Genomic DNA, 57,102 nt, shown 5'->3' on the forward strand with positions numbered 1-57,102 from the left:
GGCGTGCGTGCCAATAAACCGCCAGGCGACCAGCACCGCAGGGCGGGCCACGTCGGCGAACAGGCCCTCCAGGAAGAATTTGTGGTCAGGGAACGACACATCAATCATTACTACAAAGTCTCGGATCGCGTCGCGTCCGTGAACCGTGTCTCCGAGCGCCGGTTCGTCGTACACCAAATCCTCTGAGCACAACGCGGCGACAGCGTTGCCGTCATGGTTGTTCCAGGCCTTCGCCCAGCGTCGACAAACATCTCTGACGGCAGCAGGTTCGGCAATCGCGGTACTAGATATCGGCGGCATGCGTTCTAACTTACTAGTTTGTAAGGACCGGCGCAAGTCTCGGTCACCCCCGGTACTAATACGTTCCATCACCCGGAGAAGCTTCTCCACGATGATGACGACGATGCGCGCTAATCAGCGCAACGAGTACCGGACCGGCAGGTGCTTGAGCCCGCCGACGAACGTCGTCGCCACCGTTTCTGGATTACCAGTCATTTCAATTGATTTCAGCCTCGGTAGCAATTCGGAGAAGAAGCTGTTGACCTCCATGCGGGCCAGCGCCGCCCCCAGGCAGAAGTGCACACCGTAACCGAAAGCCAGGTGTTTGTTGGGATCGCGGCCGACATCGAAGCGGAACGGATCGGCGAAAACCTCTTCATCCCGGTTGGCCGACACGTAGGACAGCAGCAGCGACTCGCCGGCGGCGATCGGCACTCCGCGCACCGTGGTGTCTTCGGCCGCGGTGCGCATGAATTCCTTGACCGGCGTGACCCACCGGATCATCTCCTCGGTGGCCAGCGGCATCAGATCGAGATCATCGCGCAGCCGGTGCAATTGGTCAGGATTCTCGATCAGCGCCTGCAGTCCACCGGAGATGGTCGCGCTGGTGGTGTCATGGCCGGCAGTGGCGACGATGAGGTAGTAGGACACGGTCTCGATGTCCGACAGCGGCTCACCCTCGATGCGGGCGTTGGCGATTGCCGACGCCAGATCCTCGGTCGGGTGTTCCCGACGCGCAGCGGTCACGCCATTGAAGTACTGGAACATGTCGAACAACGCGGGAATCTGATCCTCGTTGCTGCTGCCGCGCTTGAATTCGCTGTCGTCGCTTCCGAACAGCTCCTGGGTGAGCTTGAGCATTCGCGGGAAGTCGGACTCGGGTATTCCCAGCAACGACATGATCACGTAGAGCGGGTAATTCACCGCCACTTCTTGAACGAAATCGCACTCGGGGCCCACCGCCAGCATCTTGTCGACGTAGTTCTTGGCCAACTCGTCGACCCGAACCTTCAGTGCCCGCATCGCTTTGGGCCGGAACCAATCCGCACCGATCGCCCGCACGACGCGGTGTTGTGGATCGTCCAGATGGATCAGTGTGCGCACACCCGCGGCCGCTTGCAGCTCGTCGCCTTCTGTCGTCGTCAGGACCGGACGCGGCCAGTTGGTGAACAGGGTGTTATTGCGCTCGATGTCCAGGACGTCGGCGTGCTTGGCGATGGCCCAGAACGGCCGGTAGTTAGCCACCTCGACCAGGGAGACCGGAGCGTTGGCCCGCAGATGCGACAGTGCCGCATGCAACTTCGTCTCGTCGGTGTAGGCCTGCGGGTCGGCAAGGACCTTGGCGCCGTCATCCATTGTCGGTGTGCTCATGAGCGGCTCCTCATCGACGCAACTCGTCCAACACCGCGGTGACGGCGTCGGTTGAAAGGGTTCGGGGAAACGACGGCATCACCCGGTCGATCACGCCGTCGCAGCGGTCTTTGAGCGCGGCGGCGAGTTTGTCCGTCGTCGCCACAACCGCGAAGGCGTTGAGGATGTCGTCGTCGATCAGCGTTGCCATCGCGTCCCACTCCCCCTGCAGCGACAGCCGATGCAGTTCGGTCGCCACGTCGCCCCAGCCGTGCAGTTCGAGGACTTTGCGGTACGCCGGCGTCGACCCGTAAAACGCGATCTGCTTGCGGACACCGGCTGCGCCGGCACTGATTTCGGCGTCGTCCTCGCCGGTCACCACGAACACGGGGCACGCGACCTGGAACGCGCCGCTGTCGCGACCGGCGCGGTCAAGCCCGCGCCGCACCGCAGGGATGGTGACCTCGTGCAAATACCGCCGTGTCGTGAAGGCATGTGCCAGAAGGCCGTCGGCGACTTCGCCGCACATGTCGGTCATCGCTTCCCCGACGGCGGCGATGAAGATCTTGGGCGCGGCGAAAGGTTGCGGCTCGGGGGTGAACATCGGCGTCATCAGCTTGTGGGTGTAGAACTCACCCTCAAACCGCAGCCGGGTTTCGTCCTTCCACGCCGACCAGATCGCCTGTAGCGCAAGCACGAACTCACGCATCCGGGCCACCGGATGGCTCCAGGGCATGCTGAACCGCTTCTCGATGTGCGGCTTGACCTGGGTGCCCAGGCCCAGAATGAAGCGGCCCTGCGAATAGGTCTGAAGATCCCAGCCGACGTTGGCAACCGTCATCGGGTTGCGCGCGAATGCCACCGCGATGCTGGTGCCCAGCTCGAGTCGCGATGTGTGTTCAGCGGCCAGTAGCAGCGGCAGAAACGGATCGTGGTTGATCTCGCCGGTCCAGCATGCGTCGTAGCCCTGTTGCTCGAGTTCACCCGCCAGTTCGGGCACCCGAGCAAGGTCGGTGAAGACGCCACCGTCGACCTTGAGGGCGCACGCTTGCGTGGAGCTCTCAAGCGTCATACTCGTGAAGCTACAGTAAGCAATTCGGTAGGGTCAATGTCGGCCGCCATCCCGTTGGCAAAAGCCCTGCGGCACAGCCGCTTCGTCACGACTTTCGCGTCGCGAGCCGGGCGTTGTCCCACGTCAGGATCCGGTCGTTGGGCACAAAGCGCAGAAACGCCTGCTCGGCGTAGTAGGCCTGAGCGGCCGCGGGCAGCGCACCGGCGGGCGGACGAAAGGCGGCGTATTTCGTATCGACCGCGGCCTCGATCCGGGCCTTCGCCGCGGCGTCGGTGACGATCTCGATTCGTCCGGTGAAATGGACCCCGCGTAGCTGGAGGTACTGCTCTCCTGTCTCGACCAGGAACGAGGCCCGGGGATCACGGCGAACGCGGCTGATTTTCTTGGTGCCGGCCGGGGTCATCATCGTGATCGCACGGCCCTCGACCGCGAACCACACGGGAAGCGCAATCGGCATGCCATCGCGACGAAGAGTAGTCAGAACTCCGGTATGCGCCGATTCCACGGCTTCCCACGCCTCGTCCGCCGTCAGCCGGATCCCCATCGCTACGCCCCCTCACCATGTCGTCGCACGGCCGCTGGCCGTGCCCCTCTCGCAGACGCTACAGTAAGCACTTCAGTAGGTGGCGGCCGACGAGTGAGGACGTGCCAATGACGAAGCCCCCCGACTGGCAGGAGACGCTCGACGACCTCGACGATCGCCGCCAGCGCACTTTGGCGATGGGCGGACCGGAGCGGCTGGCCAAGCACCATGACAAGGGCAAGCTCGACGCGCGGGCGCGCATCGAGCACCTACTCGATCCGGGCACGTTTCGTGAAATCGGCACGTTGGTCGGCGGTGAGACCGCTGCGGATGGCATCGTCGTCGGCTCCGGCTTGATCAATGGCTCACCGGTGATGCTCGGCGCCGAAGACTTCACCACGCTGGCCGGCAGCATTGGGCCGGGCGGAAACTCCAAGCGCTACCGCATTGCCGAGCTGGCGCTACGGGACAAGGTTCCGTTGGTGATGCTGCTCGAAGGCGCGGGATTCCGGCCAGGTGGCGGGCACTACGGGCGCTCCCCGACTGACCTTCTCGCACAGGCGCAATGCTCGGGCCGCGTGCCGACCGTCGCCGCGGTGCTGGGCCCGTCGGCCGGGCACGGCGCATTGGTGGCGCCGGTGTGCGACTTCCGCATCATGAGCGAACACGGCGCCATCTTCACCGCGGGGCCACCCGTCGTCAAAGAGTCCACCGGAGAAGACATCTCGAAAGAGGACCTCGGTGGACCCGGCGTGGCGTTGCCCAGCGGTGTGATCCATAACGTGGCCGTGGACGACGAGAGCGTGCTCGACGACGTCCGTCGGTATCTGTCGTACTTCCCTTCCAGCGCATGGTCGTATCCGTCGGCGCTGTCCGACGATGAGACGACGCAGCCGCGGCCGACACCGGATTTGATCGAGATCGTCTCGCGCGACAACCGCCGCGTCTATGACATGCGCTCGGTGCTCGACGTGATCTTCGACCGGCCGGACTGGTTCGAGGTCCAGCCGCGATTCGGCAGGGCAATCATTTGCGCGCTGGCCCATCTCGGCGGCCATCCGGTTGCGGTGGTGGCCAACCAGCCCCAGGTGCTCGCCGGCTCCATCGACGCCGACGCCGCGGACAAGGCGGCACATTTCATCATGGTCGCCGACTCGTTCCATCTGCCGATCGTGTTTCTTGCCGATAACCCGGGCATGTTGCCCGGCAGCCGGTCTGAGCGCAGCGGCGTGTTGCGCGCCGGGGCACGCATGTTCGCCGCGCAGACTGCGGCCAGCACAGTGAAGCTGCATGTCACGCTGCGCAAGGCATACGGATTCGGCTCAATGGTCATGTCGCTGTTGAGTTTTGACGGCCAGGGTGCGACTTTCGCCTATCCGGGCGCGACGATGGGCGCGATGAGCGCGGCAGCGTTGAGCAAGGCGTCGCACGCCGGCGAGGATCTCACCGCCAAACTGCGCGACGCCGAGTTGCAGGCGTCCTACCGTTCCGCGGAGCACATGGGTTTCGACGAACTGATCGATCCCCGTGAGACGCGCGACGCACTCATGACATCGCTAAGGCGGGGCCTGTCGAGTCGGCAGGCCGCTGCCGAACCGGTGAGCCGGACCGTCATCATGCCCTGAGGGTCAGCAGATGTAATTCTCGCCGCTCGCCCGCACCGTCACGTCGCTGATGTTGATTCCCCACGGCTGGTCGATGACATGTACCACGGCGTTGGCCAGGTCATCGGGAGTGATCAGCCAGTACTCCACGGAGTCCACGTCCATCTGTTCGGGTCGCAGCGCTCCAGTCTGCAGGTTGCCGGCATTTTCGAAGAACTGGGCGCCCCTCTGCCCCACGATGCCGATGGCCGCCGCCTCGTTGACGACCCCGGCGGCGAGATTGGTGCCAAGAACACCGGTCGGCTTGACCGTGGTCACCTTGATCCTGCCTTGGGCCTCCACCCGCAAAGAATCCGAAAGCACAGTGACGGCGGCCTTGGTCGCGCTGTAGACGCCGGAACCTTCGGTCCCGGCATTGCCGTAGATGGACGAGATGTTGACGACCTGACCCCGGCCCTGCTTGATCATCGTGTCGTAGACGGCTGAGATGCCGTTCACCACGCCCTTGATGTTGATGTCAATCGCCTTGTGCCACTTCTCCCATGCGCGTTGGTGATCGGCGAAGAACGCCAGCGGCATGACACCCGCGTTGTTCACGATCACGTCGATGCGACCGTAGGTGTCGACCGCATGCCGACCCGCCGCCTGCACCTGAGCCATGTCGGTGACGTCCGCGACATGGGTGGTTCCTTGGTGACCGGCGGCCCGGATGCCTTCGAATACCTCGTTGAGGGCTTCGACGCTGACGTCTACGCCGACCACCTTGGCGCCACCGGCGGCACACTTCTCCGAAATCAACTTGCCGAAGCCGCTGGCGGCGCCCGTCACGATGATGACTTTGTCCTGCAGATATTTCGACATGACTTTCCTATCTGGTCGCGCGGTAAGCCGTTACGATCGGTTCGAGCTCGTCGGGCGTAGCACCATGCATGATCAGCGCGTCGGCCCCATAGTCGAATTCTTTACAGATCCGGTCCACGCACTGTGCAGCCGACCCGGTCGCCGACGGCTCCAGCCACTCGTCGGGAATCAGCGTCGCGATGTGTTCGATCTGGTCGGGTGTGGCTTTGTGGTCGATCCCGCCGGCGATCGACGTCACCACCGGGTCGGCCCGAAACCGTTGCAGCACAGCGGGCTCCCAATCGTTGGTTTGCACCATCAGGTCACCGTACCCCTGAAGATAGGTGGCAAGACGCGCGACGGTTTTCTTCAACCGCAACGGTTCGGGAAGGTGGTCACCGACCGTGGCGAAACAGGACCAAACCCGTACGCTGTCGGGATCGCGGCCGGCCTTCTCGGCAGCGGACTTCACGGTTGTGACGCAGCGCTGCAGCGTCTCCGGCGTGAAGTAGGTGTGCAGGATGACGTCATCGAAAACCCGGCCGCCCAACGCAAGTGTGTTGGGCCCGAACGCCACCAGGGCGAGCCGGATGTCCTCCTTGAAGTCCGGGTCGAGAAAAAGGACAGGGTATTTACCCATCGGCCCGTCATGGTTGAAGATCACCTCACCGTGCCACAACCGGCGCATGACCTGAGCCCAATCCTCCATCTGCGCGGTCGTCACCGCCGGGATGCCGAATGCCCCGTAGATCGCGGCGATACCGCGGCCCACACCAAGGGTGAAGCGACCACCGGACAGTCGGTGCATCGTCGTCGCCCAGGATCCGGTGATCAGCGGATGGCGGGTGTTGTGATTGGTTGCGGCGGTGGCGATCTGCATCCGGCTGGTCACCGCGCATGCCGCCCCAACCAGCGACGATGCCTCCTTGACGTTCCAGCGCTCAGAGATGAACCCGGTGCCGAAGCCCAACTCCTCGCCGCGGCGCGCCTCATCCATCAAAGTCGCCGGGCCTTCACCACCGGCTCCGGCCAGCAGGTAGTACCCCAGTTCGTCGAGTGTCCGTTCGGTCACGGCGAAACTCCCTCATCGGCGACAACTTCACGCAGGAATTGCTCGGTGACCCGCTGCACGCGCCGGGAGAATATGTGACCGACGTGGCTACCGTCATACCAGTACAGTTGGCCGCCCCACCGATCCTGCAGCGCGGTCGTCGGCTCGCGCATCGCCATCCGGTCGTGCCACGCACCAACGATGAGCCGCCGATGCGGCGGAGGCGCGGGGTCGACGGCCAGCGGATCGATGACCGAGGTCAGCTGCGAGACCACCGGGGATGCCAGCAACTCCCGGAATACCTCCCTCGACGTGCCCCAACGTCCCAGGTGTCGCGCAATCATGGCGTTCAACCCGAGGATGGGTGTGTAAAGCCCGACCGCATCGATGTCCCGCTGCAGGTGGGACACCAGGGCGGCCACCGGGGTGCCCATCGAAATCCCGGACACCACAACGGCGCTGGCTTGCGGCCGGGCCCATTCGACGACAGCTCGGACCTCTGACACCGCGCGCATCATGCCGGCGACGTTGCCGAGCGGGTCCATGTCCGGGTAAGCCGGCCACTCGCGCCGACGGCAGCCGTGGCCGGGCTGCACCGGCAGCGCGACGTTGAACCCCAACCGGTGATGGATCCGCCCGATCCGGGTCAGCAGCAAGTCTTCGGCGCCGCCCTGACCGGCGCCGTGCGCCCAGATCAGCCACGGTCGGGGACCGTCGGTGTGCCGGCACAGGTGCACCACAGCGTTCGCCGGACCGCCGAGACCCTCGGCGGCCAGCGTCTTCGGGAGCGCCGGATCGTGCTCGAATGTCAGCCGTTCGTACGCCAGCCCCGCAATACGCTTGCGTTGTATCGCCTTCGCCTGCAACGGTTCTGGCCTGGCGTGTGCATGATCGATGCCCAGTGCCGACAACTCCTCGGCCGCCGCAACACATGCATCCGGCGACCGGATCGCTTTCGCCGTTCCGCCCAGCAGCGAAAACCCAGACAGTGCAAGCTCATCCAGCATCACCTCACCGAACTGACGCATTCCGCGCAGCGACCCCGGAGTCCATCCGGTCGACTCGTTGAGGCCGGAAACCGTCCGCGGAAGTAACAGTCCCAGCTCACGGGCGGCGGTCAACGATAAGCCGAGCCCGCGGGTTGCCAACGACATGCCGCTCATCGTGGACAAGCTAATCCAGTGTGAAGCCGGTGTATCCGGCGGCCGCGATTTCATCGCAGCGACGCCGGTATTCAGGGATTCCGCCGGTATAACCCATGTACATCCGTTTCTTGCCTGGCACGTTGCCACCGTTGTACCAGGAGTTGCATGACGGGTGGACGAGAACTGTCGCTGCGACCAGCGAGGTGGCGTGGTCGATCCAGTCCTGTTGCGCTGTGGCCGATGCCTCGATGGTGCGGATGCCGTTGGTGCGCAGGTAGTCGATGCAGTCGCCGATCCACTCCACGTGCTGCTCGAGCGCGGCGACAAAGTTGGTCGCCGCGCTGGGGCTGCCCGGACCTTGGATCGTGAACAGATTCGGGAAGCCGGCCACCGCCAGTCCCAGATAGGACAGCGGGCCCTGGCCGGCCCAGAATTCGGCCAGCGACGCACCGTCGCGGCCCTTGATGTCGATGCGGCTCAGTGCGCCAGTCATGGCGTCGAATCCGGTGGCATAGATGATCACATCGAGGTCGAAAGAGGCTTGCGCGGTACCGATACCGGCGGGCGTCACTCCGCGGATCGGCGCCTTGCGCAGATCCACCAGTGTCACGTTGTCGCGGTTGAAGGTCTCGTAGTAGCCCTGGTCGATGATCGGTCGCTTGCAGGCAAAGGGATGGTCGGGCACTAACGACGCGGCCGTCTCGGGATCTTTGACAATCCGGGCGATAGCCTCGCCGTACAAGCGGGTGGCCATCCGGTTGGCCTCGATGTCGAAGAAGATGTCGCCCCAATTGAGCGCACCCATGACGCCGTTCTCGTCGATGGCACGCAATTGGTCCTCACGCGACGCCGACTTCAACGGCGGTCGGGTGAGCATGTCGAGCAGCACCGAGAAGGCGCTCAGCCGCGCTGCGCCGACTGGGTGTGCTCGCTGGGCCGCGCGGATTTCGTCGTAGTTGGCTTTCATGTCATCCAGCTCGCCGGGCTCGAAGCGTCGCACCTTCCACGGCAGGGTGTAGGCAGGCGATCGCTGAAACACGCAGAGCTGCTGGGCTTCCCGCGCGACCACTGGGATGAGCTGGACGCCGGTCGAGCCGGTACCGATCACGCCGACTCGCTTACCGGCGAAATCGAAGCCGTCTTCCGGCCAGCGCGCGGTGAACAACGACGTACCGGCGAAGTCGGCCATCCCGGGGATGTCGGGTTCCAGCGGCGCCGACAAGATGCCGGAGGCTGCGATCACAAACGGGGCCGTGAGAGATTCACCGGTGTCGGTGCGCACGGTCCAGGCCGCGGCCCGTTCGTCGAAGGTCATCGCGACGACCTTGGTGCCGAACTGAATGTCACGACGAAGGTCGAGCCGGTCGGCAACGTAGTTCAGGTAGGACTCCACCTCGGGCTGGGCCGGCATTGTCTCCGTCCACACCCACTCCTGCTGGATCTCCTCGGAGAAACTGTACGAGTACTCGATGCTCTCGATGTCACATCGCGCACCGGGATAGCGGTTGTAAAGCCAGGTGCCACCGACGTTTTCGGCCATTTCCAGCACGCGGGCCGCCAGGCCGAGCCGGCGGAGCCGATGCAGCGTATACAGGCCGGAAAAGCCCGCACCGATCACCAGCGCGTCGAAGCGCCGATCGGTGTCAGCCACCGTCACCGGTGATCTGCTGGATGGTCCGGGTCAGGTGAAGCGTTTTGATCCGCCAGGTGCCATCTTGCTTCTCGTATGTCTCGTGGTAGTGGCCGGCGCCGTGCAACTCATTGCCGTTGCCGAAGATGATCCAGTCCTCCATCGCCCAGATGCCAGTGGCGGTCACCGGGGAGGTGAGGGTGATCTCGGGTGTGTGGCAATGGTGCATGGTGGCCGCGTTCTCGAGGCTGCCCAACACCATCGGCACGAAGTTGTCGACGCCTTCGACGGGCGGGCCTGTCATCGGGTCGGCTCCCCCGGTGGAGACCGCCATGTCCAGTAGAACCACCACGTCGGTGGTGAACACGCTGCGCCATCCCTCGGCATCTTTGGCGTCGAGAAAACGGCAATAGCGGGCCTTCAACTGCCGGATCGCTTCGAGCTCGTCAGCCACCTTGCAACGCCTCCTCGACCTGAAGTCAATACTGTAACGTATTTAGTATCGCTGCGATGAGGGTGGGAGGCGCCGGTGTGAAAGTACCGTTCACCTGGAAAGTCACCGGCTGGTTCATGGTCGGCTGGTCGCCGGAATTTCCGATCGGCGAGGTGCGGCCGCTGCACTATTTCGGCGAGGATTTAGTCGCCTACCGCGACGAGGACGGCGAGCTCCATGTCATGGAAGCTCACTGCAAGCACCTCGGCGCCCACATCGGCCACGGCGGGACGGTGGTCGGGGACTGCGTTCAATGCCCGTTCCACGGCTGGCGCTGGGGACCGGACGGCACCAATCGCTACATCCCCTATCAGCCGGACCGGCCCAACAAAGTGCTGCGGCTGCGCGTGTATCCGGTCCGGGAGCAGTACGGCTGCGTGTTCATCTGGCATCAGCCCCACGGCAAGGAACCGCAATGGGAGATGCCGGACATTTTCGGCAAGTTCCCGCAATTCGAGACCGACTCGGCTGCCTACTACCGCGCGTATCCGGAGTTCTCTCGCCGAGCCGAGCGCGAGCCGGTGCATCCGCAAATCGTCGCCGAGAACGCGCCCGACAGTGCACATTTCGAGTATGTGCACCACGCCACCGTGACGCCGCGGTTGCTGGACTGGAAGATCGTGGACCACGAATGGCAATTCGTTGCGGGTTGGCCGGACGCACACAGCGATGATCCCGAGGATCTGGCATTGCGGTTTCACAGCCACTTGTTCGGATTGGGCGGCGCGATCAGTGTCTTCGAGGGCGCCCAGAACCATAGGCTGATTTTCACCTGCACTCCGGTCGACGACGAATGCTCCGACCTGTTCTATTCGATCTGGTGGCCACGGATACCCGGTGACTCCGCCGACGTGCCACACGGGGAGCTGCGCGAAACCATCGAAAAGCATTTCCTGTCAACGGTCTTCGACGATCTACAAATCTGGCGCTATCAGAAGTATGTAGCGAATCCCGCGCTGTCCAGAGAAGATGCGAAAGGTTATATGGCGCTGCGTAAGTGGGCGACTCAGTTTTACGAAGTGCCGGCGTGATCGACCTGGCGGAACTCGCGGCTCCCGGCCACACCGCGATCGTCACCCAGGAGTGCCAGGGTGCCGTCATCGGCCCCAACGCTGGGCTGGCGCTACTTGCCGAGGAGGCACGCCGCGTAGCAGTGCCGAATATCACCAGGTTGCTGCCGGCGGCTCGGGCGGCAGGCGTGCGGGTAGTGCACTGCGTGGTGCAGCGACGGCCCGACGGGCTCGGCTCCAACCACAACGCCAAGATCTTCAGCATCGGGCGCGGCGAGGTGAACATTCTCCCCGGCACGCCCGGAGCGGCCGTGCTGCCCGAATTAGGTCCTGAGCCAGACGATCTCGTCCTCAGCAGGTGGCACGGCGTGGGCCCGATGGGCGGAACCGATCTGGACTCAGTGCTGCGCAACCTCGGGGTGTCCACCATTGTGGTGGTTGGGGTGTCGCTGAACATCGCGATCCCCAACGTGGTGATGGACGCGGTCAACGCCGCCTATCGCGTCATCGTGCCGCGCGACGCCGTCGCCGGAATCCCGACCGAGTATGGCAATGCAATCATCGACAACACACTGTCATTGTTGGCGACGATCACCAGCACCGACGATCTGCTCCACACCTGGGGCCAGCTTGACAAGGGGACTTCGTGACCGACACCGCGCCCGCCGCCCGAGGCGGATTTCCAGAGGTCAGACCGGTCGACGACGCACCTGAGGAACTGGGCCAATTCGTGCAGGCGCTGCGCCGGCTGCAGGATCTGACCGTCTCCACCAACCCGGGCGGCGCACTTTGGGCCGACGCGGCCGCGCACCTCGAAAGCGCATGCGCGCTGTTGGACGGCCACCAGGTTCCGGAAACCGAAGTCGTCGCCGGCCGGGTGTTGAGCATCCCGGGCCTGGCCCATCCGCTGATGCCGCCGTGGACCATCACCGACTCCGACGCCGAGGGCGTCACCATGGCCGGGCACTTCACCGAAGCTCACGTAGGCGGCAACCGGGCCGTGCACGGCGGCATGATTCCACTGCTGTACGACTGGCTGTTCGGTATGACGGTGACCACCGCGGACATCCGGCCGACCCGCACCGCATTCCTGCACGTCGACTACCGCAAGATCACCCCGATCGACGAGCCACTGGAGGCTCGCGGCGCGATCACCGAGATCGACGGCCGGAAGGTTTTCATTACCGCTAGCATGACGGCTGCCGATGGCGCGGTACTCAGCGAAGCCACCGGCCTGATGGTCCGCTTGCTTCCGCACCAGCCGTGAAAGGCCTGATGTCCTACACCGCAGTCGAATTCACCGTTCCCGCGGTCACCGCAGCGGTCGCGGCGGCGATTCCGGACCGCGAGCTGATCATCCAGGGCGATCAGCGTTTCAGCTACGCAGACATCGTCGAGCGGTCGAACCGCCTGGCCGCATACCTGCACTCGCGCGGGTTAGGTTGCCACACCGAGCGGTCGGCGCTTGACGGGCACGAAGTCGGGCAGGATCTCATCGGCCTGTACGCCTATAACGGCAACGAGTTCGTCGAGGCGCTACTCGGTGCCTTCGCCGCGCGCGTCGCGCCGTTCAACGTCAACTTCCGCTACGTCAAGAGCGAGTTGCAGTATCTGCTCGCCGACTCGGGCGCAACCGCACTGATCTACCACGCCGCGTTCGCGCCACGGGTGGCCGAGGTGTTGCCGGATCTTCCGCAGCTGCGGGTTTTGATTCAGATTGCCGATGATTCGGGCAACGCGTTGCTCGACGGCGCGGTGGACTACGAGACCATCATCAACTCGCAATCGTCGGCGCCCGCCGTCGGGCACTCGCCCGATGATTTGTACGTCCTATACACCGGCGGCACAACCGGAATGCCGAAAGGCGTGCTTTGGCGCCAGCACGACATCTTCATGACGTCCTTCGGCGGCCGGAATCTGATGACCGGCGAGCCCACCAGCTCACTCGACGAGATCGTGACGAGGCTGGCCGGCAGCACCGGCACGAAGCTGATGATTCTGCCGCCGCTCATCCACGGCGCAGCGCAGTGGAGTGTGATGACAGCAATCACAACGGGACAAACGGTCGTATTCCCTTCCGTAGTAGATCATTTAGACGCCGAGGACGTGGTCCGCACCATCGAGCGCGAGAAGGTGATGACGGTGACGGTGGTCGGCGACGCGATGGCGCGGCCCTTGGTTGCCGCCATCGAGAAGGGCATTGCGGACGTCTCGTCGTTGGCCGTGGTGGCCAACGGTGGAGCGCTGCTGACTCCGTACATCAAGCAACGCCTGATCGAGGTCCTGCCGAACGCCATCGTCGTCGACGGCGTCGGCTCATCGGAGACCGGTGCACAGATGCACCACATGTCGATGTCGGGAACGGTGTCGACAGGCACCTTCAACGCCGGACCAGATACCTTCGTCGCCGCCGAAGACCTCGGATCGATCCTGCAACCGGGTCACGACGGCATGGGCTGGCTCGCCCAACGGGGCTACGTGCCACTTGGATACAAGGGCGACGCCGCCAAGACAGCGGCGACCTTCCCGGTGATCGACGGTGTGCGCTATGCGGTGCCGGGCGACCGGGCACGCCATCGCACCGACGGCTGCGTCGAACTGCTTGGCCGCGATTCGGTGACGATCAACTCCGGCGGCGAGAAGATTTTTGTCGAGGAGGTCGAGACGGCAATCGCGTCGCATCCCGCGGTCACCGACGTGGTCGTCACCGGACGACCCAGCGAACGATGGGGCCAGGAAGTCGTCGCCGTCGTTGCGCTCGCCGACAGTGGGCGTGCAGAAGCCGCTGAGTTAATCGACCATGCTGCACAGACATTGGCGCGTTACAAGCTGCCAAAGGCGATTGTGTTCCGCGCCGCCATTGAACGCAGTCCGGCCGGCAAGGCCGACTACCGGTGGGCCCGCGAGCAAGCGGTGCAGGAGGCATAGCCATGAGCGATGACGACGTGCGGGCCGCCCTGCAACGCCATTGGGATGCTTCCGACGCGAACGACTTTGCCGCCGAGCACCAGATCTACCGAGCCGATGCGGTTCTCGAGTATCCGCAATCGGGCGAGCGCATCCGAGGCCGAGCCAACATCCAGGCGTCGCGTGCCGCCCAGCCGAACCTAAAGCGTTTCACGGTGCGACGCATGCTTGGTGGTGGCGACCTGTGGGTCAGCGAACTCGTGATGACGTATGACGGGCAACCGTCATACGTGGTGAGCATCATGGAATTCGATGCCGGCGAGGTGGTCCGCGAATCGCAGTATTTCAGCGATCCGTTCGAGCCGGGGCCATCGCGCGCTCAATGGGTCGAGACGATGGACTGAGCCGCTCCCAGTGAGACCGGCAGGTGCTTGAGTCCGTGTAATCCGATGCTGTCGTTGAAGATCGGCTCACCGGCGAGGGCCAAGGCCGGGAAACGATCGAACAACGACTGCAGACCGATGTGAAGTTCCATGCGTGCCAGTGTCGCGCCCAGACAGACATGAATGCCGGTGCTGAAACTGAGATGCTCACGAGCATTGACCCGGGTGACATCGAACACGTCAGGACGGTCGAAGACCGCCGGATCGCGGTTGGCTCCGCCTGCCAGCAGAAAAAGCGGTTCGTTCGCGCGGAGCGAATATCCATGAAAGTCGATGTCTTCGGTAGCGATACGCGGCACTATTTGACCCGCCGTGTCGTAACGCAGAATCTCCTCGACCGCGCCCGGCCACAGTTCTGGATGTGCACGCAGCGTGGCCGCCTGATCGGGATGACGGACCAGCGCCACGACGGCCTTGCTCATGACGTGGCTCGTAGTGACAAAACCTGCGCCGAGCAGAAACCCTGCGAGCATCCGGAGTTCGGCGTCGGTCAAGTCGCCGCTGTGCACCACATCGGACAGGATGCTGTCGCCGACGCTGTCCTTTCTGAGCCGGTCGACATGAGCGGCAAGGTACCGGTCGAATTCACCCAAAACGACTGTGGCGGCATGAAAGTCCTTCCACGATGGGGCGATGGAGCCAATCAGTCGCGTTGTCGTGTCGGCGACGTGCTCGAGGTAGGACATCTCCTCGGGCGGCATGCCGAGCATCTCGGTGATGACCGCTAGCGGAATCTGCGAGCAGTACTGCTCGACCAAGTCGCAGGATGATCGCACCTCTAAGCCGCGGGCCAGTTCGTCGGCTACGTCATGAACGCGGGCACGAAGCCCGTCGAGCGCTCGCGGGGTGAACGCGCGGGAAACCGGACGACGAAGCCGGGTGTGCTCTGGCGGATCGCTGACCAACATCGCCGGCGGTTCGATCGGATTCGGTATTCCAGGATTGGTTTTAGCCAGGATCCAGCGAACAACACGAAAAGCCGACCGATCCCGAGGTTTGAGCGTCCTGAACCGCCCGTCGCGCAGCACCTCGCGCATGATCTGCGCGTCGGCGGTGACCCACGCACGCATTTTGGGTATCGGCGACATTTGACCGCGCTGACGAACCTGCTCGATGAGCGGATAGATGTCGTCGACGGGATGGGTGTCGATGGTCAACAGCTTTGCCAGCGGATCACCGCGCCGCAGCAGGCTGAGCGCGGCGCGCGACGGCGCATAACCCAACGCCCAATGCGTCCAGTCCCGGACCAGCACCCCCATGTGCCCACGCTCCCTGACAATCGGCTGCTTGCGAGCCTAAAGCCCTGGCGTTACCCGGGTCTACCCTCGAGTAAGCCCACGGAAAGGCAGGCCATGTTCGCAGCGTTCGGATTCGAAACCCTCGGCGTTGTCGTCGGCGACTTGTACTTCGTCGACCCGACACCGAACGAAGGCCAGGAAACCCCCGAGCGAGGAGTCAGATTGGAACTCCGCCTGGTCGACCGGACCGAGCCGCGGGGATCGATTTACGCCGGCGTCCCGATCGCGTTCAATCGCCCGGTGTGGCGGGTGGACCTTTTCGGCTCGACGGAGAACCCGGCCTGGACCCTGGATCGAGCCCACCACCACCCACGCTTCAAAGAGTGGGAGCCTTGCAGCCGGAACTTCGTCCCGGAACTGTCGGCCGACCCGGTGTCATGGTTGGCGAACGAATTGGCCGACCCCGACGCCGTGCTGAGCAGGGCCGGCGTCGACCCAACAGAAGTCTGCGATGCCGATAAGGCCGGGCTTGCCGCGGCCAGCCCTGAGATTGTCGCCACGGTGAAACGGATGCTCGACGGCGTGCGCAGCGGTGAGCTGGCGCCGGCCCCCGCCGAGCCGGTCGCCGCGGCGCGCACCGGCTGGCTGTGATCTAAGGGGGCGGAGCCGACGCGGCGGTGCCGCGGGCCGTTGGGATCACGCAGGGCACCGCGTCAGCCCTGATCGAGGTTCCGGTTCGAGACGGGTTGATCGAACGCGGTACCGACGAGAACGACCGACGAGCGATACGCCTCACCACGACCACCGCCGGGGAGAGCAAGCGAAACGCTGGCTCGACGACTACGTCGCCGCTGCTAGCGAATTGTTCGCGTGCTTCGACGCCAAGGACCAAATCTTGATGACGCGCCTGCTCGACCGACTCGCGGACGCACTAGACGCATGTGGCTGACACGCTCGATGCTGCCTAGCTGCTGGTTACCTTGGCGGCCAGCGCTGCCAGCTTATCGTCGAGTTTGACTGCGGCGCTGAGCAATTCCGGATTGGGTTCGATCACCATCAGCGACGACGGCTTGACGTAGGTGAGGCTACTGCCCTGGGGCTCGTCGAGAACCAAGAGTTCGACCGGGGCGAACAGTCCCGCGCTCACGTCGTGTCTCAGCATCGTGATCGCGATCAGCGGATTCCCGAGCACGACGCGTAGCGCCTTGCGGTCGATGCCGGCCTTGGTAATCCAGCCCCCGTGATTGAACAGGCCGAACAACATGAATCCGCTGGGCCCAACCTGGGATTGGACTTCCCGTTCATAGGACTCCCAGCTGTCGAACGACTTTCCGTAATCGTCGATCGGGACCGGCTTTTCGCCGATATCGGCCAACAGCGCCGCGACCAGCTCGTCGTAGTTCTTGGCACTGCCATAGCGCACGCGCACGCCGTCGAAGTGGACTTCAGTTGTAGGCATGTTGCGCCCTTTCATGATCGAGATTCAGGGCCTGCTCATGCACCTGCGGGCGGGGCGTGCGATCCAGGGCCAGGCTGAGCAGTTCAGGCCGGCTGTAGTGCCCTGCGGCATCCATCAGCACCTTGCGGGTGTTGATCAGCGACAAGTCGAGATCGGCGACGACCTCGCCCTCGCCGGAACGGATTGGCTCTCCCAAAAACTCGCCTTGGGGCGTGATGATCGCGGTGAAATGCCCACCCGAGATCGGCCCGATCGGACTACCTGTATCGGCCATGATCTGCGCCTGCTGGTCAGCGTCGAGCCAGCCGGTGGCGTTCAGAACGAACGCGCCAGATTCCAGGGCATGGTTGCGCACGCTGATCTCGGTCTGCTGCGCGAACTGGTCGCCGGCAAATGAGCCGGGGAACATGCTCGAGTGAATCTGCTCGCCGTCGGCGATCAGGGCGTAGCGCGCCAGTGGGTTGAAGTGCTCGAAACATGCCAACTGCCCGATCCGCCCGACCGCGCTGTCGACGGCTCGCAATCCGCTGCCGTCGCCCTGTCCCCAGACCATCCGTTCGTGGTAGGTCGGGGAGATCTTGCGGCGCCGCTGAAGTAGGGCGCCGTCGGCGTCGAATAACAACTGGGTGTTGTACAGGGAAGCACCGTCGCGCTCCGTGACCCCGATGGACACCACCATGTTTGCCTCTCGGGCCGCAGCACCGATCGCGTCGACCTCTGGCGACGGTATGGTCACTGCCTGATCCATCAATTTCAGGTGTTCCGCCCGCATTTCGAAGGGGCGCTGGACGAACGAGAAGTATGGGTAGTACGGAATCACCGCTTCGGGAAAGGTCGCGAGCTGGACGCCTTGGGCGCCCAGTTCTGCGATCTTGCCGATCACCTTTTGCACCGTGCCCTCTCGGCTGTAGAGCACCGGACTGAGTTGGACTGCTGCAGAGCGGATTACGGTCATCGGACTGATCCCTTCTAGCCGAGTCGCTCGATGATGGTGGCGTTGGCCATGCCGCCGCCCTCACACATCGTTTGCAGCGCGTACCGGCCGCCGCGTTGCTCCAGGGCATTGACCATCGTGGTCATGATGCGAGCGCCGCTGGCGCCCAACGGATGTCCGATGGCGATCGCGCCGCCATTGACGTTGGTCTTGGCCAGATCGGCTCCGGTGTCCTTGGCCCAGGCCAGTACGACCGGGGCGAACGCCTCGTTGACCTCGAACAGGTCGATGTCGGCGAGCGTCAGGCCTGCGCGCTGCAGCACCTTCCCGGTCGCCGGAATGACGCCGGTCAACATGTAGAGCGGATCCGAGCCGACCACGGTGGTGGTGTGAATCCGGGCCAGCGGACGCAAACCCAGCTTCCTGGCGGCCGCACCGCTGGTGATCAATACCGCGGCGCTGCCGTCCGATAGCGGTGAGGAGTTGCCGGGCGTGATCTCCCAATTGATCTGCGGGAAGCGCTCTCCCACTGCGGGGTCGTAGAAGGCGGGTTTGAGCCCCGACAATGTCTCGACGGTGGTGCCCGGCCGGATGATCTCGTCGGTGCTCAACCCCGCGATCGGCGCCAGCTCGTTGTCAAAGAGGCCTTCCTTGGTCGCCCGCGCCGCTTTCTCATGGCTGGCGGCGGAGAACTCGTCGAGATCGGCCCGGGAGAAACCCCAGCGCGCGGCGATGAGTTCGGCGCTGATGCCCTGTGGCACCAGACCTTCCGGGTAACGGGCCTTCATGCCGTCACCGAACGGGTTGCTGCCCGGGAGAACGGAGGTGCCCATCGGCACGCGGCTCATGGACTCCACACCGGCGGCAACGACGATGTCGTACGCGCCGGCGATCACGCCCTGGGCTGCGAAACTGATCGCCTGCTGGCTACTGCCGCACTGGCGGTCGATGGTGGTACCCGGAACGGACTCCGGGAAGCCGGCGCCCAGCAATGCATTGCGCGCGATGTTGACCGCCTGGTCGCCCACCTGAGTCACCGCTCCCGCGATGACGTCGTCAATTTGGGCCGGGTCCACTCCCGTGCGCTGCACCAGTTCGCGCAGGCTGTGTGCCAGCAAGTCCGCGGGCAGCACATCGTGCAGTGCACCGCTTGCCTTGCCCTTGCCGACGGGCGTACGTACCGCACCCACGATGACGGCGTCTCGATCTTGGTATGCCATGACTCCTCCTTGAGTCCCGCGCTAGGTTTAACTAGCTATACTCAGATCTAACACCTAGGTATACCAGGAACAACCCAGAACGGAGGTGATCTGTGCCACTCCTGCAAGGCGTGCTGGCTGACCGCGAGGCATGGTCGGCGATCGGCGAATGCTCGGTTGAGAAAACAATGTCGGCGCTGGGCACCAAGTCCGCGATGCTGATCATGCGCGAGGCGTACTACGGCACCACCCGATTCGATGACTTCGCTCGTCGGGTGGGTATCACCAAAGCCGCCGCCGCCGCGCGACTGTCCGAATTGGTCGGCCTCGGGCTCTTGGAGCGGCGGCCCTACCGCGAGCCCGGGCAGCGCACCCGGGACGAATACATACTCACTGAGGCCGGCATCGACTTCATGCCGGTGGTGTGGGCGATGTTTCAGTGGGGTCAGCGCCACCTGCCCGGCCGCAACCGATTGCGGCTCACCCATCTCGATTGCGGCGCCAACGCGTCGGTCGAAGTCCGTTGCGCCAAAGGCCATCCGGTGCCGCCCGACGAGCTCGGCGTGGAATTGACCAGACGAAAGCGGAATTGATCAGGTAGCGGACTTTGTTGCCCACAGCTCGAGGACCATCGGACCTTCTCGGATCTCGAAGTCGGAGAATTCGCTTGCTGCCAGCAATTCTTGGAGCTGGTCGCGAGAGTAAGCGCGCCGCACCAGGAGGCGCCTGAAGAGCAACTGGTTCGTCAGCCAGTCCAGCACGCCACCACTGATCGTTGCAACGTAATCGTTGATGGCCCGGCCAGACGCATCACGGCGGAGGTCGACGATCACAGCCTTGCCGGCCCCCTTCAAAACCCGCCGGATCTCCTTGAGCGCGTCAGCCGGCCTGCCGAAGTTCTGGAACGCTGCCTGGCATACGACGAAATCGAAGACCTCGTTTTCGAATGGCATCGCAGCTGCGTCGCCGTGGCGGAAGTCGACGTCTACGCCCTCTCTAGCCGCGTTCCTGCGCGCGATGGCGAGCAAGGTCTCGCTGATATCAACGCCGGTCACCTGGTAGTCACCGAGTCTTGCAAGCTCAATCGCGAGATACCCCGGCCCCGGCGCAACCTCGAGCACGCGTGCCGATGGGGGCAGAAGTTCGGCCACCCGCAGGGCCAACGCCTGCTTTTCGGCTCGCGCCTTCTGGGCCCTCGCGTCGTACCAGCGGGCGACTCCGCCCTCCAATGCGACGCCTCGATAGGCCTTGGACCGCTTGCGCGCCCCAGCGCTTCGACTTGTAATGCGGCCGTCCAACTTCATTTCCGATCTCCACCATTCTTGGGTGTTGCGCCTCCGGCCGGCCGCCCGCGGCGGCCTTCCCAGTGGTGGACACGATTGCGGGCCTGGTCGGGTTCACTGTTCAGCCCTCCTGCCTGCCGGCCGATGCGGCCACGGCCGCGATAGGCCACGGCGATCCGCTCAGCCGATGTACGCTACTGTAATATTTACAGTACGATCATGCGGCAGGACGTCAATCCGATCGACGAGGCTGGAGCGCAGCTGTGGAAAGTCAACTTCGGCCCTCCGCCGTCGACGACGACAAACCCGCCGACTTCATCCGTAATCCATATCCATACTTCGCTGAGAAGCGCAACGACGGCGGCGTGTTCCACGGAACCGTGGTCGACTACTCCAAAACACCAGAATCGCTGCGCCCCAAGAACTCCTTCGCTGCCATGTCGTTCGAGGCGGTGAATACCGCCTTTCGCGACGGGCAGATCTTCAGCTCGACCTACTACGACAACACGATCGGGCTGTTCATCGGTCCCTCAATTTTGGCGATGGAGGGTAAGAAGCATCGCGAACATCGCAATCTGGTGTCCGCGGCGTTCAAGTCCAAGGCGCTTGCCCGATGGGAACCGGCGATTGTGCGGCCGATCTGCGACGCGCTGATCGACGAGTTCATCGATACCCGGCACGCGGACCTCGTCCGCGATTTCACTTTTGAGTTTCCGACCCGCGTCATCGCGAAGCTGCTAGGTCTGCCGGCCGATGACCTGCCGACCTTTCGCCGCCGTGCGGTCCAGTTGATCAACTACACCGTCAAGTACGAGCGCGCGTTCGAGGCCTCTGCCGCGCTGAAAGACTACTTCTTGGAACTCATCGAGCAGCGCCGAGCCGAACCGACAGACGACATCATCGGCGACCTGGTCACCGCGGAGATAGACGGCGAAAAGCTCAGCGACGAAGCCATTTACTCGTTCCTGCGCCTGTTGCTTCCGGCCGGACTGGAAACCACCTACCGCTCCTCGGGCAACCTGCTGTTCTTGTTGCTCACCCATCGCGAGCAGTTCGCCGCGGTCCACGATGACCACACGTTGATCGCGCAAGCAATCGAAGAGGGGCTTCGCTTCGAGACACCCCTGACGACGGTTCAGCGATTCACGACTGAAGACACTGTGCTGCAAGGTATTACGATACCGGCACGATCGGCCGTCGACCTGTGCATCGGCTCGGCCAATCGCGACGGGCATCGCTGGGAACGGCCCGAAGAATTCGACATCTTCCGCAAACAAACCCCACACATCTCCTTCGCCGCAGGGGAACACACCTGCCTGGGTCTACACCTGGCGCGCATGGAGACTCGGGTAGCGCTGGAATGTCTGCTGAGCCGAGTGACCGACATCGAACTCGTCACCGACGATGATCCGCACATCTATGGCCAGCCCTTCCGCTCGCCCACCGCACTCCCGGTCACCTTTGCGGCAAGGGAGCCATAGCGTGAATGACGTTGCCATCATCGGTGCGGGCCTGCACCCCTTCGGCCGCTTTGAAGGCAAGTCTGCGATGCAGATGGCCGCTGACGCCATCCAACTTGCACTCACCGACGCAGGTGTCGAGTGGAAAGACATCCAATTCGCCGTCGGTGGCAGCTGGACGGTGGCCAACCCGGACGCGATCGTCGGCATGGTGGGCCTCACCGGCATTCCGTTCACCGACGTGTTCAACGCATGCGCGACCGCGGCCAGTGCGACCAAGGCGTGTGCCGACGGTATCCGGTTGGGTGACTACGACATCGGCATCGCGATCGGTATGGACAAGCATCCGCGCGGGGCCTTCACCGAGGATCCGGCGCTGGTGGGCATGCCGAGCTGGTACGCCCAAAACGGTCAATACCTCACCACCCAGTTCTTCGGGATGAAGGCCAACAGGTATCTCCACGACCACGGCATCTCCACGGGCACGCTGGCCAAGGTCGCCGCGAAGAACTACCGGAACGGGGTGTTGAACCCCAACGCCTTTCGGCGCAAACCGATTTCCGAAGAGGCCATCCTGGCCTCGCCGGTGCTCAACTACCCCCTGACTCAGTACATGTTCTGCGCTCCCGACGAAGGCGCCGCCGCGGTCGTGATGTGCCGCGCCGACATCGCGCACCGGTTCACCGCCAAACCGGTGTACGTACGGGCCGTCGAGGTTCGCACCCGCCGCTATGGCGCCTACGAGGTCAACACCACGTACGCGCCTGTCGATGAGGACGTCTCGCCGACCGTCTACGGCGCCACGGCTGCATTCGAGAAGGCCGGTGTGGCGCCCGGGGACGTCGACGTGATCCAGCTACAGGACACCGACGCCGGGGCGGAGATCATCCACATGGCCGAGGCGGGGTTCTGTGCCGACGGCGAGCAGGAGAAGCTACTGGCGGACGGCGCCACCGAGATCAACGGCACTATGCCGGTCAACACAGACGGTGGATTGATCGCCAACGGCGAACCGATCGGCGCATCAGGTTTGCGGCAGATGCACGAGTTGGTGCGTCAGCTTCGCGGTGAGGCAGGTGAACGCCAGGTTCCTGGAACTCCGCGAGTCGGGTTCGCCCAGGTTTACGGTGCGCCCGGAACCGCGGCCGCAACTATCTTGACCACCTGACCACGCGACACTCGGCTCGTTACGAAACCTTCTTCGGCGCCGAATAATTCGGCTTTCCCAGGCCCAGCACGTACTGCGCGATCATGTTGCGGAACACCTCGAGGGTGCCGCCATAGATCCCGACCAACGGTGCGAAGCGGTACACGTACTCCGACGCACCATCGTCGGCCGCACCGTCCGTACCCTGAGGCAACGTCGACGCGGTACCGAGGATATCCATCAACTCGGGCGAGACGTCGCGCATAGTCTGAGCGATCGCCACCCGGCCGAAGATGCTCGGCGCGCTCAGTGCCGCCTCGATCCGGGCTGTGCTGCGGCCCAACCGGTATGCCACCGATTCGTCGTCGACAAGCCGGTGCCCGTTGGGATCCCGCTCCCCGACCTTGGCTGCGGTCTTGTCCAACGCATAGGCCATGAACCCGGCCTGGTGCATCATGATCGAGACGTCCTGCAACCCATCCGGTGCGGCAGCCACGGCGCCGTGCTCGGTGTTGAGCGGCTCGCGTAGCACCGTCCAGCCCGCATTGACCTCGCCGAGCCGGTATTTGTCGTCGACCCGAACGTCGCTGTAGTAGACGATGTTCGTGCGGTCGCCGTCGACGGTGCGAATCCCCTGGATGTCGATACCCACAGAATTCAGCGGTACCAGAAACATGGTCAGGCTCTTGTGCTTTGGAGCCTCGGGATCGGTGTTGGTGATCAGGAAGACGTACTGGCTCTTGTGCGCGCCGGTGGTGAACATCTTCGAGCCGTTGACGATCCAGCCGTCACCGTCGCGGACGGCGCGGGTCTTGCATGTCGCGATGTCGGAGCCGCCTTCAGGTTCGGTGTAGCCCAGACACAGCCGAACTTCGCCGCTGAAAACCTTTGGCATGACTTCGGACTGCAACTCCGGTGAGCCGAACTTCGCCACCGAACGCGCCACCATCGCGGTGGTCCCCCAGGTCACCCAGGGAACGTGTGCCCGGCGCTTCTCCAATTCCCAGATGCGACGGCGAACCCGGGTCAAGCCGCCCTCGGCTGCCCCTTTCCATTCGCCTTCCAGGTAACCGGCGGCGCCCAGCGCCAGATGGACACCTTCGTCGAAGTTGTCACCGGTTTCGCGGTCGCGGCGCCTGACATCATCGGTCACGTGCGTCGTCAGAAAGTCGCGGGCCTCGTCCAGGAAAGTCTGGTCGTCGTCCGCGAGCGTGACTCGGGAGAAATCCACCTATGTGTCCTTTCCTCAACGACTTTCGCGTGCGGCGACAAGCTCGGCGATGTATCTGGCGCTGGCCCCCGGATCTCCGCCGGCCAGCGACCAGCCGCGGGCGCGCACCAGATACGCGGTCGCGGCAGCCTCCGCTGAGACGCCAAGGCCGCCCTGCACGTGTACCGCCATAGTCGCCGCCTTCGACGCTTCCTCGGCCATGAACACAAACGCCGATGGCGCCAACTCGCGGCGCTCGTCGGGCTCGTTGTCGAGGAACCAGGCAGCACGCCGCGTCAGGTTGCGTCCGCCTTGCACGGTGATCGCAATGTTGGCCAGCGGATGGGAGATGCCCTGCAAGGTCGAGATCGGCACACCCAGCGTGTAGCGGGTCTTGGCGAACTCCGCCGCAATGGTCATCGTCTCTTCAACCAGCCCGGTCAGCGCCGCGGCCATCAGGACTCGCCATTCATCCAGCGCTCGTTGATATTCCGTCAACGCTTCCGGACCGCTCGCCAACACAACACTGGTGTCCGCAGCAGCCGGATCGACCCACGCCATCGGGAGTCGACCGATGTTGTCCACCTTTGCCGGCCGGGTGGCGAATCCGAGCCGCACCACGTCCTCACCATCGCGAACAATGATGTGATCCGCGATCGATCCGGTCGGGATGAGCCGCCTCCCACTCATGTCGTCGTGCTGTGGATCGAGTGCTGCGAGCTGCTTGCCGCTGACGACATCGGGTTCCGCTGAACCCAGCCTGGCAAGCAGCCGCGCGGCGCACACATGGTCGATCCACGGCACGGGTGCCAACGAGCGACCGATCTCCTCGGCGACCAAGGTCAGGTCGACGAGGGTCGCACCGTCCCCCCCGACGGCGTCGGGCAACGCCATCGTCGTCGCGCCCATTCCACACAATCGTTCCCAGAGGCTCTTGTCGAAGCCGGATTCCTCTGCCGCACGCACGGTTTCGATCGAACAGTGTGTCTTGAAGAAGTCGCGGTACGCAGCCTGCAGCGCCTGATGGTCATCGGTCAGGCTGTAGTCAAGTCTGCGGAGTTCATAGCGATCCATGGTCAGTGCTCCTCCTGGCCCTCGAAAAAGAAAGTGTGCGCGTTGTTGTAGAGATAGTTCTCCATGACATCTGCTGGCAGGTCCAGCGCCTGCGCCTCGGGCACCACGCGACGCATCTTCAACACCGGCCAGTCCGACGCATAGATCACCTTGTCGGGTCCGCGTGTCCGCATGTAGTGCAGCAGGCTCTCCGGTAGCCGTTTGGGAGACCAGGCTGACGTCATCAAGCGCAGGTTCTGGTACTTGATCAGCAGCCGGATCGCGATGTCCCACCATGGATCCGCACCGTGAATCATGCACAGCTTCAACTCGGGGAACCGTACGCAGACCCGGTCGAGGTGGATGGGGTTTTGCACTTCCCCGGGGATCGGCGGGCCGGGTAGGCCGGTGTTGATGCACAACGGCAGGCCGATCTCGGCGCATTTGGTGTACAGCGGATAGTAGACCGCGTCACTCGGCGGATACTGGCCGTCGCCCCAAAAGCTCGGCCCCACAGCGGTATATGCGACTGGAAGATCGTTGACCACCGCGCTGAGCTCCCGCAGTGACGGCATCGGCCGCAGCAGATTGACGCCGCCCATCGCCAGTGCGAACCGATCCGGCTTCGCCTCGACGAATTTGCGGGCCGTTACCGACGGCTTCGCGAGGTTATCCATCAGCACGGCCTTGCGCACGCCGTGGGCGTCCATCTCATCGAGCAGAGCGGACAAATCGACCGGTGCGAACATCGACTCCGGGCCCTTGAAGTAGTCGTCGCGTACCTTGACCATCCACGTGGGCTGCTTCTCGGTCTCACCGAAGTGCACGTTGACCAGGCAATCAATCACACGGCTTGCGTTCATGTCGACATCGGCGCTTTCTGTGTCGCTTGCCTTTTCGCCCATCGATAGTCGGCCTTCCCATTGCCGAGGCGATGGACTTGCTCGACGACGATGAACTCTTTGGGTGCCTTGAACCGGGCCAGCTGCGAGGTGCAGTAGGCGTGTAGCAATTCCGGTACCGCGGCGACTCCGTCTCGCGGTTGGACCAGGGCGACAAGCTCTTCACCCCAACGTTCACTCGGCCGGCCGACAACCAACGCATCAGCGACATCCGGATGCGCGCGCAGTACTTCTTCCACTTCCTCGACGAACACCTTCTCGCCGCCGGTGTTGACCACCAGCGAATCGCGGCCGTACAGCCGAAGCGTTCCGTCTTGTTCCAGCGCGGCGCGATCGCCCGATATCACCACCCGCTTACCGTCGACCTCCGGAAAGGTCTTGCGGGTGGCGTCGGGATCGTTGAGGTATCCCAACGGAATCCGGCCCACCCTGGCGGCCCAACCGATACCCCGATCGCCGGGGGAAAGAAAGCGGGTGTAGTCCTCGGACAGCACCAATCCACCCTCCCGCAAGGTAAACGTGTCGGTCCGGGTGTCGCACCGGCTGTGTCCAAATCCCATGTTGCCGGTTTCCGATGACCCGTACCCGTTGATGAGCGTGAGTTGGGGCAGTAGCTCCAACAGCGCTTGTTGGTACTTGAGATTCGTTGCGGCACCACCAGTACCGATCGCGGCCAGCGAGGACAAGTCGTAGGTTCCGCGGCGCAACTCAGCGACCAGTGGCGCGGCGTACGCGTCCCCGACCATCGTCATCATGCCCACTTTTTCGCGCTCCGCGGTCTGCCAGACCAGTTGCGGGTCGAGTTTCTTGCTGGTGTCGTAGAGCACGACGGTCAGGCCGGCCATGATCGCCGCGAAGGCCGTCCACATGCCGGCCGCGTGCATCAACGGTGACACAGCGAACCAGGGCGATCCGGCGTTGCGGCTCACCTTGTCCCGGATCTCTTCGGCAGAAGCATGGTCGGCGCCCACCATCGACGACACGTAGATGTCGGATTGGCGCCAGAGCACGCCCTTGGGGCGACCGGTGGTGCCGCCGGTGCAGATCATCAACAGATCATCGGGTGACCCGGTGACGTTCTGGTCGGTATTCCCTTGCGCCAGCGCGTCATCGAGGGTTACCGCACCGGGAAGCTCGGGGGCATCGCTTCCGTCGTCAACCGACAGCAGCAGATCGGCGCTATCCGGAGGCAACACATCGGCGAACTTGGCGCCCAGCGATTTGTGATAGATGACGGCACGGGGCCGCACGTAATCGAGCAGTTCCCGAACTTCGAGCGGCGTGTAGTTGTAGTTGACGTTCACCGGAACGGTGCGCGCCTTCAGGCAACCGATGACCATGTCGGCGTAGAGATCGTTGTGCATGACCAGGGCAATGCGGTCTTGCCCGCACTCCCAGTTCTGCAGGGTCGCCCGCTCCCGATGAGCTCCGAAGCCGTTGGCCGCAAGATAGTTTGCCAGCCGCCGGGTGAGGTCCGCGGTTTCGGCGAAGGTCCTCCGGCGATCACCGCAGACGGTGATCGCCCGGTCGGGAATGACCTCGGCGATCACATCCAGGACCGCACCTATGGTCCACTCGCTCATGGGTTCTCGGGGCCTGCAGCGTTCATGCCGCCGAGCCGACTTTGACGCCGAGCAAATCCAATGCGTTGTCGCGCATCACCTTACGGATATCCGCAGCACTGAAGCCGGCCAGCTCCTCGGTGAACGAGACCGGGTTCTCCAATCCTTCGCCGTGCGGCCAATCCGATCCGAACAGGATCTTCTCGACGCCGATCACCTCGGCGAGTTCGGCCAGATCGTCTTCGTAGTAGGGCGCAACCCAGACGTTATTGCGCAACTGGTCCAATGGGTCCACTGGGAACAGCTTCGGATGATTGTTGGCCGCTTTCTTCAGCCGCTTGACCAACCGGTGCACGAAGTACGATCCGTTTTCGATGCTGACCGCCTTGAGTTGCGGGTGACGGGTGAACACGCCGTGGGCGATCATCGCGGCCATCGTGTCGTGAATCGCGCGGTCGTCGACGAGTATCTGGTCCAACGGATTTGAGCCGCCAAATGCCTCGAAGGTCGACTTGCCGCCCCACATCCCGGCTATCTGGAGGTAGCCGCTGTCGCTGAGGTGGAATCCGACCGGAACTCCGGCTTCGGCCAACGCGGCCCACACTGGATCGTGCAGGGGATCGCCCAACGAGCGCGGCTTGACGACGCCGGGCACCGGAGCCGGGCGCACCAGCACCAGCTTGGCGCCGCGGGCCAGAACGGACTCCACCTCGTCGAGCGCACCGGCGGGGTCGGCCAGCGAGATGATCGGCGCTGCAATGATCCGGTGGTCGGGCCGGTCGAAACCCCAATCCTCGTCCAGCCACATATTGAATGCGCGAACCGAGGCCATCGTCGCATCGACGTCGTGCTTGAGCGCCTCTTCGACGCCGCACGCGAATGTCGGCAACATGAACACAGTTTCGATGCCCTGGGTATCCATCACCGTGATGCGTGCGTCGCGTTTCTGGTACTCGGGATGCTGCTCGAGGCGCTCGACCTTCATCAACGATGCGGGGTCGACGCCTTCTGGAATCTCACCGCGGAACAGCAAATCCAAGCACCCCGGCTTGATGATGGGGTCGAAGGTCGGGTTCGGGATGAAGCGGTTGACCCGGTCGCCGATGATCGCCTGAGTGTGCTTGCCGTCCTGGAATATCTGCACCCCGCGCCTACGGAACTTCTTGTCCAGGTGCCGAGTGAAGGCGTCGAGCGGTTCGTAGTAATGATTGTCGACGTCGATGGCCTTATAACCCAAGTTGCTCATGATCATCCTTTCCGGTATTGAAAGATTCAGCCGAAGCGCTTAGCCCGGGGAAGCTGGGAGCGCGTTTTTCCAGGAAGCTGGTGATGCCTTCGATGACGTCGGGACGCTTCAGCGATTGCTGCAGCAAGGCCTCGGAGAGCGCGCTGGAGTCGGCTACCTCACGCATTGCATCGCCGTAGGCCTGCCGCTTGATGATGGCCATCGATGCCGGGGAACAGTTTTGGGCGATGTCCTCGGCGTAGGCCATGGCCCGCGTCATCAGCTGGTCGGGCGGCACGACCTCTTTGACCAACCCGAGCTGCGCCGCCTCATCGGCCAGAAAAGTCCGGCCGCTCAACAAGAGATCAAGTGCGACGCCCCAGCCGGTCAACCGCGGCAGGATCCACGAAACGCCGTATTCCGCGATCAATCCACGGCGGGCGAACGACGCGGCGAATTTCGCACCTGCAGCCGCGAACCGGACGTCGCACATCAGCGCCTGGGTCAGGCCGATGCCGACACAGGATCCGTTGATGGCAGCGATGACCGGTTTACCCAACGTGGTCAGATGATGCGGCTGCCGGTCCCCGACCAGGCTGGCCAACTTGCCCTCGTCGGTCTTATCGATCGACTCCGCCACGTTACCCATCGAACCCAGCTGGGCGCCGGCACAGAATGCCTTGCCGCGACCGGTGAGAACGATCACCCGAACGTCCGGGTCGTCCTCGGCGCGCTCTATTCCCGCGTAGAACGCGGTGGCAATGTCTCCGCCCCAGGTGTTGAGTCGATCCGGCCGGTTCAGCGTCAGAACCGCGACACCGGTTGCAGTGACCTCGTAGATCACCGCCTCGGCCTGGCCGGAATCGGCGACGAGGTCGTCAGCGGTGCTCATCTGCGCCACTCCTTCTCATCGCGGCACTCCGCATCGTCGCCGGCGGTGCTCATCGAGCATCCTCCCGGGAGCTCAGGCGGCAACTTTCACTGCAGCTTGTACGCATACTGTATACCTATCGGTACTGCATTCTGCAACTGCCGCGAAGGGCCTTCAGACGCCGCGCCAACAGCCGAAAATCCGACCCGCCTCGCCCGCTAGGTAAAGTCAGAGCCAGTGTCGACATTGACGTTCGCCCCGGTCGGGTACGAGCTGCGTCGCGACGCCAAACACGCCACCACCGAACCCATTTCGTCCGACAGACCTGCCTGGAGCAGATGATCGGGATGCCCGAAGTATTCGGCGCTGGCTTCCATCAGTCGATACGGATCGCGGCCGTCGACGCCCACCGATGTCGCCCGGCCCGCCAACGACGACGGAAGTGGTCTTCGCCGACCCTAGATGGATGGCAAATAACCGGGTTGCCCTTCGCTTGCCGCTATGCGTATCAAAAAGCCTACGATAGGTATTACAGTAGCTAGCGGGGAAGGCGACACGGCGGCGTAACTGCAGATCAATCGGCAGCTAGCGGTAGATTCGAGCCCGCCGGCCGCGAAGCCGGAACGATCTGACGCAGCGTTGAACGGGATGGAGGTGCACGCAGTGGCTAAGCAAGCAACCGCCGAAAAGCGTCAGCGGCGCGAACGTGGGTCCATCAATCCCGACGACATCATCAGCGGCGCGTTCGAACTCGCAGAGCAGGTTTCGATCGACAACCTGAGCATGCCGCTTCTCGGTAAACACCTCGGCGTCGGCGTCACGAGCATTTACTGGTACTTCCGCAAGAAAGACGACTTGCTCAACGCGATGACCGATCGCGCGTTGCGCAAATATGTATTCGCCACCCCGTATGTCGAGGCCACCGACTGGCGCGAGACGCTGCGCAACCACGCCCGTTCAATGCGTAAAACCTTCATGGGCAACCCCATCCTGTGCGATCTGATTCTGATCAGGTCCGCACTCAGCCCGAGGGCCGCTCGACTCGGCGTCCAGGAGATCGAGAAAGCGATCTCCGGACTGGTCGAGGCTGGGCTGTCGCCGGAACAGGCCTTCGACACGTATTCCGCGGTGTCGGTGCATGTCCGCGGGTCGGTGGTACTGCACCGGCTCCAGGAGAAGAATCACGCGGCGGAAAACGGCGGTCGCACAATCGAAGACGCGATGGTCATCGATCCCGAAACCACCCCGCTGCTGGCCCAGATGACCACCAAAGGTCATCACATCGGCGCGCCCGACGACAACAACTTCGAATACGGCTTGGACTGCATTCTCGACCACGCCAGCCGGCTGATCGAGCAGGATTCGAAGTCGGCCGGCCGTCGGCCTAAGCCGACGTCGTCACGGCAGCGCAAGTCGCCTTCGACCGGCCGAGCCAAGACGTCGCGGCAATAATAATCACGGCGCCGAGTCTTTCGGTGGCTCAGGCACATTGAAGTGCTCGTCACGAAGCCGGAACGCCTCCTTGGTGCCGTGTTGCGCACGCGTCTTGACGAAATTGAACTCGCCGGGAGCGAACTGCAGGTTAGTGCCGAACGCGTGGAAGAGGTAGCTCGCGACTTCCTCCCCTTGATATGCCTGGCTCTGCTCGACGAGTCGAAACGCTTCCTTTGCGATGACGACCCCGTCGGCCGGCATCTTGGCGGCCTTCTCCGCCCAATACCGGGCACGCACGGTCACCTGGCCGGGATCACAAGTCTCCGTAAAGATTCCGAGCTGCTCGATCGCCGCGGCATCGATGATGTCGCCGGTCAAGAGCAGACGTCGGGCGAGCACCGGCCCTAGTCGATGAAAGAACATGTGCAGGCTTCCCAGCGCCGGCCCAAGGAAACGGGTGGCCGGCATACCGATCTTGGTATTGCGCGCGATCACGGAAATATCGGTCATCAGGGCGATTTCGAAGCCACCGCCGAGTGCGTAGCCGCTGATCTCCCCCACGGTGACCTTCGGAAAGCCCATCAGGTTGTGGTAGAAGCTGAACGACTTGCGATCGACCGTAAGCCGGCGGCGCTGGCTGGGACGGGACTTGGCCGAGCGGGTTTCGCCGTTCGCCGGCTCGTCTGAACCGCGCTCGCCGTACCAACCGTAGGCGTTGTTCATGTCCGCGCCGGTGCTGAACACACCGTCTGCTCCACGCAGCAGAACCACCGTCAAATCGTCGTCATCCGCGACACGATCCAGGCACCGGGCGACGGCTTCGCGCATGGTCGCGTCGTACGAGTTCCGCTGCTTGGGATTGTTCAAGGTTATTGTGGCGATGCGCTTTTCCGGATCGATCTCGAAGATCACCCGGCCGTCGCCGCTTTCTGAGACGGTCATCTATACCGATCCCTTCCTGCCGTTCGGCCGGCCGTTGTACTCCGGGCGCGGGTCCAGTCGTGCGTCGAGATCCGACATCAGCTTCGCCTCGATGGTGTGGTCCGTGCCGAAGGCGAGCGTGTTGCGGCGCGCCGCGGCCAAGTGATCTTGGGCCAGCCGTACCGCGCGGGCGGCATTGCCGTCGCAGATCGCGTCGAGCAGACGCTGATGATCGCGCAGTGCCGCACGCCTGGTCTTGTCCACCATCGGCGCCGGTTCGCCATGGCCGTTCCACACCGCCGACTCGTGGGCCGACCATATCAGCTCCAACGATCCGATCAACAGGATCATCGGCTCATTGCCACACCGGGAGACCAGCGTCTCGTGAAACCTGCGGGCATTCGGCACGTACCGCGACATGTCATCGAATTGCGCTGTCTGAATATCGATTTCGTCCTGCAGATAAGGGACAACTTCGGTCATCCGGTCCTCGCGCGCGGCACACATCCCGGCGCAGATCGGCTCGAGATGCACCAGCGCCTCGCTGACGTCCACCGGGGTGGCTGCCCTGGTCTGCAACACCATGCTGAGCATGTGGGCGGTCCGTTCGACGGTCGGGTGATGGATCACCGCCCCGCCGACATTGCCGCGGCGTACCGAAATCAGCCCGTCGGTCTCCAGGATGTGAATCGCCTCCCGCAACGCCGGCGGGCTCACGCCGAATTCCGCGAACAGGCTTTCCTGCGACGGGAGGACGTCTCCTTCTTTCAGGCGACCGGACAAGATGTCTTCGCGCAACTTAGAGGCCACGAGCTCAGCGACGCGGGGCTGACGAAACCGTTGTCCTGCCATGTCAGGTCTTCTCGGCTCGTCGCTTGCCGAATCGATGCCCGGTCAGCATCTCGGGACGCAATGCCAGCGTCGTGACCTCACCGACGCACAGCACCTGCTCGTCGAGCAGCAGTCGGCCCGTTGACGTGATACCACGTTCCTCCTGCGACCGGACGATGTCGAAGCGCAATTCGGTCAGTACCGGCGTCGGCCGCCGGAAGGTGACCTGCAGCCCTCGGGTCTTGCCGGAAAGCCCGGCGACGCAGTTCTGATGCTGCATGACACAGTCGAAGAACACCGCGAGAAATCCGCCGTGGACCAACCCCGGCGGACCCTCGTACACCACCGGGAAAGCGACTCTGCCCAAAGCGGTCTCACCGTCCAGGTGTTCGAAGCGGTACTCGGGAAAACACGGGTTGAACGCGCCGATGTCTGTCGCGTGATCGAGATACACCCGCCGGGTACCGTCGTCGTCCCCGATCCGCGGCGCGCTGTCCGGTGGCACCGCTGCGGCAAGCTCCTCTTCCCAGTCGCCGATCTGCGCGATGATCGCATCGACCGTGGGGTGCGCATGTTCCAACGACAGCAGCAACGAGCTGAGCCGACGGATTGCCCCGGCCGCAAAGACAGTCTGGGTGAGCGGCGCTTCGCCGAACCGGGCTGACCCCGAGTCGGGCCGCGCCGGGACGCCCGCCGCCTGGTAATCGCCCATACCACCTCTTCCCGACGCTTCTGTTCCGTAGCGCGGCTTTCCTTGCTAAGTTATACAGCGAAGCAATTGTCTTGCCTACTGTAGAGGGAACCGTATCGGCAGGGAAGGGCGGATTCGTCGGTGAGTCAGAACGCGGATTCTTCAGCGGCTGACGGCTCTCTCACGACGAGCCACGACGGCGGTATCCTGCGGATCACCCTTGATCGGCCATCGCGACGTAACTCGTTGAGCCGTAGCATGATCGAGAAGTTTGTCGCTATTCTGACCGACGCTGCCGTCGATGACTCGCTGCGGGCCATCCACATTCACGGTGCGGGCGGCGACTTCTGCTCCGGCGCCGACTGGGTTGCCTCCAACAGCAGCAGCGAGCAGCGGCCTCGTACCGGCGACATCCTTCGGCGCACACCCCACGCCGCGCACCGCCTGGTCGAGCTGATCCACGACGTCCACTTACCGGTTGTCTGCACAGTGCGTGGATTCGCAGTCGGCCTCGGCTGCAACCTGGCGCTCGCCGCGGATTTCACCGTAGCAGCGGACGACGCGGTGTTCTGGGAGCCTTTTGCGGCGCGCGGATTCAGTCCTGATTCGGGTGCATCCTGGCTACTTCCCCGATTGGTCGGGCTGACACGTGCGAAGCGGATGCTGTTGCTCGGCGACAAAGTCAGCGCAACAGATGCCGCCGACTGGGGGTTGATTCACCAAGCCGTTGGGCCGGCCGATGTGGACAGCGTGACCGAGGCCCTGCTGGCACGCTTGGCCGCCGGGCCTACGGTCGCCCTCGGGTTCGCGAAGCAGGCCATCAACTACAGCCAGCACGCGACATTGAGCCAGGCGATGACCCAGGAATTGTTCAGCCTCGAACTTTCTTGCAGAACGGCCGATTTCAAGGAAGGCCTGGCCGCATTTCGCGAGCGACGTCCGCCGAGGTTTGAAGGCCGATGACCACCGGCATCGATACCCATCCCCACTAGGCAACAAGGAACGTTGATGTCAGCAAGCTCGGCACCGTCATACGACACCATCAAGTACGAGGTGGACGGACACAAGGCCACGATCACTCTGAATCGGCCCGACGCTCTCAATGCGCTCAGCCCTCACATGATCACCGAACTGCGTAGCGCCTACGACGCGGCCGAAACCGACGACAATGTATGGATTCTCATCGTCACCGGCACCGGGCGGGCATTTTGCAGCGGCGCGGACGTCAAGGCAATCCCGGGCGACGGCAAGGTGATCAACGAGCGACCGTATCTGTCCAGCTATGAGCAGTGGGAGGCGCCACAAGAAGGCACCCCACCGTTTCGCACGATGGCCAAGCCGGTGCTGGCCGCGATCAACGGATTGTGTTGTGGCGCAGGTCTGGACTGGGTGACCACTGGCGACATCGTGATCGCCTCCGATAAGGCGACGTTCTTCGACCCGCACGTCAGCATCGGGCTGGTTGCCGCGCGCGAGCTGGTCCGGGTTGCCCGCGTGCTCCCCCGGTCCACTGCCCTGCGCATGGCTTTGGTGGGCAAGCACGAACGGATGAGTGCGCAGCGAGCTTACGAGCTCGGCATGATCACTGAGATCGTCGAACACGACCATCTGCTGGAACGCGCTCATGAGATCGCCGACATCGTCAACTTGAATGCGCCGCTTGCCGTCCGGGGCACCCGGCTGGCGATCCTCAAGGGCCTGGACCTACCACTGCACGAAGCCGAGATGTTGGCCGAATCATTCCGCGAACGCAATCTGCACACCGAGGACTCACTGGAAGGACCTCGGGCGTTCATGGAGAAGCGCCCACCGGAGTGGCAGTGTCGATGAGCTTCGAAACCATCGAGTTGCACGTAGACCGTGGCGACCGGGTCGCGACGATCACGCTCAACCGGCCCGCTCAACTCAACGCCTTCAACCGAGCCATGTGCGAGGAGATCGCCGAGGCGTGGCGCATCGTCAAGGCGGACGACTCCGTCAACGCCGTCGTGTTGCGGTCAGCCGGCAGCCGGGCCTTCAGCGCAGGCCTTGATGTCAAGACGCCCTATGGGCAGCCCGAAAACATCTGGAATCACGAGGATCCCGGCGAGGCGCTCAGCCCTAAGTGGCAGAAGATGTGGAAGCCGGTGGTGTGCGCCGTGCAGGGCATGTGCACGGCCGGTGCGTTCTACTTCGTCAACGAGTCCGATGTAGTCATCTGCTCGACCGACGCGACGTTCTTCGACTCCCACGTATCGGCCGGCCTGGTGTGCGCACTGGAGCCGGTCGGGCTGATGCGCCGGATCGGTCTGGGCGAAACGCTGCGAATCGCGTTGATGGGTAATGACGAGCGGGTCAGCGCCGACACTGCTCTTCGCATCGGCCTGGTGTCCGAAGTGGTGTCCCCCGAGGACCTGTGGTCACGCGCCCACCAGATCGCCGCGACCATTGCGGCCAACCCGCCGTCCGCGACTCAGGGCACCGTCAAAGCGATTTGGGAATCGCTCGACAAGCCCTACCGCGCAGCACTGGACCAAGGGCTGATCTACACCCGGCTTGGAAACCCGATCGGCACCGCCGAATTGGCTAAGCGTGGCGACCGTCGCGCGTCGGACCCGCGAATTCGATGACCACACATCGGCTCAGTCAGCGCATCGACGATGTGCTTCGTCTGCAGCCCGACGAGCCGGCGGTGGAATACGACCGTCAATGGTTGACCTGGGGACAGCTTCGCGAACTCGCCGAACAGATCAGTTCGCTGATCGGCACTCACCAACCTCAGGTCGGCATTCTGTTACGCAACCGCCCCGCGCACGTTGCCGCGCTGCTGGGGGTGCTGCGCCGCGGGGCCACCGCTGTCGTGATCAACCCTGGCCGTGGCGACGAGCGCGTCAAAGCCGATGTCGATCAGCTTGCGCTGCCGGTAATCATCGGTGAACCAGCCGATCTCGCCGCGCTCGGCGAGCCGCCTGCCACCACCTTGGTATCGATCTCAGATCTCGTCGCCAAGCCGAAATGGATTGCTACCAAGCCGGCTCGGGAGTACCACGAGCGACCCGGGGTCGCGGTGCGGATGTTGACCAGCGGAACGACTGGACCGCCCAAACGCGTGGACCTAACCTATGACATGCTGGCGCACAGCGTGATGGGTCGTGAGGCCGCTCAATCAACGCCGCCAACGGAATTGCGCCACGGTGTGGCTATCGTCAACTCACCGCTGGTGCACATCGGTGGGGTGTTCCGAATCCTGCAATGCATTGCCGAGGCGCGACGCTTCGTGTTGCTGGAGCGATTCGAGCTCAGCCGGTGGGCCGAAGCGGTGCGCGCGCATCGGCCGCGCGCGGTTTCGCTTGTGCCGACGGCGTTACGAATGGTGTTGCACTCCGACTTATCTCGCGAGGATTTGGCGAGCGTGCGCGCCGTGACATCAGGCACCGCGCCGTTGTCTCCCGAGGATTCCGACGCCTTCACCGAGAAGTATGGAATACCGGTTCTGACTTCCTATGCCGCGACGGAATTCGGCGGCGGGGTGGCGAGCTGGACATTGGCCGACCACCAGAAATACTGGCGCGCCAAGCGTGGCAGCGTGGGCCGTGCCAACCCCGGGGCGCAATTGCGGGTGGTCAGCGACGACGGTAGTGCGCTCGGACCCGACCAGATCGGCTTGCTGGAGGTAAAACCTGCCCAACTGGGACCCTCCGCGGACTGGATGCGCACCACGGACACGGCGCGCATCGATGCCGACGGCTTTCTGTGGATCGTCGGCCGTGCAGACCAGGCGATCATCCGCGGCGGCTTCAAAGTGATACCCGACGATGTGCGCAGCGCGTTGGAAAGCCACCCCGCGGTAGCGGGCGCCGCTGTCGTCGCGCGCAACGACGACCGCCTTGGGGAAACACCGGTCGCCATGGTGGAACTGCGCGCACCTGCATCGGCGGACGCCGCCGAACTCCTCGACTACCTGCGGAGCAGATTAGCCCGCTACGAGATCCCCACCGACATCGCGATTGTCGCCGATCTTCCGAGAACGCCGTCCGGGAAGCCCGATCTGGGCGAGGTCCGGCGCCATTTCGACAACGCGCTCTCGACCGCCCAGGGCGACCATGTCGAGTGAATCACCCACCGTCGCTGAAGTACTGCGCATCCAATCCCGCAGCCGGGGCGATCACCCACTACTGATCTGCGATTCCGAACGCATCAGCTACGCCGAAGCCGACCGGCTTTCCGGGCGGCTGGCTCGCGGACTCGTGAGTCTCGGTGCCGGTAAGGGCAGCCACGTCGGACTGCTCTACCCCAACGGCGTCGCGTTCGTCGTCGGCATGCTGGCGGCCGCGCGAATCGGTGCCGTCGTGGTGCCGTTCTCCACGTTCGCCACCGCACGCGAGATACGCGAGCAACTCGTCGACAGCGACACCGAATTCCTACTTAGCGCAGCGTCTTATCGGGCCCACGACTACGTGCAACGGCTTGCCGAGGTGCTACCGGGCTGCCGTCTCGACTCCGATGATCGGCTGTTCGACGTCGCCGCACCGCAATTGCGTCAGGTCATCTTCGACACTTCGAAAACCGGCCGACTGGCCGACACCGTGGACGAGCCGCTGCTCTCGGCAATGGAAAACGATGTCGACGGCTCTGATCCACTGGCCATTGTCTACACCTCGGGCACCACCAGGGCGCCCAAAGGCGTGCTGCACACCCACGCAGCACTCCTCGATCATCAACGAAACCTCAACTCGATCCGCGGCCTGACCGCGGCGGACACGCTGTTCTGCAATTCGCCGTTTTTCTGGATCGGCGGATTCGGGTTCGCGTTGTTGGCCACCCTGATCGCCGGCGCATCGCTGGTGTGCTCGAACACCGAGGACGCCGGCGCGACGCTGGATCTGCTCGAGGCCGAAAGGCCCACCATCACCAACGGATTCGCGGGCGCGGTCAGGCATTTGACGCAGCATCCGAGTTTCGCACGACGCGACCTGTCGTCGATGCGACGCGGCAACCTGTACCCGATCATGGCTCCTGAGGTAAGACCGGTCGACCCCGAGTTGCGGCACAACATGCTCGGGCTTACCGAGGCCGGCAGCGTGGTGCTGATCAGTGCGGACGAGACCGACCAGCCCGAGCATCGACGTGGGTCCTTCGGCCAGGCGGCACCAGGGTTGGAGTCCAAGATCGTCGACCCCGTCACCGGTATGCCGGTCGAGGACGGGGCGCTCGGCGAGCTATGCATCCGCGGGCCATGCCTGATGCAGCGCTACTACAAGCGCAGCCGGGAAGAATGTTTCGACGCCGACGGCTGGCTGCACACCGGCGACCTGGCCGCCACCGACAACGACGGATTCGTCTACTACATCGGCCGCCGCGGTTCGATGATCAAGACGGCCGGCGCCAACGTGTCTCCGGCCGAAGTCGAGCAGGCGATCGCGAAGGTCGCCGGTAGTGCGGTGGCCTACGTATTCGGGCTCCCGGACCCCGAGCGCGGCCAGGTGGTCGCTGCCGTCGTCGCGCTGGACAACGGCAAGAAATTCGATGAGTCGGAGCTACGACGCGAGCTCGCAACAGAACTCTCCGCATACAAGATCCCGCGCCGATTCGCGGCGATCTCCCCAGCCGATGTCCCGCTGTTGGCCAGCGGGAAAGCCGATGTGCAGCAACTGAAAAGGCTGTTCGATGCCTGACACAGTCGACGATCTGGTGCGGCACCGCTCGGCGCATGACGACGCCAAGCCGATAGTGATCGACCCCTCTTGCCGGCTCAGCTACCGCGAACTGGACGTCACCACACATGATTTGGCCGCGGCGTTCGTCGACGCCGGTGTCGTGAAGGGCACCCGGGTCGGGCTCATCATGCCCAACGGCGTGCGTTGGGTGCAGATCGCGATCGCGCTCACCCGGATCGGTGCTGTGCTGGTGCCGTTGAGCACGCTGCTGCAGCCGCGGGAATTGATTGCCCAGCTGCGGACCGCCTCGGTACAGGCCCTGATCAGCGTCGAAGAATTCCGCGGGCACCGCTACCTCGACGACCTGCGAACCGCACTGGGCGTTCGCGATCTGCGCACAACACCGCAGGGCCCTGAACTTCCTGCCTTGCGCCAGGTGTGGGCGGCCGATCGACTACCGGATGCCCCCACCGCCGACACGACCGGCCCTCTCGTCGACGCCCTGTCCGCAACGGTGACGCCGAGCGATCCGATGGTCATCATGTTCACATCCGGCAGCAGCGGCGCACCCAAAGGGACGGTGCACTCACACGGCAGTGCGCTAGGCGCTGTCCGGTCCGGATTGGCAAGCCGTTGCATCGATTCCGACACCCGGCTGTATCTACCGATGCCCTTCTTCTGGGTGGGCGGCTTCGGCAGCGGAGTGCTTTCCACCCTGGTGGCCGGCGCGACTCTGGTCACCGAGGAGATCCCGCAGCCGGACACCACGCTGCTGCTGCTGGAGCGCGAACGGGTGACGTTGTTTCGCGGCTGGCCCGATCAGGCCGAAGCGCTAGCTCGCCATCCGTACCGCGCCCGCGCAGACTTGTCCGCGCTGCGGCCGGGCAGTCTGGAAGCGCTGCTGCCGGCCAGGCAACGTGCCCAACCTGGTTCCCGTGCAACCCTATTCGGCATGACAGAAGCTTTCGGGCCCTATTGCGGCTACCGTGCCGACACCGATATGCCCCCCTCGGCCTGGGGAAGCTGCGGCAAGCCGTTCGAGGGCATGGAGGTCCGTATCGTTGATCCCGACACCGGACATCCAGTCGCAGCCGGAGCCATTGGGATGATTCAGATTCGGGGGCCACACACCCTGCGCGGGATATGCCGGCGCCGGCGCGATGAGCTGTTCACCGCCGATGGGTTTTACTCCACTGGCGATCTTGGCCGACTCGACGAAGACGGCTTCCTCTTCTACCACGGTCGATCCGATGACATGTTCAAGGTCAGCGGCGCGACCGTCTATCCGACCGAAGTGGAGCAGGCGCTGCGCGACATCGACGGTGTCGACACCGCCTTCGTCACTAATCTCACTGATGCACAAGGTGATCGGGTGGGTGCGGTCGTGGTGTGCGATACCGCCGCGACCAGCGCCGAACACCTCCGCGAATCGGCCCGTGCGCTGCTCAGCGCCTTCAAAGTGCCGAGCGTCTGGCTGCTCGCCGACTCGGACGACATGATTCCACGAGGCCCAACCGGCAAGGTCGATGTCCGGCGGCTGCGCGAGCTCTTGCTCAGTGCGGCGAACGTGCGGCCTGGCTAGGTCGGATCGACGACTCCGTGTTCGGCCAGGTGGTCGATCAGCGGAGCGGCGCCGGCGGCAAGGTGATCGGACATCGCTTTACGGGCCAGATCGCTGTTGTGTTTGGCCAGCGCCGTCAACACCCGGCGGTGGTCTTTGATCGACTGATCGGGCCAGCCGCTGATAGTGGGAAACACAGATTCCGGCGCATACCGGGTGATCTGCGACATCATCTGCGCAAGCTTCGGCGACTCGGCAGCGACATTGATGGCCCGGTGAAACTCGTGATTGAGCCGTACTGTTCGCTCGATGTCGTTGCCCGCGTACGCTTGCTCGAGCTCGGCCTGGATTCCCTTGAGTTCGCGAAGCTGGTCGTCGCTGATGCTAACCGCAGCCCGGGCCGCGAGCTCACCACCCACGTGAGCCTGCAGATTCGCGATGTCGGCAAGGTCGCGTTCAGTGACGGGAAGCACGACGAAGCCACGGCGTGGCTGCTGGGCCAGTAGGCCCTCGGCGCGCAACTCGAACAGCGCCTCGCGTACCGGCGTCACGCTGATCCCGAGTTCGGCCGCCAGCTGATCCAGTCGAACGTACTCGCCCGCGGAGTACGTGCCGTCGAAGATCCGCTTACGGACATAGCGCGCAACATCTTCGGAAAGCTGGGGACGCGCGGCGAAATCCGGGATGCTCACGGTCAAATCCGATACTCGGCAAGGAGTCGCTTGCTGATGATCGACTTCTGTATCTCACTTGTTCCCTCGCCGATGAGCAGAAACGGCGCATCGCGCATCAGCCGCTCGATTTCGTACTCTTTGGAGTAGCCGTAGCCGCCGTGGATGCGGAAGCTCTGCTGGGTGACCTCCGAGCAGAATTCGCTGGCAAGATATTTTGCCATTCCGGCCGCGACGTCGTTACGCTCGCCGGAATCCTTCAACCGGGCGGCGTTGACCATCATCAGGTGAGCTGCCTCGACTTTGGTTGCCATCTCGGCGATTTGGAAGGCAATGGCCTGGTGTTCGGCGATCGGTTTACCGAAGGTGTGACGTTGCTGCGCATACCGCACGGCGAGTTCGAATGCGCGGATAGCCACCCCGACCGCTCGGGCCGAAACGTTGACTCGGCCGACCTCGATGCCGTCCATCATCTGGTAGAAACCCTGGCCCGGGACGCCGCCCAGGACGTCGTCGGCGCTCGCGGCGTATCCGTCGAAGATGAGTTCCGTGGTGTCGATTCCCTTGTAGCCCAGCTTGTCGATCTTTCCCGGTATCGTCAGTCCGGGCATCACCTCCCCGAAACCGGTGGGCTTCTCGATGAGGAATGCGGTCAGATTCCGGTGCGGTGCGTCCGCGCCTTCGTCGGTGCGAACCAGCGCCGCAACCAAACTGGAGCTGGCACCGTTGGTCAGCCACATCTTCTGGCCGTTGATGGTGTAGTCGCCGTCGCCGTTGCGGGTGGCGCGGGTGCGGATCGCGGCGACATCGGAACCCAACTCCGGCTCGGACATCGAGAACGATCCGCGAATCTCACCGGCCGCCATGCGCGGTAAGAAGCGCTGCTTCTGCTCGTCGGTGCCGTGCTGACGCAGCATGTAGGCGACGATGAAGTGGGTGTTGAGCACCCCCGAGATGCTCATCCAGCCGCGGGCCAGCTCTTCGACGCAGAGGGCATAGGTCAACAACGACTCGCCCAATCCGCCGTATTCTTGCGGGATCATCAGACCGAACAGACCCATTTCCCGCATCTGGTCGACGATCGCCTGCGGATAGGTATCGGAGCGCTCCAACGCGGGCGCGTTCGGTATGACTTCCTTTTCGACGAATTGTCGTACCGTGGCGATGATTTCATTCTGAACGTCGGTCAGGCCAATCGTTTCAGCAAGTTTGGTCATTTGGCGCCGTCCTCCTTACTAGCTGGCGATCGTTTTCGCGTCGGTCAGACGCGTGATGTCGGCAGCGCTCAATCCCAGGGCCGCGGTCAGCACGTCGGCGGTATCGCCGCCCAGTCGGGGTGCCGGCTCACCGGCGAAATATTCGCCGTCGAAAACGGTCGGCATCCCCGGCGCGAGGTAGTCCCCCAGGCCGTCTTGGTGCAGCCGGGAGAACAACGGATTTGCGGTGACCCGTTCACCTTCGGCAGCCTGCCCGAAGCTCTGATAGCGCTCGAACAACACGCTGGTGGCCGACAGCGCCTGCGTCACCTCGTCGGCGGTGCGCTCGGCGAACCACGTCGCAAAGAGTCCGCTCAGCACGTCGCGGTATCGATAGCGCACGCCTTCGTCGGCGAAATCCGCACCGAGCGAGTCCGCGAGCGCCAAAACGGCTGCAGCAGTGCCTGATACCTCGACGAGATCCTGAAAATGACGTCTGGTCAGGGTGACGATCATGAATGCGACGCCATCGCGACTGGTGAAATCCTGACCGTACTGCCCATAAATAGCGTTGCCGAGGCGCTCACGTTGGGTGCCGTTCACCTGAGGCTCGGTCAGAAGTCCCAGATTGCCCGCGGTGGCCAGCGCGACGTCTTCCAGCGCGAGGGTGATCTGAGCGCCCGCTCCGGACTGCTCGCGGCGACGCAGCGCGGCGACGACCGCGAGCGCGGCATACAGGCCACAACAGACATCCCAGGCCGGCAACACGTGATTGATCGGGCCCGCGTGATTCGCCGGGCCGGTCACCAACGGAAATCCAGTGGCGGCATTGACCGTGTAGTCCACCCCGGTGGAGCCGTCATGACGGCCGAGCACCTGCAGATGGATCAGGTCGGGACGTTTGGCCACGAGCGTGCCATACGACAGCCAGGACAATCCCGCGGCGTTGGTCACCACCACGCCATCGCCCTCGACGATCAGCCGCTGGACCAGCTCTTGCCCGTCGGGAGAGCGCAAATCAACGGTGGCCGAACGCTTTCCCTTGTTCAGCCCGGTCCAGTAGATCGATGTGCCGGTCGCGGTGACCGGCCAACGATGCGTGTCGGATGCGCCGCCGATCGGGTCGACCCGAATCACCGACGCCCCAAGCTGACTCAACGTCATCCCGCACAACGGCGCGGCGACGAAGCTGGAGACCTCGACGACGGTGAGGCCGGCCAAGGGGGTGGTCATCGCGCCCCGACCCGCTCGAAGATCGCGGCCAGGCCCTGCCCGCCGCCGATGCACATGGTTTCCAGACCGTAGCGCGCGTTCCGCCGATTCAGTTCGCGGGCCAGCGTGGCCAACATTCTTCCGCCGGTGGCGCCGACCGGATGGCCCAGCGAGATTCCTGAGCCATGTACGTTCGTCCGCTCCCGATCGGCGGCGCCAAAGCCCCACTCCCGCATCACGGCAAGCGCCTGGGCGGCAAACGCCTCGTTGAGTTCGATAAGGTCGATGTCGCGCAATTGCAAGCCCGCTTTGGCCAGGGCAAGCTCGGTGGCAGGCACCGGGCCGATTCCCATCACGTCAGGCGGGACCGCCGCGACACCCCACGACACCAGCCGGACCAGCGGGGTGAGTCCGAGTTCAGCGGCTTTTTCCGGGGTGGTCACCAGACACATCGACGCCGCGTCGTTTTGCCCGCTGGCGTTTCCGGCAGTGACCGTTGCTTCTGGATCATCCTTGAGCAGAACAGCTTTGAGCTTGCTCAACGATTCCACCGTGGTATCGGCGCGCGGATGCTCGTCGGTGTCGATGACTTCCTCACCGTGTCGGCCGCGCACGGTCACCGGAATGATCTCCTCAGCCAGCAGACCGCCACGCTGCGCGGCCACCGCACGCTGGTGCGATGTCACCGCAAGTTCGTCCTGCTCCTGACGCGAGATGTCGTATTGCCGGCGCAAATTCTCGGCGGTCTCCAGCATCCCGCCGGGCACCGGGTAGTGGCGACCTCCGGCGGTGGTGCGTCCGCGCGCCAGCCCATCGTGCACCTGGACGCCGCCGCGGCCGCCGCCCCACCGCATATCTGTGGAGTAGAACGCGACGTTGCTCATGCTCTCCGCGCCACCGGCGACGACCAGATCATGGTCGCCGGAGCGGATCTGAAGACCTGCCTGAATCACCGCTTGGAGGCCTGATCCGCAACGACGGTCGATCTGCATGCCGGGAACCGTCACCGGCAGACCCGAATCAAGCGCGATAACGCGACCGATCGCGGGGGCTTCGCTGCTGGGATAACAGTGCCCGAGTATGACGTCCTGTACCGCCGCAGGAGGAACGCCAGTCCGGTCCAGTAGACCGGTGAGAGCAGCCACCCCGAGCTCAACAGCGCTCTGCGACTTGAACATTCCACCGTAGCGGCCGATCGGTGTCCGTACCGGCTCGCAGATCACCGCTTCGCGCACGCTCATAGGTGCCTTCCGCCGGTCACCTCGAGAACGGTTCCGGTCATGTACGACGACAGATCGCTGGCGAGGAACAGCGCGACCTTGGCGACCTCCTCGGGCTCGCCGGCCCGTCCCATCGGTATCTCGGCGAGCTTCTCGTCCCAGATTCGTTGCGGCATGGCCTCGGTCATCGCCGACCTAATCAGCCCGGGCCGGATCGCGTTGACCCGCACACCGAGGTGGGCGAGCTCCTTGGAAGCCGCCTTGGTCATGCCGACGATGCCGGCCTTGGCCGCCGAATAGTTGGTCTGGCCGACCATGCCGACCTTCCCGGAGATCGACGACATGTTGACGATCGCGCCGCGTTTGTTCTCCCGCATGACCGCGGCTGCTTTACGCAGCCCGTTCCACGTTCCCTTCAGGTGCACCGCGATCACCTGGTCGAACTGGTCCTCGGTCATCTTGCGCATCGTGGCGTCGCGGGTGATGCCGGCGTTGTTGATCATGATGTCCAGCGTGCCGAACCGATCGACAGCCGCCGCGATCAGCGCGTCGACCTCGTCTGCGGACGTCACGTCGCAGCGCACCGCGGTGGCGACGTCGTCACCGCCGAGTTCGGCGGCCGCAGCCTGCGTCGCCTCGAGATTCACGTCGCCGAGCACTACCCGGGCGCCCTCATCGATGAACCGCCGCGCGATGGCCAAACCCAGTCCCTGGGCGCCACCGGTGATGACTGCGGTTTGACCGGTCAACAACGACACACGATCACCGTCCTTCTCTTCGGGCCCCAGACACGGGACATCATCGCACATCATATTTCATATATGATCGCGCCCAGACGACGGACGGCGGGGCGCCGCCACACCGCGTCCGCTGGTAATTGCACCGCCCGAAGGGAGCGCTGATTCATGCCTACCGCGGTCGTCGACGACGACGACTTTCAGCAGATCCTCGCGCAGACCAGACAGTTCGTCCGCACCGCGGTCGTTCCGCGTGAGCAGGAGATTCTGGCGACCGACCGGGTGCCCGATGATCTGCGGAGCCAGGCGAAGGAGATGGGGCTGTTCGGCTACGCCATTCCGCCGGAGTGGGGTGGGCTCGGGCTCGATATCACCCAGGACGTCGAGCTGGCGATGGAGCTGGGCTACACGTCACTGGCGCTTCGGTCGATGTTCGGCACCAATAACGGCATCGCCGGGCAAGTGTTGGTCGGGTTCGGAACCGATGAACAGAAGGCCGCCTGGCTGGAGCCGCTGGCGTCGGGGAAGGTCGCATCGTTCGCGCTGACCGAACCCGGAGCGGGATCGAACCCAGCAGGCTTGCGTACCAAGGCCATTCGCGATGGCGCGGAAGACGATTGGGTGATCTCCGGCGAGAAGCGGTTCATCACCAACGCACCTGTCGCAGACCTGTTCGTGGTCTTTGCGCGCACCCGTCCGGCCGACGACGCCGGACCGGGTATCGCGGTGTTCCTCGTTCCTGCCGAGGCGGCCGGGGTCGAAGTCGGGACCAAGGACGCCAAAATGGGACAGGAAGGCGCGTGGACCGCCGACGTGCGATTCAGCGATGTCAGGGTGCCGGCCGGCGCGCTAGTCGGCGGCAGCGAAGATATCGGGTACCGGGCGGCAATGACATCGCTGGCGCGCGGGCGCATTCACATCGCCGCACTGGCGGTCGGTGCGGCTCAGCGCGCGCTGGACGAATCGATCACGTACGCGGCCACCGCCACCCAGGGCGGCACCCCGATCGGCAACTTCCAGCTGGTGCAGGCGATGCTCGCCGACCAGCAGACCGGAGTGATGGCCGGTCGCGCCCTCGTCCGCGACGCGGCCCGGCTGTGGCTCACCGAAGAGGATCGACGTGTCGCGCCCTCGGCGGCCAAAGTGTTCTGCACCGAAATGGCAGGCAAGGTAGCCGATCTCGCCGTGCAGATCCACGGCGGCAGCGGATACATGCGCGAGGTGCCGGTAGAACGCATCTACCGCGATGTGCGCCTGCTGCGACTGTACGAGGGCACTAGCGAGATCCAAAGACTGATCATCGGGTCGAACCTGGTCAAGGCGGCACAGCGCAAGCAGTGACGTAATATCGTCCCGGTTACAGTGACCTTTACGATACGGAGCGCACATGACCGGCCGGCTCACGGGCAAGGTGGCATTCATCACCGGAGCGGCACGTGGCCAGGGCCGTGCGCACGCCATCCGGATGGCTCGCGAGGGCGCCGACATCATCGCCGTCGATCTCGCGGGCAAGCTTCCACCCTGCGTCCGTTACGACTCGGCAACACCGGAAGATCTGGCCGAAACCGTTCGGCTCGTCGCGGCCACTGGACGCCAAATAATGGCCTCGCACAACGATATTCGCGACTTCGACGGTCTGCGCCAGGCTGTGGACGACGGCGTGGCTGCGCTCGGGCGACTGGACATTATCGTCGCTAACGCCGGCATCACGGCTCCAGAGGCGTGGAACGAAATCACTCCCGAATCGTTTCGCGACGTGATCGAGGTCAATGTGACGGGAACGTGGAACACCGTGATGGCCGGCGCCCAGCAGATCATCGACGGCGGCCGGGGCGGATCCATCATCCTGATCAGCTCCGCAGCCGGCCTCAAGCTGCAGCCATTCATGGTGCACTACACCGCCAGCAAGCACGCGGTCACCGGGATGGCACGCGCGTTCGCCGCTGAGTTGGGTATGCATTCAATCCGGGTCAACAGTGTGCACCCCGGTCCAGTCAACACTGCAATGGGCGGCGGCGACATGGTCGGCGCCTTGGCAAAGTTTACCGAGACAAGTCCGCACTTGGCGAACACCCTCACGCCGTTTCTGCCGAACTGGGTGGCCGAACCCGACGACATCGCCGACGCGGTGTGCTGGCTGGCCAGCGACGAATCACGCTTTGTCACAGCAGCGGCAGTACCCGTCGACCAGGGCTCGACTCAGTTCTGATTCGCCGCGGCGGTATGCGGGATCATGTCGTCGTTGGCTGCTGCGCCGCGTACTCGCCGACGAGATCCAACGTGCCCAGCTCGCGGATTGCCTGGCAGCCCCGGGCCAGCATGGTCAGCACCATGTCGTCGCCGCGATCGGTCGCAGTGGCGAACGCGAACCCCAGCGCCGAGATCAACAGAGCCTGCGTCATGCCGAGTCGGTAATCGCGCCAACAGGTTTCGCGGTCGTAGCCGGTTACGCCGTAGCCGGTAAGGGCTCGGTGGTACTCGTCGACAAGGTCGCGCTCGATCGATGCGCGCAGCTCGGGCTTGAGGCTGGTCGCGGTGAAGTACGCCAGATCGCGGGCGGGCAGGCCCACCCCGAGCGTCTGCCAATCCACCACCGTCACGCCGGCTGAGTCCGGAAAAAACAGCAGGTTGTCGAGCCGGTAGTCACCGTGCAACAGCGCGAACCGATCCCGCTCGGCAAGCAACCACGGTGTCACCAAATCCATTGCCGTGGTGAAGGTTTCCCGGTCGGCAGCGCTCATCCGGTCACCGAGCTTGTCCAGCGTGATCTCGGCGCTCATCCGGGCCACCTCACCCAGCCCGCCGGCCGATGCTTCGTCCGGCCGGGCGAAGGCGATCCCGGGGAAGTCCAGCCAGACCGGATCGCACCAGCTCGGCCCGTGCAGTCCGGCTATGGCCGTCACGGCCAGCCGCGCTTCGGGCTCGCCGCATCCCGCGAGTTGATCGCCTTGCACGGCCGGCGCCTGATCGGCGAGCAGCAGCGCGTAGTCCAACGCGTCATCGCTGATCTCGCAGTAGAAGCATTGCGGTGTCGGCACCCGCACCCGGTCCGCCACCCCGGTGTAGAAAGCGCATTCGCTGCGGTAGCCGATGGTCACCCTGTCCCGCACGGTGTCGTCCTGAGCAGGCAGTTTGATGACGAACGTGTCGGGCAGGTTGCCGGCGTCACCGGCGTACGTCGCCGACACCCGATAGGTCGCTCCGGTCTGCCCGGTACCGACCGCGACCACGTCGATGCTGAACAACCGCACGGTGGTTCCGCGACTGCTCAGGACCGCCGAGAGCCACTCGCGAGTGACGTCGTCGGGATATCGGGGAATGGGCATCGAGATCTTCGTCCCTTTCGCTGGCTAGACCGATTGCACAACTGTAAGCCATTCGGCAAACGCTGCTGACGAGTTGTCGCGCGAGCGCTAATTGTTGCCTGTCGGAGTCCAGATCTGGGTCGACTCCGCGCGTCCGCGTAGCACGGTCTCACCATGGGCGACCCAGTTTCGGCGCTCAGCCGTGTCAGCGCGCTCGATGGCGGCGGCCGAACTGACGATCCGTTGGTCCAGCGTCTTGGCGAAGTCGGCCAGTCGCGCCGCCTCGTTGACGGCATCGCCGACAACGGTGTATTCGTAACGGTTTTCGGCGCCGATGTTTCCGGCGAACACCGGCCCCGCCGATACACCAACCCCGAAGTCGACCAGCGGTAGCCGGCGTAGTTGGTTGCGTAGCGTGCGGGCGGTTGCCAAGGCGGCTGACGCAGACCCGTCCAGGGCCAGCGGGGCCCCGAAGACCGCCAGCGCGGCGTCACCCTGGAATTTGTTGATCAGCCCATGGTGGTCGTCGACAGCGCTGACGACGATGCGGAAAAAATCGTTGAGTACCCCGGCCACCTCTTGCGGCGGCCTGATGGCCGTCAGCGTGGTCGAACCAACCAGATCGATGAAAAGGATTGCCGCCTCTCGTACATCACCGGACAGCGAGGTGCCTTCTTCAAAGGCCCGTCGGGCCACGTCGGCCCCGACATGGCGGCCGAACAGATCGCGTAATCGGTCGCGTTCGCCGATTCCGGCGACCATTCGGTTGAATCCGTCTTGCAAGCGGCCGATTTCAGACTTCTCGTACACGCCGACGAAGGTGTCGATCCTGCCTCGCTCGACCTCGGCCATCGCGTCGACGACCTCGCGCACCGGATCCGAGATCGATCTGGAGGTCATGATCATCACCGGAAGCCCGATCAGAATCGCGACCAGCGTCACTACCAGGATGGGCATCTCGACCGATCCGGTCTTCGCAATGATCCAGCCGTTCGAGCGAGTCAACACCAGACCGGCAATCGCCAGGGACGGCAGACCACTGCCCAGCAGCCACATCCCGATCAGCCGCGTGAGCACGCTGGGCGCGACCACCAGGCCCTCGGTCCCCTGCGTGGCCGCCAACATAATCGACCGAAGGGATCGCTGCGTGAGCAGCAGACTCAGGCTTGCTGCCGCGGTCCCACCGAAGACGACCGCCAGCAGGGTCGGGACCCACAGGGGCGCAAGGCCGTCGAGATTCAGCACGAGGTAAGTGACACCGCTGACCGCCCACACCACCGCCAGGATCGTCGACTGCCGCCCGAGCAGACGCATGGCTGATCGCCGCTGCTCGACAGTCGGTTGCTGCCCGGCGACAAACCACCTCAGGACCGGAACCAGGTTTGCGATACCCCCGGCCGCGACCGCGATTGTCCCGAGCACCACGATCACTGTTGCGGTGATCAGGCTGGCCGCAGAGAAGTACGCCCTAGTCTGGCTGGCGAACTGACCGTGCAACGGAATCACGATCGCGGCGGCATCGGCGGTACCGATCAGATGGCCGCACGCGAGACCGGCAGCGTAGCGGATCGCGATCTTGCGGCCGGTCGCACGTTGCGCAACTGCGGCGTCGGTCACCGGACAAAGGTAGCCCGCCGGGGCGCCGGTTTAGCGCTCCCGTGTCAGACCGCCGGGTAACCCACGGATTTGACCTCGGTGTACTGGTCGAAACCGGCCACACCGTTCTGGCGGCCAACACCGCTGTCCTTGTACCCGCCGAACGGTGTGTCGGCGCCGTACGGTGCGCCACCGTTGACGCCCATGAAACCGGCCTTGATGCGACGCGCCACGGCCAGCGAATGCTCCAGCGATCCCGACATCACGTTGCCGGCCAGACCGTACGGACTGTCGTTGGCAATCCGGATCGCGTCTTCTTCGTCGTCGAACGGAATGACCGACAGCACGGGGCCAAAGATCTCCTCCTGGGCGATCGTCATTTTGTTGTCGACATCGGTGAAAAGCGTTGGCCGGACGAAGTATCCCTTGTCGAAACCGGTGTCCGCACCGGGTCCACCGACCAGCGCGGTCGCACCTTCCTCGACGCCCTTCTTGATGTAGCCCGTCACGCGGTCGAACTGTCGCTGCGAAATCACCGGCCCACACAGGGTGCCGGGGTCCTGCGGGTCGCCGCAGGTGACGTTCTCGTAGATGCTCTTCAGGATCGCCACCCCCTCCTCGTAGCGAGACCGGGGCAGCAGCATCCGGGTGGGGTTGGCGCAACCCTGTCCCGCGTGCATACAGGGCGCGATGCCGATCGCGCAGGCCAACCCGAAGTCGGCGTCCTCCAGGACGATGGTGGCTGACTTGCCGCCGAGTTCCAGAAAAAGCCGCTTCATGGTGGCAGCGCCCTTTTCCATGATCCGCTTGCCGACCACCGTCGATCCGGTGAACGAGATCAGGTCGACCTTCGGCGACAGCGTGAGCTCCTCGCCGACAAAGTGATCCGATGCGGTCACGACGTTGACGACACCCGCGGGGATATCGGTCTTTTCGGCGATCAGCCGGCCCAGCCGATTCGCGTTGAACGGAGTGTTCGGCGCCGGCTTGAGCACGACGGTGTTACCGGTACCCAGCGCCTGCCCCAGCTTGTTGAGCGTCACCTCGAACGGGAAGTTCCAAGGCACGATCGCACCGACCACGCCGACCGGCTCCCGCCAGACCTTGATGGAGGTGTTCGCGCCGGTGAGGCTGATCACCCGGTCGCCAAGATCGGTCTCCCAGGCGTATTCGTCGATCAGCCGGGCCGGGTACTTCAGCCCGTCGGCCAGCGGGGCGTCCAGTTGTGGGCCGAATGTGATGGCCCGAGGTGATCCGACTTCGAGGATGAGCTCCTCACGCAGCTCTTCCTTCTCGGATTCGATCGCGTCGTGCAACTGCAGCAGGCAGCGCTTGCGCAGCTCCTTGTTCGTCGACCAGTCCGTCTCGTCGAACGCGCGACGCGCGGCGTCGATGGCCCGGTGCATGTCCTCTTTGGAAGCGTCGGCCACCTCCCCGAGCGACTCCTCGGTCGCCGGGTTGATGTTGGTGAAAGTGCCGGCCTGGCCGTCGACCAACTTGCCGTCGATCATCATCTTCGGCTCGAAGCGGACCTTTACAGTGTCAGTCATGTTTGTTGCGCTTTCGTAGTCGGGACGCGGAGCGGGCGCCGTGACGCAGGATACTATGGAGAGCCTTACCGGAACGCAGTCGGTTGGCAAGGGCCAATGTTGACCAAATATCTGTTCCACCGTAAAGTCCGGCATTGACCGAAGTCAATCGCCCTGAGTCAATAGGAAACGTGGATTTCTCATACCCACCAGAGGTGGAACAGGTCCGCAAGGAATTGCGCGCCTGGCTGGCCGCGAACCTGACCGACGAGGTCATCGCCGCCAACCGCGGGCGAGGTCGGGACGAAGCGGCATTTCAGACTCTTCGGACATGGAACGCGACGATGGCCGCCGCCGGCTGGGCGGCGGTCTCGTGGCCACAGGAGTACGGCGGCCGCGGGGCCGGGGTGCTCGAGCAGCTCGTCTGCGCGGAGGAGACGACCCGGGCACGGGTGCCGGTCCACCTCAATGTGATCGGGATGAACAACATCGCGCCGGCGATCATGCAGCACGGAACCGAGGCACAGAAGCGCACGCTGCTCCCCCGGATGATGCGCGCCGACGACATCTGGTGCCAGGGAATGTCGGAGCCCGAAGCCGGCTCCGATCTCGCCTCACTGCGTACCCGCGCGGTGCGCAGCCCTGATTCGCAAGGCGATTTCTACGTCGTCAACGGCCAAAAGATCTGGACCTCACTGGGTCACCGGGCCAGCTGGTGTCAGCTGTACGTGCGCACCGACCCGGACGTGCCGAAGCACAAGGGCATCTCCTGCCTGATTCTCGATATGTCGTTGCCGGGCATCGAGGTTCGGCCGCTTGTCACGCTGAGCGGAGAGGCGGATTTCGCGGAAGTATTCTTCAACGATGTGCGGGTACCGGTCGATGCCCTGCTCGGCCCGGAGAACGGCGGCTGGGCAATCGCGACCACGACGCTGAGTCACGAGCGGGCCGGCGCCGCACGCCTTTACACCGAGATGCAAGTGCGGCTGCGGGAACTCGTCACCGATCTGGCGGACGTCGAGATCGGCAACCGGCCGGTGCTCGAGGACCCCACGACGCTACGACGGCTGGGCGAAATCGCTTTGCGCATCAAATATCTCGAGGTGCTGTGCCAGCGGTCGATCTCCGCGATTCTGCACGGCGGCGACGCGTTCGGGTCGGCGAGTCTCGCCAAGACAATCTGGGGCGAGGTCGGGCAGAGCATCGCGGCTCTGGCCTTCGACCTGCTCGGAACGCACCCCGACGGCCGCCGGTGGGCTGACTATCGCCTGACCTCGCGCTCGCTGACCATCGCCGGCGGGACGACCCAGATCAACAAGAACATCACCGCCCAACGCGTTCTGGGGTTGCCGCGCTCATGAACCTGGAGCTGACCGACGAGCAGGTCGCGCTGCGCGACACCGTGCGAAGCTTTCTCGCCGAAAAAGCTTCCATCGCCGGACATGTCCGCCCGCTCCTCGACGATGCGACCGGGACCACCGAGGCGGTTTGGCGGGGGCTCGCCGACCTGGGCACCACCGGACTGCTCGTGCCGTCCGAATACGACGGCGCCGGCATGACGATGGTCGAGGCCGGCATCGTGCTCGAAGAACTCGGCGCCAGGCTGCACCCCGGACCGTGGCTGTCGACTGCCGTCACCGCGACCCGAGCGCTGACGCGGTTCGAGGTGGATGACAGCGTGGCGGCTCCGATATTCACCGGGATCGCTGAAGGTTCCTTGACTGCCACGGTGGGCCCGCTCGCCGGTGGCCGCCCGAGCGTGGCCGACCGTGGTGACGGCGTCGCCGTGCACGGCGAGATCGAGGCCGCGTGGGATGTCGCCGCTGCCGACGTGATCCTCGTCCTGGCCGACGACCGAGACGGCACAGGTCTTTTCGCGGTTGCGCCGTCGACGCCTGGCATCGAAATCACCGCGCAGACCGGAATCGACCAGACCCGCAAACAGTTTCGCATCCGGCTCGACGACACACCTGGGCAATATCTGGGCGCCGCGTCTGCCGACGCCATCGAGGCCCTGATCGATGACGTGACGATCGCCTGGGCCGCTGACGCGCTCGGCGCCGCACGGGCAATCTTGGATCTCGTCCTCGAATATGCCAAAGTGCGAAGGCAATTCGGCCAGCCGATCGGCGCGTTCCAGGCAGTCCAGCACCTGTGCGTCGACATGTACGAAACGGTGGAGCTCGCCCGCAGCGGCGTGATCCATGCCTTGTGGGCCGCCGACGCGGGAAGTCGCGCGACGCGACATTCAGCCGCGCTGCGCACCAAGGCATTCGCCGGCCGGCTCGCCGCCGTGGGTGACACCGCCATCCAGGTCTTCGGCGGTATCGGCTACACGTGGGAACACGACGCGCACTTGTACCTCAAGCGGCTACTGAGCTGGAGCGCGTTTCTCGATCAACCTGACCACTGCCTCGTGCAGCTTGGCGCCGAGTTCGCCGAATCCGTACTTCACTGACGCGTTCTTGTTGGCCGCCGCGCTCATACCGTTCAACCTGCACAGTTGAGCCGAGGCAACCTGGTAGCGTTAAACCAAACATTCGGTCAAGGATCTTGCAGGACCGGCCCGTGGAGGTGTCGTGGGGCTTCAGCAACCATCCGAGGCTGCAGCCACTCCGAGCTCCGCGCGCCTAGACTTGCCCGATGCCGATTCGTTGGTCCGGCCTGAGCGCGCAGGGCGTTCAAGCATGACACCGCGGGGGCGGCGTGCCGCAAAACGCGTCCCCGACTTGGCAAACGAGGGCGGGGGCGCCTATGACGACGGCACTCGTCGTACCGAAATCCTGCAAACCGCCGCATCGTTGATTGCCTCCTCAGGCTTGCGCACCTCTTTGCAAGAGATCGCCGACGCGGCGGGCATCCTGCCGGGAAGCCTGTATCACCACTTCGAATCGAAGGAGGCAATCCTCGTCGAGCTGGTCCGGCGGTACTACGCCGACCTGGATCGCATCGGCGAGATTGCCCACGAGAAATTGGACCAGGCCGATCCGCGCTCGGTGGCCGACAAGATCGTCGAACTGGGATCCGCGATCGCACGCTGCGCCGTGCAGCACCGCGCGGCCCTGCAGATGTCGTTTTACGAAGCCCCGAGCGCGAATCCGGAACTCGTCGAACTCCTGCAAAACCCGCCGACCGCCGTGCAGCAGGCAATGCTGCAAACGCTGCGGGCGGGCAGGTGGAGCGGCTTCATCAGATCCGACATCGACCTACCCACGCTGGCCGACCGGATCTGCCAGACCATGATGCATGTCGGGCTCGACATCATCAGGCATACCGGCGCAGCCGATCAGACCGCAGTTGTCATGTGCCGCATCATGTTGCACGGCCTGGCCAGTCGATCGCACAGCGACCGAGAACTGAATAGCTCCAGCGCTTTCGCTGCCGCCGAGGCGGCGATCAACACCTGGGCCGACGAGAGCGAGGCCGACGGCAACGACAAAGGCGCGCACGTCCGCGCGGTCGCACGCGCCGAGTTCGGCAAAAAGGGCTACGAGGTCACCACGATCCGCGACATCGCCGCCGCCGCCGGACTGGGCACAGGAACGGTCTATCGGCTGATCGGGTCGAAAGACGAACTGCTCGCCTCGATCATGGAGTCGTTCGGGAAGAAAGCCGGCGGCGGCTTTGCCAGCGTCCTGCGCACCGATGCCACACCGGTGGAGAAGCTGGACGCACTCAGCTGGGTCAACATCAATGCGTTGGATCAGTTCCCCGATGAGTGGAAGATCCAACTCGCCTGGATGCGCCAGTCGCCGCCCGACACACCCAACCCGGGCCTGGCGTTCACCATGCGCTTACGGCAGCTCAGAGCGCTGTTGTCGGAGGGGATCGATTCGGGCGACATCCGAATCGAGGATTCGCCGTCGCTGTCCATGCTGGCGCGCTACGTGATGGACGCCCTGTGGGTGCCGGAGAACATCGTGCGCGCGCAGGGCAAGCACGCGGCGCTGGTCAACGCGCGCGACACCCTGGTGCGCGGGGCCGCCGAACGTGACACATCCGCGTCAATCTGACAACCAAGATTTCGAATACGCACCGGTAGGCGTCGTCGTCCACGCATACTTGCGGGGTGCGCGCTGACGGGTTCCGTGTCGTCGACTTCGCATTCGCGCCATTGAGATATCGCGGCTCCGCGTGCGGATCGCGGTCTCGCCCCCGACCCGGCAACCCCGTTCCTGTACCAAATATCTGTTCCACATAAAGTACTCGTGAGCCTTACCGTAGGCGCCCCAAGAGAGGATCGAAATGACTGGTATCGAGCAGTTCCGCTACGACGGCAAGCGGGCGTTGGTGGTCGGAGGTGCCACCGGCATGGGCGCCGCTGCGGCCAAGATCGTCGGAGACCTCGGAGCCGAGGTGATCAACCTCGACTACGCACCGGTCGAGGCCGGCCTGGGCCGCGGAATCCAGGTCGACCTTCGCGATCCGGCATCGATCGACAGCGCACTCGAGCAGGTCGGCCCCGTCGATGCACTGTTCTCCGCCGCCGGCATTGCCGACGGTCCGGACTTGATGAAGATCAACTTCATCGGTCACCGGCACGTGATCGACAAGCTGATCAGCAACGGCCAGCTGGGCCGCGGGGGGGCCATTTGCTTCATCTCCTCAGTGGCCGGCATCGGCTGGGAAACCGACTTGCCACGGCTCCAGGAGTTTTTGGCCACGCCCGACT

At 64.1% G+C, this 57,102-nt stretch carries 54 protein-coding genes and 1 pseudogene (1 of these 55 only partly in view); 23 read left to right on the top strand and 32 right to left on the bottom strand.

Going from position 1 to position 57,102, the window contains the following annotated elements; translation table 11 throughout:
- From WAO18_RS14445 to WAO18_RS14460, 4 genes are all read right to left on the bottom strand, one after another.
- A partial coding sequence (locus WAO18_RS14445; protein WP_422207007.1) for an SgcJ/EcaC family oxidoreductase occupies positions 1–369 on the bottom strand: 369 nt, incomplete at its 3' end.
- A 45-nt stretch (positions 370–414) separates the two neighbouring features.
- Positions 415–1,635 (bottom strand): cytochrome P450, encoded by a 1,221-nt coding sequence (locus WAO18_RS14450; protein ID WP_422207008.1) that lies wholly within the window; start codon positions 1,633–1,635, stop codon positions 415–417.
- Between the two features lie 25 nt (positions 1,636–1,660).
- Positions 1,661–2,701, bottom strand: coding sequence for an LLM class F420-dependent oxidoreductase (locus WAO18_RS14455; protein WP_422206944.1), 1,041 nt, complete (start codon positions 2,699–2,701; stop codon positions 1,661–1,663).
- An 85-nt stretch (positions 2,702–2,786) separates the two neighbouring features.
- Positions 2,787–3,245 (bottom strand): pyridoxamine 5'-phosphate oxidase family protein, encoded by a 459-nt coding sequence (locus tag WAO18_RS14460; RefSeq protein ID WP_422206945.1) that lies wholly within the window; start codon positions 3,243–3,245, stop codon positions 2,787–2,789.
- A 107-nt stretch (positions 3,246–3,352) separates the two neighbouring features.
- Between WAO18_RS14460 and WAO18_RS14465 the strand changes: the two genes are divergently transcribed.
- Complete coding sequence (locus WAO18_RS14465; protein WP_422206946.1) at positions 3,353–4,849, top strand: acyl-CoA carboxylase subunit beta; 1,497 nt, start codon at positions 3,353–3,355, stop codon at positions 4,847–4,849.
- 3 nt (positions 4,850–4,852) lie between these two features.
- Here WAO18_RS14465 and WAO18_RS14470 read toward each other — a convergent pair whose 3' ends face one another.
- From WAO18_RS14470 to WAO18_RS14490, 5 genes are read right to left on the bottom strand one after another with little or no spacing between them, the layout of a single operon-like run.
- A complete protein-coding gene (locus tag WAO18_RS14470; protein ID WP_422206947.1) occupies positions 4,853–5,689 on the bottom strand; it encodes an SDR family oxidoreductase in 837 nt (278 codons plus the stop codon).
- A gap of 7 nt (positions 5,690–5,696) precedes the next feature.
- The gene (locus WAO18_RS14475) at positions 5,697–6,740 is read right to left on the bottom strand and encodes a TIGR03857 family LLM class F420-dependent oxidoreductase (RefSeq protein WP_422206948.1); all 1,044 of its coding nucleotides are present in this window, start codon (positions 6,738–6,740) and stop codon (positions 5,697–5,699) included.
- Entirely contained in the window at positions 6,737–7,873 is a 1,137-nt protein-coding gene (locus WAO18_RS14480; protein ID WP_422207009.1) for a PHB depolymerase family esterase, read from the bottom strand. The genes WAO18_RS14475 and WAO18_RS14480 overlap by 4 nt, the downstream gene beginning before the upstream one ends.
- Before the next feature lie 19 nt (positions 7,874–7,892).
- Positions 7,893–9,515 carry a flavin-containing monooxygenase gene (locus tag WAO18_RS14485; RefSeq protein WP_422207010.1) on the bottom strand — a complete coding sequence of 541 codons (1,623 nt, stop codon included), beginning with the start codon at positions 9,513–9,515 and terminating at the stop codon, positions 7,893–7,895.
- Positions 9,508–9,948: a nuclear transport factor 2 family protein gene (locus WAO18_RS14490; RefSeq protein ID WP_422206949.1), complete on the bottom strand. Its 441-nt coding sequence runs from the start codon at positions 9,946–9,948 to the stop codon at positions 9,508–9,510. The genes WAO18_RS14485 and WAO18_RS14490 overlap by 8 nt, the downstream gene beginning before the upstream one ends.
- A 77-nt stretch (positions 9,949–10,025) precedes the next feature.
- On the opposite strand from WAO18_RS14490, the gene WAO18_RS14495 reads away from it, so the two are divergent.
- Genes WAO18_RS14495 through WAO18_RS14515 form a run of 5 tightly spaced genes read left to right on the top strand, consistent with a single transcriptional unit; the run spans position 10,026 to position 14,308 of the window.
- On the top strand, positions 10,026–11,018 hold the full coding sequence (locus WAO18_RS14495) for a Rieske 2Fe-2S domain-containing protein (protein ID WP_422207011.1): 993 nt from the start codon (positions 10,026–10,028) through the stop codon (positions 11,016–11,018).
- Positions 11,015–11,647, top strand: coding sequence for a cysteine hydrolase (locus tag WAO18_RS14500; protein ID WP_422206950.1), 633 nt, complete (start codon positions 11,015–11,017; stop codon positions 11,645–11,647). Before WAO18_RS14495 ends, WAO18_RS14500 begins: the two co-directional genes overlap by 4 nt.
- Positions 11,644–12,264 carry a PaaI family thioesterase gene (locus WAO18_RS14505; RefSeq protein ID WP_422206951.1) on the top strand — a complete coding sequence of 207 codons (621 nt, stop codon included), beginning with the start codon at positions 11,644–11,646 and terminating at the stop codon, positions 12,262–12,264. The genes WAO18_RS14500 and WAO18_RS14505 overlap by 4 nt, the downstream gene beginning before the upstream one ends.
- Before the next feature lie 8 nt (positions 12,265–12,272).
- The gene (locus WAO18_RS14510; RefSeq protein ID WP_422206952.1) at positions 12,273–13,925 is read left to right on the top strand and encodes an acyl-CoA synthetase; all 1,653 of its coding nucleotides are present in this window, start codon (positions 12,273–12,275) and stop codon (positions 13,923–13,925) included.
- 2 nt (positions 13,926–13,927) lie between these two features.
- Entirely contained in the window at positions 13,928–14,308 is a 381-nt protein-coding gene (locus WAO18_RS14515; protein ID WP_422206953.1) for a nuclear transport factor 2 family protein, read from the top strand.
- Here WAO18_RS14515 and WAO18_RS14520 read toward each other — a convergent pair.
- Positions 14,284–15,606 (bottom strand): cytochrome P450, encoded by a 1,323-nt coding sequence (locus WAO18_RS14520; protein ID WP_422206954.1) that lies wholly within the window; start codon positions 15,604–15,606, stop codon positions 14,284–14,286. The genes WAO18_RS14515 and WAO18_RS14520 overlap by 25 nt on opposite strands.
- A 93-nt stretch (positions 15,607–15,699) precedes the next feature.
- Between WAO18_RS14520 and WAO18_RS14525 the strand changes: the two genes are divergently transcribed.
- Positions 15,700–16,236, top strand: coding sequence for a hypothetical protein (locus WAO18_RS14525; RefSeq protein ID WP_422206955.1), 537 nt, complete (start codon positions 15,700–15,702; stop codon positions 16,234–16,236).
- A 313-nt stretch (positions 16,237–16,549) separates the two neighbouring features.
- On the opposite strand, the gene WAO18_RS14530 is transcribed toward WAO18_RS14525, so the two are convergent.
- The 3 genes from WAO18_RS14530 to WAO18_RS14540 are packed head-to-tail and all read right to left on the bottom strand — an operon-like array spanning position 16,550 to position 19,198.
- Positions 16,550–17,044, bottom strand: coding sequence for a DUF302 domain-containing protein (locus WAO18_RS14530; RefSeq protein ID WP_422206956.1), 495 nt, complete (start codon positions 17,042–17,044; stop codon positions 16,550–16,552).
- Entirely contained in the window at positions 17,031–17,999 is a 969-nt protein-coding gene (locus tag WAO18_RS14535) for a carbon-nitrogen hydrolase family protein (protein WP_422206957.1), read from the bottom strand. Before WAO18_RS14535 ends, WAO18_RS14530 begins: the two co-directional genes overlap by 14 nt.
- A gap of 14 nt (positions 18,000–18,013) precedes the next feature.
- Positions 18,014–19,198 (bottom strand): thiolase family protein, encoded by a 1,185-nt coding sequence (locus tag WAO18_RS14540; RefSeq protein WP_422206958.1) that lies wholly within the window; start codon positions 19,196–19,198, stop codon positions 18,014–18,016.
- A gap of 92 nt (positions 19,199–19,290) precedes the next feature.
- Between WAO18_RS14540 and WAO18_RS14545 the strand changes: the two genes are divergently transcribed.
- Positions 19,291–19,770 (top strand): winged helix-turn-helix transcriptional regulator, encoded by a 480-nt coding sequence (locus WAO18_RS14545; RefSeq protein WP_422206959.1) that lies wholly within the window; start codon positions 19,291–19,293, stop codon positions 19,768–19,770.
- Here WAO18_RS14545 and WAO18_RS14550 read toward each other — a convergent pair whose 3' ends face one another.
- A complete protein-coding gene (locus tag WAO18_RS14550; RefSeq protein WP_422206960.1) occupies positions 19,771–20,481 on the bottom strand; it encodes a class I SAM-dependent methyltransferase in 711 nt (236 codons plus the stop codon).
- A 242-nt stretch (positions 20,482–20,723) separates the two neighbouring features.
- Between WAO18_RS14550 and WAO18_RS14555 the strand changes: the two genes are divergently transcribed.
- Both WAO18_RS14555 and WAO18_RS14560 read left to right on the top strand, forming a co-directional pair.
- On the top strand, positions 20,724–21,941 hold the full coding sequence (locus WAO18_RS14555; RefSeq protein ID WP_422206961.1) for a cytochrome P450: 1,218 nt from the start codon (positions 20,724–20,726) through the stop codon (positions 21,939–21,941).
- A gap of 1 nt (position 21,942) precedes the next feature.
- Positions 21,943–23,088 (top strand): thiolase family protein, encoded by a 1,146-nt coding sequence (locus WAO18_RS14560; protein ID WP_422206962.1) that lies wholly within the window; start codon positions 21,943–21,945, stop codon positions 23,086–23,088.
- Between the two features lie 19 nt (positions 23,089–23,107).
- Here WAO18_RS14560 and WAO18_RS14565 read toward each other — a convergent pair whose 3' ends face one another.
- From WAO18_RS14565 to WAO18_RS14595, 7 genes and pseudogenes are all read right to left on the bottom strand, one after another.
- The gene (locus WAO18_RS14565) at positions 23,108–24,298 is read right to left on the bottom strand and encodes an acyl-CoA dehydrogenase family protein (protein ID WP_422206963.1); all 1,191 of its coding nucleotides are present in this window, start codon (positions 24,296–24,298) and stop codon (positions 23,108–23,110) included.
- Between the two features lie 15 nt (positions 24,299–24,313).
- Entirely contained in the window at positions 24,314–25,351 is a 1,038-nt protein-coding gene (locus WAO18_RS14570; protein WP_422206964.1) for an acyl-CoA dehydrogenase family protein, read from the bottom strand.
- Positions 25,352–25,353: 2 nt separating this feature from the next.
- Positions 25,354–26,193, bottom strand: a complete 840-nt coding sequence (locus WAO18_RS14575) for an amidohydrolase family protein (protein ID WP_422206965.1) — start codon at positions 26,191–26,193, stop codon at positions 25,354–25,356.
- A complete protein-coding gene (locus WAO18_RS14580) occupies positions 26,190–27,815 on the bottom strand; it encodes an acyl-CoA synthetase (protein WP_422206966.1) in 1,626 nt (541 codons plus the stop codon). Before WAO18_RS14580 ends, WAO18_RS14575 begins: the two co-directional genes overlap by 4 nt.
- Before the next feature lie 22 nt (positions 27,816–27,837).
- Positions 27,838–29,040: an amidohydrolase family protein gene (locus WAO18_RS14585; protein WP_422206967.1), complete on the bottom strand. Its 1,203-nt coding sequence runs from the start codon at positions 29,038–29,040 to the stop codon at positions 27,838–27,840.
- Entirely contained in the window at positions 29,021–29,911 is an 891-nt protein-coding gene (locus WAO18_RS14590; RefSeq protein ID WP_422206968.1) for an enoyl-CoA hydratase, read from the bottom strand. Before WAO18_RS14590 ends, WAO18_RS14585 begins: the two co-directional genes overlap by 20 nt.
- A gap of 197 nt (positions 29,912–30,108) precedes the next feature.
- Positions 30,109–30,324, bottom strand: a pseudogene (locus tag WAO18_RS14595) (short-chain dehydrogenase); the annotation flags it as partial.
- Between the two features lie 214 nt (positions 30,325–30,538).
- Here WAO18_RS14595 and WAO18_RS14600 point away from each other — a divergent pair.
- On the top strand, positions 30,539–31,342 hold the full coding sequence (locus tag WAO18_RS14600; protein ID WP_422206969.1) for a TetR/AcrR family transcriptional regulator: 804 nt from the start codon (positions 30,539–30,541) through the stop codon (positions 31,340–31,342).
- Positions 31,343–31,345: 3 nt separating this feature from the next.
- Here the strand turns inward: WAO18_RS14600 and WAO18_RS14605 are convergent, their stop codons facing one another.
- Genes WAO18_RS14605 through WAO18_RS14615 form a run of 3 tightly spaced genes read right to left on the bottom strand, consistent with a single transcriptional unit; the run spans position 31,346 to position 33,788 of the window.
- Positions 31,346–32,266: an enoyl-CoA hydratase/isomerase family protein gene (locus WAO18_RS14605; RefSeq protein WP_422206970.1), complete on the bottom strand. Its 921-nt coding sequence runs from the start codon at positions 32,264–32,266 to the stop codon at positions 31,346–31,348.
- On the bottom strand, positions 32,267–33,097 hold the full coding sequence (locus WAO18_RS14610; protein WP_422206971.1) for a FadR/GntR family transcriptional regulator: 831 nt from the start codon (positions 33,095–33,097) through the stop codon (positions 32,267–32,269).
- Position 33,098: 1 nt separating this feature from the next.
- Positions 33,099–33,788 (bottom strand): hypothetical protein, encoded by a 690-nt coding sequence (locus tag WAO18_RS14615; RefSeq protein ID WP_422206972.1) that lies wholly within the window; start codon positions 33,786–33,788, stop codon positions 33,099–33,101.
- A 120-nt stretch (positions 33,789–33,908) separates the two neighbouring features.
- Here WAO18_RS14615 and WAO18_RS14620 point away from each other — a divergent pair, with 120 nt between their 5' ends.
- From WAO18_RS14620 to WAO18_RS14645, 6 genes are read left to right on the top strand one after another with little or no spacing between them, the layout of a single operon-like run.
- Complete coding sequence (locus WAO18_RS14620; RefSeq protein ID WP_422206973.1) at positions 33,909–34,730, top strand: enoyl-CoA hydratase/isomerase family protein; 822 nt, start codon at positions 33,909–33,911, stop codon at positions 34,728–34,730.
- A gap of 45 nt (positions 34,731–34,775) precedes the next feature.
- On the top strand, positions 34,776–35,597 hold the full coding sequence (locus WAO18_RS14625) for an enoyl-CoA hydratase/isomerase family protein (RefSeq protein WP_422206974.1): 822 nt from the start codon (positions 34,776–34,778) through the stop codon (positions 35,595–35,597).
- Complete coding sequence (locus WAO18_RS14630; protein WP_422206975.1) at positions 35,594–36,376, top strand: enoyl-CoA hydratase/isomerase family protein; 783 nt, start codon at positions 35,594–35,596, stop codon at positions 36,374–36,376. The genes WAO18_RS14625 and WAO18_RS14630 overlap by 4 nt, the downstream gene beginning before the upstream one ends.
- Complete coding sequence (locus WAO18_RS14635; RefSeq protein WP_422206976.1) at positions 36,373–37,860, top strand: class I adenylate-forming enzyme family protein; 1,488 nt, start codon at positions 36,373–36,375, stop codon at positions 37,858–37,860. The genes WAO18_RS14630 and WAO18_RS14635 overlap by 4 nt, the downstream gene beginning before the upstream one ends.
- Positions 37,850–39,421 carry a class I adenylate-forming enzyme family protein gene (locus WAO18_RS14640; protein ID WP_422206977.1) on the top strand — a complete coding sequence of 524 codons (1,572 nt, stop codon included), beginning with the start codon at positions 37,850–37,852 and terminating at the stop codon, positions 39,419–39,421. Before WAO18_RS14635 ends, WAO18_RS14640 begins: the two co-directional genes overlap by 11 nt.
- A complete protein-coding gene (locus WAO18_RS14645) occupies positions 39,414–40,985 on the top strand; it encodes a class I adenylate-forming enzyme family protein (RefSeq protein WP_422206978.1) in 1,572 nt (523 codons plus the stop codon). The genes WAO18_RS14640 and WAO18_RS14645 overlap by 8 nt, the downstream gene beginning before the upstream one ends.
- Here the strand turns inward: WAO18_RS14645 and WAO18_RS14650 are convergent.
- From WAO18_RS14650 to fabG, 5 genes are read right to left on the bottom strand one after another with little or no spacing between them, the layout of a single operon-like run.
- Positions 40,982–41,656, bottom strand: a complete 675-nt coding sequence (locus WAO18_RS14650; protein ID WP_422206979.1) for a GntR family transcriptional regulator — start codon at positions 41,654–41,656, stop codon at positions 40,982–40,984. The genes WAO18_RS14645 and WAO18_RS14650 overlap by 4 nt on opposite strands.
- 2 nt (positions 41,657–41,658) lie before the next feature.
- Positions 41,659–42,852: an acyl-CoA dehydrogenase family protein gene (locus WAO18_RS14655; RefSeq protein WP_422206980.1), complete on the bottom strand. Its 1,194-nt coding sequence runs from the start codon at positions 42,850–42,852 to the stop codon at positions 41,659–41,661.
- Positions 42,853–42,870: 18 nt separating this feature from the next.
- Positions 42,871–44,064, bottom strand: a complete 1,194-nt coding sequence (locus tag WAO18_RS14660; protein ID WP_422206981.1) for a CoA transferase — start codon at positions 44,062–44,064, stop codon at positions 42,871–42,873.
- Positions 44,061–45,284, bottom strand: coding sequence for an acetyl-CoA C-acetyltransferase (locus tag WAO18_RS14665; protein ID WP_422206982.1), 1,224 nt, complete (start codon positions 45,282–45,284; stop codon positions 44,061–44,063). The genes WAO18_RS14660 and WAO18_RS14665 overlap by 4 nt, the downstream gene beginning before the upstream one ends.
- The gene (gene fabG / locus WAO18_RS14670; RefSeq protein ID WP_422206983.1) at positions 45,281–46,072 is read right to left on the bottom strand and encodes a 3-oxoacyl-ACP reductase FabG; all 792 of its coding nucleotides are present in this window, start codon (positions 46,070–46,072) and stop codon (positions 45,281–45,283) included. Before fabG ends, WAO18_RS14665 begins: the two co-directional genes overlap by 4 nt.
- Positions 46,073–46,168: 96 nt before the next feature.
- On the opposite strand from fabG, the gene WAO18_RS14675 reads away from it, so the two are divergent.
- On the top strand, positions 46,169–47,341 hold the full coding sequence (locus WAO18_RS14675; protein ID WP_422206984.1) for an acyl-CoA dehydrogenase family protein: 1,173 nt from the start codon (positions 46,169–46,171) through the stop codon (positions 47,339–47,341).
- 46 nt (positions 47,342–47,387) lie between these two features.
- Complete coding sequence (locus WAO18_RS14680) at positions 47,388–48,209, top strand: mycofactocin-coupled SDR family oxidoreductase (RefSeq protein ID WP_422206985.1); 822 nt, start codon at positions 47,388–47,390, stop codon at positions 48,207–48,209.
- A 22-nt stretch (positions 48,210–48,231) separates the two neighbouring features.
- Here WAO18_RS14680 and WAO18_RS14685 read toward each other — a convergent pair whose 3' ends face one another.
- The 3 genes from WAO18_RS14685 to WAO18_RS14695 form a co-directional block, all read right to left on the bottom strand.
- Positions 48,232–49,326 carry a phosphotransferase family protein gene (locus WAO18_RS14685; RefSeq protein WP_422206986.1) on the bottom strand — a complete coding sequence of 365 codons (1,095 nt, stop codon included), beginning with the start codon at positions 49,324–49,326 and terminating at the stop codon, positions 48,232–48,234.
- A gap of 87 nt (positions 49,327–49,413) precedes the next feature.
- Positions 49,414–50,880: an adenylate/guanylate cyclase domain-containing protein gene (locus tag WAO18_RS14690; RefSeq protein ID WP_422207012.1), complete on the bottom strand. Its 1,467-nt coding sequence runs from the start codon at positions 50,878–50,880 to the stop codon at positions 49,414–49,416.
- Between the two features lie 86 nt (positions 50,881–50,966).
- Positions 50,967–52,451: an aldehyde dehydrogenase family protein gene (locus WAO18_RS14695; RefSeq protein ID WP_422206987.1), complete on the bottom strand. Its 1,485-nt coding sequence runs from the start codon at positions 52,449–52,451 to the stop codon at positions 50,967–50,969.
- Between the two features lie 170 nt (positions 52,452–52,621).
- Here WAO18_RS14695 and WAO18_RS14700 point away from each other — a divergent pair, with 170 nt between their 5' ends.
- The 4 genes from WAO18_RS14700 to WAO18_RS14715 all read left to right on the top strand — a co-directional run.
- The gene (locus tag WAO18_RS14700) at positions 52,622–53,791 is read left to right on the top strand and encodes an acyl-CoA dehydrogenase family protein (protein ID WP_422206988.1); all 1,170 of its coding nucleotides are present in this window, start codon (positions 52,622–52,624) and stop codon (positions 53,789–53,791) included.
- Positions 53,788–54,888 carry an acyl-CoA dehydrogenase family protein gene (locus WAO18_RS14705; RefSeq protein WP_422206989.1) on the top strand — a complete coding sequence of 367 codons (1,101 nt, stop codon included), beginning with the start codon at positions 53,788–53,790 and terminating at the stop codon, positions 54,886–54,888. The genes WAO18_RS14700 and WAO18_RS14705 overlap by 4 nt, the downstream gene beginning before the upstream one ends.
- A gap of 229 nt (positions 54,889–55,117) precedes the next feature.
- Entirely contained in the window at positions 55,118–56,443 is a 1,326-nt protein-coding gene (locus WAO18_RS14710) for a TetR/AcrR family transcriptional regulator (protein ID WP_422206990.1), read from the top strand.
- Positions 56,444–56,675: 232 nt separating this feature from the next.
- Positions 56,676–57,102, top strand: partial view of an SDR family oxidoreductase gene (locus WAO18_RS14715; protein WP_422206991.1) — the 5' portion only. 413 nt of this gene lie beyond the right edge of the window; only the first 427 of its 840 coding nucleotides appear in the window; its start codon is at positions 56,676–56,678; the stop codon falls past the right edge of the window.

The organism is Mycobacterium sp. (genome assembly GCF_049278535.1).
GTDB lineage: Bacteria > Actinomycetota > Actinomycetes > Mycobacteriales > Mycobacteriaceae > Mycobacterium.

What these genes read in the sequence shown, in the direction of transcription:
- WAO18_RS14570 (WP_422206964.1), bottom strand. Translation starts at nt 25,351, where the DNA reads ATGGATCGCTATGAACTCCGCAGACTTGACTACAGCCTGACCGATGAC.
- WAO18_RS14580 (WP_422206966.1), bottom strand. Translation starts at nt 27,815, where the DNA reads ATGAGCGAGTGGACCATAGGTGCGGTCCTGGATGTGATCGCCGAGGTC.
- WAO18_RS14635 (WP_422206976.1), top strand. Translation starts at nt 36,373, where the DNA reads ATGACCACACATCGGCTCAGTCAGCGCATCGACGATGTGCTTCGTCTG.
- WAO18_RS14550 (WP_422206960.1), bottom strand. Translation starts at nt 20,481, where the DNA reads ATGAAGTTGGACGGCCGCATTACAAGTCGAAGCGCTGGGGCGCGCAAG.
- WAO18_RS14665 (WP_422206982.1), bottom strand. Translation starts at nt 45,284, where the DNA reads ATGAGCGTGCGCGAAGCGGTGATCTGCGAGCCGGTACGGACACCGATC.
- WAO18_RS14645 (WP_422206978.1), top strand. Translation starts at nt 39,414, where the DNA reads ATGCCTGACACAGTCGACGATCTGGTGCGGCACCGCTCGGCGCATGAC.
- WAO18_RS14585 (WP_422206967.1), bottom strand. Translation starts at nt 29,040, where the DNA reads ATGAGCAACTTGGGTTATAAGGCCATCGACGTCGACAATCATTACTAC.
- WAO18_RS14655 (WP_422206980.1), bottom strand. Translation starts at nt 42,852, where the DNA reads ATGACCAAACTTGCTGAAACGATTGGCCTGACCGACGTTCAGAATGAA.
- fabG (WP_422206983.1), bottom strand. Translation starts at nt 46,072, where the DNA reads ATGTGCGATGATGTCCCGTGTCTGGGGCCCGAAGAGAAGGACGGTGAT.
- WAO18_RS14680 (WP_422206985.1), top strand. Translation starts at nt 47,388, where the DNA reads ATGACCGGCCGGCTCACGGGCAAGGTGGCATTCATCACCGGAGCGGCA.
- WAO18_RS14480 (WP_422207009.1), bottom strand. Translation starts at nt 7,873, where the DNA reads ATGTCGTTGGCAACCCGCGGGCTCGGCTTATCGTTGACCGCCGCCCGT.
- WAO18_RS14530 (WP_422206956.1), bottom strand. Translation starts at nt 17,044, where the DNA reads ATGCCTACAACTGAAGTCCACTTCGACGGCGTGCGCGTGCGCTATGGC.
- WAO18_RS14710 (WP_422206990.1), top strand. Translation starts at nt 55,118, where the DNA reads ATGACACCGCGGGGGCGGCGTGCCGCAAAACGCGTCCCCGACTTGGCA.
- WAO18_RS14465 (WP_422206946.1), top strand. Translation starts at nt 3,353, where the DNA reads ATGACGAAGCCCCCCGACTGGCAGGAGACGCTCGACGACCTCGACGAT.
- WAO18_RS14515 (WP_422206953.1), top strand. Translation starts at nt 13,928, where the DNA reads ATGAGCGATGACGACGTGCGGGCCGCCCTGCAACGCCATTGGGATGCT.
- WAO18_RS14520 (WP_422206954.1), bottom strand. Translation starts at nt 15,606, where the DNA reads ATGGGGGTGCTGGTCCGGGACTGGACGCATTGGGCGTTGGGTTATGCG.
- WAO18_RS14640 (WP_422206977.1), top strand. Translation starts at nt 37,850, where the DNA reads ATGTCGAGTGAATCACCCACCGTCGCTGAAGTACTGCGCATCCAATCC.
- WAO18_RS14455 (WP_422206944.1), bottom strand. Translation starts at nt 2,701, where the DNA reads ATGACGCTTGAGAGCTCCACGCAAGCGTGCGCCCTCAAGGTCGACGGT.
- WAO18_RS14630 (WP_422206975.1), top strand. Translation starts at nt 35,594, where the DNA reads ATGAGCTTCGAAACCATCGAGTTGCACGTAGACCGTGGCGACCGGGTC.
- WAO18_RS14695 (WP_422206987.1), bottom strand. Translation starts at nt 52,451, where the DNA reads ATGACTGACACTGTAAAGGTCCGCTTCGAGCCGAAGATGATGATCGAC.
- WAO18_RS14675 (WP_422206984.1), top strand. Translation starts at nt 46,169, where the DNA reads ATGCCTACCGCGGTCGTCGACGACGACGACTTTCAGCAGATCCTCGCG.
- WAO18_RS14590 (WP_422206968.1), bottom strand. Translation starts at nt 29,911, where the DNA reads ATGAGCACCGCTGACGACCTCGTCGCCGATTCCGGCCAGGCCGAGGCG.
- WAO18_RS14450 (WP_422207008.1), bottom strand. Translation starts at nt 1,635, where the DNA reads ATGGATGACGGCGCCAAGGTCCTTGCCGACCCGCAGGCCTACACCGAC.
- WAO18_RS14600 (WP_422206969.1), top strand. Translation starts at nt 30,539, where the DNA reads ATGGAGGTGCACGCAGTGGCTAAGCAAGCAACCGCCGAAAAGCGTCAG.
- WAO18_RS14705 (WP_422206989.1), top strand. Translation starts at nt 53,788, where the DNA reads ATGAACCTGGAGCTGACCGACGAGCAGGTCGCGCTGCGCGACACCGTG.
- WAO18_RS14625 (WP_422206974.1), top strand. Translation starts at nt 34,776, where the DNA reads ATGTCAGCAAGCTCGGCACCGTCATACGACACCATCAAGTACGAGGTG.
- WAO18_RS14660 (WP_422206981.1), bottom strand. Translation starts at nt 44,064, where the DNA reads ATGACCACCCCCTTGGCCGGCCTCACCGTCGTCGAGGTCTCCAGCTTC.
- WAO18_RS14460 (WP_422206945.1), bottom strand. Translation starts at nt 3,245, where the DNA reads ATGGGGATCCGGCTGACGGCGGACGAGGCGTGGGAAGCCGTGGAATCG.
- WAO18_RS14685 (WP_422206986.1), bottom strand. Translation starts at nt 49,326, where the DNA reads ATGCCCATTCCCCGATATCCCGACGACGTCACTCGCGAGTGGCTCTCG.
- WAO18_RS14540 (WP_422206958.1), bottom strand. Translation starts at nt 19,198, where the DNA reads ATGGCATACCAAGATCGAGACGCCGTCATCGTGGGTGCGGTACGTACG.
- WAO18_RS14535 (WP_422206957.1), bottom strand. Translation starts at nt 17,999, where the DNA reads ATGACCGTAATCCGCTCTGCAGCAGTCCAACTCAGTCCGGTGCTCTAC.
- WAO18_RS14610 (WP_422206971.1), bottom strand. Translation starts at nt 33,097, where the DNA reads ATGGCAGGACAACGGTTTCGTCAGCCCCGCGTCGCTGAGCTCGTGGCC.
- WAO18_RS14575 (WP_422206965.1), bottom strand. Translation starts at nt 26,193, where the DNA reads ATGAACGCAAGCCGTGTGATTGATTGCCTGGTCAACGTGCACTTCGGT.
- WAO18_RS14470 (WP_422206947.1), bottom strand. Translation starts at nt 5,689, where the DNA reads ATGTCGAAATATCTGCAGGACAAAGTCATCATCGTGACGGGCGCCGCC.
- WAO18_RS14605 (WP_422206970.1), bottom strand. Translation starts at nt 32,266, where the DNA reads ATGACCGTCTCAGAAAGCGGCGACGGCCGGGTGATCTTCGAGATCGAT.
- WAO18_RS14615 (WP_422206972.1), bottom strand. Translation starts at nt 33,788, where the DNA reads ATGGGCGATTACCAGGCGGCGGGCGTCCCGGCGCGGCCCGACTCGGGG.
- WAO18_RS14525 (WP_422206955.1), top strand. Translation starts at nt 15,700, where the DNA reads ATGTTCGCAGCGTTCGGATTCGAAACCCTCGGCGTTGTCGTCGGCGAC.
- WAO18_RS14510 (WP_422206952.1), top strand. Translation starts at nt 12,273, where the DNA reads ATGTCCTACACCGCAGTCGAATTCACCGTTCCCGCGGTCACCGCAGCG.